The 56,341-nt window shown below is 63.1% G+C and carries 52 protein-coding genes, 1 tRNA gene and 1 pseudogene (1 of these 54 running past the window's edge); 39 read left to right on the plus strand and 15 right to left on the minus strand.

What is annotated here, in order from left to right; translation table 11 throughout:
- The first annotated feature begins 319 nt into the window (after window positions 1-319).
- Both Q2K57_RS03770 and Q2K57_RS03775 read left to right on the plus strand, forming a co-directional pair.
- Window positions 320-1,129, plus strand: a complete 810-nt coding sequence (locus Q2K57_RS03770) for a murein L,D-transpeptidase catalytic domain family protein (RefSeq protein WP_258395991.1) — start codon at window positions 320-322, stop codon at window positions 1,127-1,129.
- Entirely contained in the window at window positions 1,129-1,491 is a 363-nt protein-coding gene (locus Q2K57_RS03775) for a DUF6164 family protein (RefSeq protein WP_112054032.1), read from the plus strand. Before Q2K57_RS03770 ends, Q2K57_RS03775 begins: the two co-directional genes overlap by 1 nt.
- On the opposite strand, the gene Q2K57_RS03780 is transcribed toward Q2K57_RS03775, so the two are convergent.
- Together Q2K57_RS03780 and Q2K57_RS03785 are read right to left on the minus strand one after the other, a co-directional pair.
- On the minus strand, window positions 1,460-3,184 hold the full coding sequence (locus Q2K57_RS03780) for a GMC family oxidoreductase (RefSeq protein ID WP_112054031.1): 1,725 nt from the start codon (window positions 3,182-3,184) through the stop codon (window positions 1,460-1,462). The genes Q2K57_RS03775 and Q2K57_RS03780 overlap by 32 nt on opposite strands.
- Window positions 3,185-3,191: 7 nt before the next feature.
- Window positions 3,192-4,703, minus strand: coding sequence for a CoA-acylating methylmalonate-semialdehyde dehydrogenase (locus tag Q2K57_RS03785; RefSeq protein ID WP_112054030.1), 1,512 nt, complete (start codon window positions 4,701-4,703; stop codon window positions 3,192-3,194).
- Window positions 4,704-4,897: 194 nt separating this feature from the next.
- On the opposite strand from Q2K57_RS03785, the gene Q2K57_RS03790 reads away from it, so the two are divergent.
- Both Q2K57_RS03790 and Q2K57_RS03795 read left to right on the plus strand, forming a co-directional pair.
- Window positions 4,898-5,803, plus strand: a complete 906-nt coding sequence (locus tag Q2K57_RS03790) for a LysR family transcriptional regulator (RefSeq protein WP_112054029.1) — start codon at window positions 4,898-4,900, stop codon at window positions 5,801-5,803.
- 198 nt (window positions 5,804-6,001) lie between these two features.
- The gene (locus tag Q2K57_RS03795) at window positions 6,002-7,660 is read left to right on the plus strand and encodes an FMN-binding glutamate synthase family protein (protein ID WP_112054028.1); all 1,659 of its coding nucleotides are present in this window, start codon (window positions 6,002-6,004) and stop codon (window positions 7,658-7,660) included.
- Window positions 7,661-7,936: 276 nt separating this feature from the next.
- Here the strand turns inward: Q2K57_RS03795 and arsB are convergent, their stop codons facing one another.
- A complete protein-coding gene (arsB, locus tag Q2K57_RS03800) occupies window positions 7,937-8,953 on the minus strand; it encodes an ACR3 family arsenite efflux transporter (protein WP_112054027.1) in 1,017 nt (338 codons plus the stop codon).
- A gap of 222 nt (window positions 8,954-9,175) precedes the next feature.
- Between arsB and Q2K57_RS03805 the strand changes: the two genes are divergently transcribed.
- The 5 genes from Q2K57_RS03805 (at window position 9,176) to Q2K57_RS03825 (ending at window position 12,801) form a co-directional block, all read left to right on the plus strand.
- Window positions 9,176-9,586 (plus strand): arsenate reductase ArsC, encoded by a 411-nt coding sequence (locus Q2K57_RS03805; protein ID WP_112054026.1) that lies wholly within the window; start codon window positions 9,176-9,178, stop codon window positions 9,584-9,586.
- Window positions 9,587-9,613: 27 nt separating this feature from the next.
- The gene (locus Q2K57_RS03810; RefSeq protein WP_112054025.1) at window positions 9,614-9,967 is read left to right on the plus strand and encodes a metalloregulator ArsR/SmtB family transcription factor; all 354 of its coding nucleotides are present in this window, start codon (window positions 9,614-9,616) and stop codon (window positions 9,965-9,967) included.
- A 60-nt stretch (window positions 9,968-10,027) separates the two neighbouring features.
- Window positions 10,028-11,056: an ArsJ-associated glyceraldehyde-3-phosphate dehydrogenase gene (locus Q2K57_RS03815; RefSeq protein WP_112054024.1), complete on the plus strand. Its 1,029-nt coding sequence runs from the start codon at window positions 10,028-10,030 to the stop codon at window positions 11,054-11,056.
- A 9-nt stretch (window positions 11,057-11,065) separates the two neighbouring features.
- Window positions 11,066-12,361, plus strand: a complete 1,296-nt coding sequence (gene arsJ, locus Q2K57_RS03820) for an organoarsenical effux MFS transporter ArsJ (protein ID WP_112054023.1) — start codon at window positions 11,066-11,068, stop codon at window positions 12,359-12,361.
- A 113-nt stretch (window positions 12,362-12,474) separates the two neighbouring features.
- Window positions 12,475-12,801, plus strand: coding sequence for a YnfA family protein (locus Q2K57_RS03825; RefSeq protein ID WP_112054022.1), 327 nt, complete (start codon window positions 12,475-12,477; stop codon window positions 12,799-12,801).
- Between the two features lie 39 nt (window positions 12,802-12,840).
- On the opposite strand, the gene Q2K57_RS03830 is transcribed toward Q2K57_RS03825, so the two are convergent.
- Both Q2K57_RS03830 and Q2K57_RS03835 read right to left on the minus strand, forming a co-directional pair.
- Window positions 12,841-13,176 carry an AzlD family protein gene (locus tag Q2K57_RS03830; protein WP_258395990.1) on the minus strand — a complete coding sequence of 112 codons (336 nt, stop codon included), beginning with the start codon at window positions 13,174-13,176 and terminating at the stop codon, window positions 12,841-12,843.
- Window positions 13,173-13,901 carry an AzlC family ABC transporter permease gene (locus tag Q2K57_RS03835; protein ID WP_112054021.1) on the minus strand — a complete coding sequence of 243 codons (729 nt, stop codon included), beginning with the start codon at window positions 13,899-13,901 and terminating at the stop codon, window positions 13,173-13,175. The genes Q2K57_RS03830 and Q2K57_RS03835 overlap by 4 nt, the downstream gene beginning before the upstream one ends.
- 207 nt (window positions 13,902-14,108) lie before the next feature.
- Between Q2K57_RS03835 and Q2K57_RS03840 the strand changes: the two genes are divergently transcribed.
- The 9 genes from Q2K57_RS03840 (at window position 14,109) to sstT (ending at window position 22,298) form a co-directional block, all read left to right on the plus strand.
- Window positions 14,109-15,245: a C4-dicarboxylate TRAP transporter substrate-binding protein gene (locus Q2K57_RS03840; protein ID WP_112054020.1), complete on the plus strand. Its 1,137-nt coding sequence runs from the start codon at window positions 14,109-14,111 to the stop codon at window positions 15,243-15,245.
- Window positions 15,246-15,473: 228 nt separating this feature from the next.
- Window positions 15,474-16,106 (plus strand): TetR/AcrR family transcriptional regulator, encoded by a 633-nt coding sequence (locus tag Q2K57_RS03845; RefSeq protein ID WP_112054019.1) that lies wholly within the window; start codon window positions 15,474-15,476, stop codon window positions 16,104-16,106.
- Entirely contained in the window at window positions 16,103-16,609 is a 507-nt protein-coding gene (locus tag Q2K57_RS03850) for a TRAP transporter small permease (RefSeq protein ID WP_112054018.1), read from the plus strand. Before Q2K57_RS03845 ends, Q2K57_RS03850 begins: the two co-directional genes overlap by 4 nt.
- 10 nt (window positions 16,610-16,619) lie before the next feature.
- Window positions 16,620-17,927 (plus strand): TRAP transporter large permease, encoded by a 1,308-nt coding sequence (locus tag Q2K57_RS03855; protein WP_304526133.1) that lies wholly within the window; start codon window positions 16,620-16,622, stop codon window positions 17,925-17,927.
- Between the two features lie 23 nt (window positions 17,928-17,950).
- Window positions 17,951-19,192 carry an amidohydrolase family protein gene (locus Q2K57_RS03860; RefSeq protein WP_304526134.1) on the plus strand — a complete coding sequence of 414 codons (1,242 nt, stop codon included), beginning with the start codon at window positions 17,951-17,953 and terminating at the stop codon, window positions 19,190-19,192.
- Between the two features lie 243 nt (window positions 19,193-19,435).
- Window positions 19,436-19,639, plus strand: coding sequence for a cold-shock protein (locus tag Q2K57_RS03865; protein ID WP_092527654.1), 204 nt, complete (start codon window positions 19,436-19,438; stop codon window positions 19,637-19,639).
- Between the two features lie 180 nt (window positions 19,640-19,819).
- Window positions 19,820-20,410, plus strand: coding sequence for a gamma-glutamylcyclotransferase (locus Q2K57_RS03870; protein WP_304526135.1), 591 nt, complete (start codon window positions 19,820-19,822; stop codon window positions 20,408-20,410).
- 57 nt (window positions 20,411-20,467) lie between these two features.
- Window positions 20,468-20,875 carry a gamma-glutamylcyclotransferase gene (locus tag Q2K57_RS03875; protein WP_304526136.1) on the plus strand — a complete coding sequence of 136 codons (408 nt, stop codon included), beginning with the start codon at window positions 20,468-20,470 and terminating at the stop codon, window positions 20,873-20,875.
- Between the two features lie 193 nt (window positions 20,876-21,068).
- Window positions 21,069-22,298, plus strand: coding sequence for a serine/threonine transporter SstT (sstT, locus tag Q2K57_RS03880; protein ID WP_304526137.1), 1,230 nt, complete (start codon window positions 21,069-21,071; stop codon window positions 22,296-22,298).
- Between the two features lie 93 nt (window positions 22,299-22,391).
- Here sstT and Q2K57_RS03885 read toward each other — a convergent pair whose 3' ends face one another.
- The gene (locus tag Q2K57_RS03885; RefSeq protein ID WP_092527645.1) at window positions 22,392-23,612 is read right to left on the minus strand and encodes a pyridoxal phosphate-dependent aminotransferase; all 1,221 of its coding nucleotides are present in this window, start codon (window positions 23,610-23,612) and stop codon (window positions 22,392-22,394) included.
- A 10-nt stretch (window positions 23,613-23,622) separates the two neighbouring features.
- Window positions 23,623-24,300: a TetR family transcriptional regulator C-terminal domain-containing protein gene (locus tag Q2K57_RS03890; RefSeq protein ID WP_175491688.1), complete on the minus strand. Its 678-nt coding sequence runs from the start codon at window positions 24,298-24,300 to the stop codon at window positions 23,623-23,625.
- 365 nt (window positions 24,301-24,665) lie between these two features.
- Between Q2K57_RS03890 and Q2K57_RS03895 the strand changes: the two genes are divergently transcribed.
- The 4 genes from Q2K57_RS03895 to Q2K57_RS03910 all read left to right on the plus strand — a co-directional run bounded on the left by Q2K57_RS03895 (window position 24,666) and on the right by Q2K57_RS03910 (window position 27,998).
- Window positions 24,666-25,436 (plus strand): ABC transporter ATP-binding protein, encoded by a 771-nt coding sequence (locus Q2K57_RS03895; RefSeq protein ID WP_304526138.1) that lies wholly within the window; start codon window positions 24,666-24,668, stop codon window positions 25,434-25,436.
- 125 nt (window positions 25,437-25,561) lie between these two features.
- Entirely contained in the window at window positions 25,562-26,338 is a 777-nt protein-coding gene (locus Q2K57_RS03900) for a transporter substrate-binding domain-containing protein (protein WP_304526139.1), read from the plus strand.
- 100 nt (window positions 26,339-26,438) lie between these two features.
- Window positions 26,439-27,158, plus strand: coding sequence for an ABC transporter permease (locus tag Q2K57_RS03905; RefSeq protein ID WP_092527632.1), 720 nt, complete (start codon window positions 26,439-26,441; stop codon window positions 27,156-27,158).
- A gap of 9 nt (window positions 27,159-27,167) precedes the next feature.
- Entirely contained in the window at window positions 27,168-27,998 is an 831-nt protein-coding gene (locus Q2K57_RS03910; RefSeq protein WP_092527629.1) for an ABC transporter permease, read from the plus strand.
- A 175-nt stretch (window positions 27,999-28,173) separates the two neighbouring features.
- Here the strand turns inward: Q2K57_RS03910 and Q2K57_RS03915 are convergent, their stop codons facing one another.
- On the minus strand, window positions 28,174-28,941 hold the full coding sequence (locus Q2K57_RS03915; protein WP_092527626.1) for a class II aldolase/adducin family protein: 768 nt from the start codon (window positions 28,939-28,941) through the stop codon (window positions 28,174-28,176).
- Window positions 28,942-29,033: 92 nt separating this feature from the next.
- Window positions 29,034-29,990, minus strand: a complete 957-nt coding sequence (locus Q2K57_RS03920; protein WP_304526140.1) for an NAD(P)-dependent oxidoreductase — start codon at window positions 29,988-29,990, stop codon at window positions 29,034-29,036.
- Window positions 29,991-30,782: 792 nt separating this feature from the next.
- Between Q2K57_RS03920 and Q2K57_RS03925 the strand changes: the two genes are divergently transcribed.
- A complete protein-coding gene (locus Q2K57_RS03925) occupies window positions 30,783-32,435 on the plus strand; it encodes a sodium:solute symporter family protein (protein ID WP_369700305.1) in 1,653 nt (550 codons plus the stop codon).
- Window positions 32,436-32,512: 77 nt separating this feature from the next.
- The gene (locus Q2K57_RS03930; RefSeq protein ID WP_220086238.1) at window positions 32,513-32,641 is read left to right on the plus strand and encodes a putative transporter small subunit; all 129 of its coding nucleotides are present in this window, start codon (window positions 32,513-32,515) and stop codon (window positions 32,639-32,641) included.
- 159 nt (window positions 32,642-32,800) lie between these two features.
- On the opposite strand, the gene Q2K57_RS03935 is transcribed toward Q2K57_RS03930, so the two are convergent.
- On the minus strand, window positions 32,801-33,382 hold the full coding sequence (locus Q2K57_RS03935; RefSeq protein WP_304526141.1) for a helix-turn-helix domain-containing protein: 582 nt from the start codon (window positions 33,380-33,382) through the stop codon (window positions 32,801-32,803).
- 60 nt (window positions 33,383-33,442) lie between these two features.
- Here Q2K57_RS03935 and rhtA point away from each other — a divergent pair, with 60 nt between their 5' ends.
- From rhtA to Q2K57_RS03955, 4 genes are all read left to right on the plus strand, one after another.
- Window positions 33,443-34,321: a threonine/homoserine exporter RhtA gene (rhtA, locus tag Q2K57_RS03940; protein ID WP_304526142.1), complete on the plus strand. Its 879-nt coding sequence runs from the start codon at window positions 33,443-33,445 to the stop codon at window positions 34,319-34,321.
- Window positions 34,322-34,485: 164 nt separating this feature from the next.
- Complete coding sequence (locus Q2K57_RS03945; RefSeq protein WP_304526143.1) at window positions 34,486-35,091, plus strand: sigma-70 family RNA polymerase sigma factor; 606 nt, start codon at window positions 34,486-34,488, stop codon at window positions 35,089-35,091.
- Complete coding sequence (locus Q2K57_RS03950; RefSeq protein WP_304526144.1) at window positions 35,088-35,879, plus strand: anti-sigma factor domain-containing protein; 792 nt, start codon at window positions 35,088-35,090, stop codon at window positions 35,877-35,879. The genes Q2K57_RS03945 and Q2K57_RS03950 overlap by 4 nt, the downstream gene beginning before the upstream one ends.
- A 123-nt stretch (window positions 35,880-36,002) precedes the next feature.
- On the plus strand, window positions 36,003-36,434 hold the full coding sequence (locus Q2K57_RS03955; protein ID WP_304526145.1) for a hypothetical protein: 432 nt from the start codon (window positions 36,003-36,005) through the stop codon (window positions 36,432-36,434).
- Window positions 36,435-36,622: 188 nt separating this feature from the next.
- Here Q2K57_RS03955 and Q2K57_RS03960 read toward each other — a convergent pair whose 3' ends face one another.
- Window positions 36,623-37,432 carry a sulfite exporter TauE/SafE family protein gene (locus Q2K57_RS03960; protein ID WP_304526146.1) on the minus strand — a complete coding sequence of 270 codons (810 nt, stop codon included), beginning with the start codon at window positions 37,430-37,432 and terminating at the stop codon, window positions 36,623-36,625.
- A 313-nt stretch (window positions 37,433-37,745) separates the two neighbouring features.
- On the opposite strand from Q2K57_RS03960, the gene Q2K57_RS03965 reads away from it, so the two are divergent.
- Together Q2K57_RS03965 and Q2K57_RS03970 are read left to right on the plus strand one after the other, a co-directional pair.
- Window positions 37,746-39,170: a DNA-3-methyladenine glycosylase 2 family protein gene (locus Q2K57_RS03965; RefSeq protein ID WP_304526147.1), complete on the plus strand. Its 1,425-nt coding sequence runs from the start codon at window positions 37,746-37,748 to the stop codon at window positions 39,168-39,170.
- Window positions 39,160-39,651 carry a methylated-DNA--[protein]-cysteine S-methyltransferase gene (locus tag Q2K57_RS03970; RefSeq protein ID WP_304526148.1) on the plus strand — a complete coding sequence of 164 codons (492 nt, stop codon included), beginning with the start codon at window positions 39,160-39,162 and terminating at the stop codon, window positions 39,649-39,651. The genes Q2K57_RS03965 and Q2K57_RS03970 overlap by 11 nt, the downstream gene beginning before the upstream one ends.
- 69 nt (window positions 39,652-39,720) lie before the next feature.
- Here the strand turns inward: Q2K57_RS03970 and Q2K57_RS03975 are convergent, their stop codons facing one another.
- Together Q2K57_RS03975 and Q2K57_RS03980 are read right to left on the minus strand one after the other, a co-directional pair.
- Complete coding sequence (locus tag Q2K57_RS03975; RefSeq protein ID WP_304526149.1) at window positions 39,721-40,143, minus strand: type II toxin-antitoxin system VapC family toxin; 423 nt, start codon at window positions 40,141-40,143, stop codon at window positions 39,721-39,723.
- Window positions 40,140-40,382 carry a plasmid stabilization protein gene (locus tag Q2K57_RS03980; RefSeq protein WP_304526150.1) on the minus strand — a complete coding sequence of 81 codons (243 nt, stop codon included), beginning with the start codon at window positions 40,380-40,382 and terminating at the stop codon, window positions 40,140-40,142. The genes Q2K57_RS03975 and Q2K57_RS03980 overlap by 4 nt, the downstream gene beginning before the upstream one ends.
- 148 nt (window positions 40,383-40,530) lie before the next feature.
- Here Q2K57_RS03980 and Q2K57_RS03985 point away from each other — a divergent pair, with 148 nt between their 5' ends.
- The 3 genes from Q2K57_RS03985 (at window position 40,531) to Q2K57_RS03995 (ending at window position 45,902) form a co-directional block, all read left to right on the plus strand.
- Entirely contained in the window at window positions 40,531-42,168 is a 1,638-nt protein-coding gene (locus tag Q2K57_RS03985) for a site-specific DNA-methyltransferase (protein WP_304526151.1), read from the plus strand.
- Window positions 42,168-44,696 carry a DEAD/DEAH box helicase gene (locus Q2K57_RS03990; protein ID WP_304526152.1) on the plus strand — a complete coding sequence of 843 codons (2,529 nt, stop codon included), beginning with the start codon at window positions 42,168-42,170 and terminating at the stop codon, window positions 44,694-44,696. The genes Q2K57_RS03985 and Q2K57_RS03990 overlap by 1 nt, the downstream gene beginning before the upstream one ends.
- A 231-nt stretch (window positions 44,697-44,927) precedes the next feature.
- Window positions 44,928-45,902, plus strand: a complete 975-nt coding sequence (locus tag Q2K57_RS03995; protein ID WP_304526153.1) for an Abi family protein — start codon at window positions 44,928-44,930, stop codon at window positions 45,900-45,902.
- Between the two features lie 850 nt (window positions 45,903-46,752).
- On the opposite strand, the gene Q2K57_RS04000 is transcribed toward Q2K57_RS03995, so the two are convergent.
- Window positions 46,753-46,829, minus strand: a tRNA-Ile gene (locus tag Q2K57_RS04000).
- 126 nt (window positions 46,830-46,955) lie between these two features.
- Between Q2K57_RS04000 and Q2K57_RS04005 the strand changes: the two are divergent.
- Window positions 46,956-47,979: pseudogene (locus Q2K57_RS04005) on the plus strand (CNNM domain-containing protein).
- Here Q2K57_RS04005 and Q2K57_RS04010 read toward each other — a convergent pair.
- Complete coding sequence (locus Q2K57_RS04010) at window positions 47,957-49,009, minus strand: hypothetical protein (protein WP_304526154.1); 1,053 nt, start codon at window positions 49,007-49,009, stop codon at window positions 47,957-47,959. The pseudogene Q2K57_RS04005 and the gene Q2K57_RS04010 overlap by 23 nt on opposite strands.
- A 69-nt stretch (window positions 49,010-49,078) precedes the next feature.
- Here Q2K57_RS04010 and Q2K57_RS04015 point away from each other — a divergent pair, with 69 nt between their 5' ends.
- The 5 genes from Q2K57_RS04015 to Q2K57_RS04035 all read left to right on the plus strand — a co-directional run.
- A complete protein-coding gene (locus Q2K57_RS04015) occupies window positions 49,079-49,714 on the plus strand; it encodes a hypothetical protein (protein WP_369700290.1) in 636 nt (211 codons plus the stop codon).
- Window positions 49,715-49,981: 267 nt separating this feature from the next.
- Window positions 49,982-51,562, plus strand: coding sequence for an aspartate aminotransferase family protein (locus Q2K57_RS04020; RefSeq protein WP_304526155.1), 1,581 nt, complete (start codon window positions 49,982-49,984; stop codon window positions 51,560-51,562).
- An 89-nt stretch (window positions 51,563-51,651) separates the two neighbouring features.
- Window positions 51,652-53,058 carry a lysine N(6)-hydroxylase/L-ornithine N(5)-oxygenase family protein gene (locus Q2K57_RS04025; RefSeq protein ID WP_369700291.1) on the plus strand — a complete coding sequence of 469 codons (1,407 nt, stop codon included), beginning with the start codon at window positions 51,652-51,654 and terminating at the stop codon, window positions 53,056-53,058.
- A gap of 123 nt (window positions 53,059-53,181) precedes the next feature.
- Complete coding sequence (locus Q2K57_RS04030; RefSeq protein ID WP_304526156.1) at window positions 53,182-55,752, plus strand: GNAT family N-acetyltransferase; 2,571 nt, start codon at window positions 53,182-53,184, stop codon at window positions 55,750-55,752.
- Between the two features lie 71 nt (window positions 55,753-55,823).
- On the plus strand, window positions 55,824-56,341 hold the 5' portion of the coding sequence (locus Q2K57_RS04035) for an RNA polymerase sigma factor (protein ID WP_304526157.1). 52 nt of this gene lie beyond the right edge of the window; the window shows 518 of its 570 coding nt (coding positions 1-518); its start codon is at window positions 55,824-55,826; the stop codon falls past the right edge of the window.

Consider the following 56,341-nt stretch of genomic DNA (forward strand, 5'->3'; position numbering starts at 1 on the left):
GACCCGCCGACGCTTGTTCAGCGTTTGGCGATGACCTTCCCTGTTGTCATAATAGCCGCTGTCTACGTGGAGGCCCCATTACAGGGCCTTTTTCCTAATGTAAGGATTCATCACCCACCGGCTATGCCGCCTGTGGAAGGAGCCTTTTTCCATGCCGACGAGCCCGCCTCGCCAGCTCCATGGACGTCACCCGTTGTTTCCCTCCACCCTGCGCTTCCCTCTTAGCTCCCCTCTGTGCCCTGCTCTGAGCCTTTTCAGAAAGGGGCTCTCCGAACCGCTTCTTGCCGAACAGAGTGTGGCCAAACGGGGCCTTGCTAAGTTGAGTCTTGCGAAACGAAGTCTGGCCAAGCTAGGCATTGCCACGCTGAGTCTTGCCACGCTGGGGCCGGCGGCGCCCGCCCTGGCCCAGCCATTCTCTCAGCAGCCCTCTCAGCCAGTCTCTCAACCACAGTCTCAGCCGCTTCCCCAGACGCTCGAACAGTTGGCTCCCGAGGCCTCGCCCAGGGTGCTGGAGCTTGCGGCTCAGGCGCTCAATTGCGCCGACCCCGACGCCAAGCGGCTGGCGGTCATCGACTTCTCGCGTTCGGCCAACAAAAAGCGCCTGTGGGTCTTCGATCTCCAGCAGCAACGGCTGCTGTTCAAGGAACTGGTGTCCCATGGCCAGGGTACTGGCCAGGAATTTGCCCGGGCCTTTTCCAATACGCCGGACAGCCATCAGTCGAGCCTGGGGCTCTTCCGCACCAAGCAGAGCTATACCGGCAGCAACGGCTACTCCCTGCGCTTGGAAGGCTTGGAACCCGGCATCAACGACCGGGCCTATGAACGGGCGATCGTCATGCACGGCGCCGATTACGTGAGCGAGGACTTCATCGAGGCCAATGGCCGCCTGGGTCGCAGCTGGGGCTGCCCAGCAGTGCCGAGCGACGTGGCCAAGCCGCTGATCGACAGCCTCGAGGACAACCAGTATCTGTTCGCCTACTATCCGGACCAGCAGTGGCTTGAAAACTCCGAGTTCCTGGCCTGCCAGTCCAGAAAGGGACAGAGAAACGTGGTGCTCAGCAAGGCCGTGGATACCGGCGAGCGGACAGTGGTCATGCAGCACGATGGCGGCCAGGGGGGCGACAGCTGATGGCCGCCCTACTCTTCCACCTGCGAGACGTGCCTGAAGAAGAGGCCCAAGAGGTGCGTGAGCTGCTCGCCGAGCATGATCTCGAGTTCTACGAGACCGAAGCGGGCCGCTGGAAGCTCTCCGTACCGGCCCTGTGGCTGATCGATGAATCGCGCCTCGAAGAGGCCCGCAGCCTGGTCGACGCCTACCAGCAGTCCCTCTATGAGCGGGTGCACCGGGAGTACGCCGAGGCTCACGAGCGGGGCGAGACGCCTGGGGTGTGGGACAGGGTGCGCCAGCACCCCGCGGCCGTGCTGGTCACCCTGATCGCGCTGGGCCTGCTGCTGGGCCTCAGCCTGCTGCCGTTTTTTCTGACGTTCTAGACTCCAGCGCCGGGCGTGAGTGCTGCTCGGCGAGAATCCAACTGGCGGCCTTCTCGGCGATCATCAGGGTCGGCGAGTTGGTATTGCCGCTGGTGATGGTCGGCATCACGCTGGCGTCTACCACTCTGAGCCCTTTCACGCCCCGCACCCGTAGATGGGAGTCGACCACCGCCATCGGATCATCCGCCGCGCCCATGCGAGCGGTGCCGACCGGATGGAAGATGGTGGTGCCGATCTCGCCGGCGAGACGAGTCAGATCCTCATCGCTCTGGTACTCGGTGCCCGGCTTCACCTCCTGCGGGTGATACTTGGCGAAGGCCGGCTGGGCGGCGATCTCCCGCGTCACCCGCAGCGAGTCCGCCGCCACCTTGCGATCCTCCGGGGTGCTGAGATAGTTAGGCGCGATGGCCGGCGCCTCGCGCGCATCAGGGCTCTTGATGCGCACCGTGCCACGGCTGGTCGGATTCAGGTTGCAGACACTCGCCGTGATCGCCGGAAAATCATGCAGCGGCTGGCCGAAGGCCTCCAGGCTCAGTGGTTGGACGTGGTACTGGATGTTGGGGTGCGGCTGATCCTTCGAGCTGCGGGTAAAGGCACACAGCTGCGAAGGCGCCATGCTCATCGGCCCGGAGCGCTTTAGCAGGTACTCGAGACCGATACGGGCCTTGCCGAACAGCGAGTTGGCCATGGTGTTGAGCGTATTGGCCCCCTCCACCCGATACACCGCACGAATCTGCAGATGATCCTGAAGGTTCTCGCCGACCCCGGGCAGGTCTTTCACCACCGGCACATCATGAGCCTCGAGCAGCGCTCGCGGGCCCACCCCCGATACCTGCAGCAGCTGAGGCGAGCCGATGGCGCCGGCCGATAGAATCACCTCGCGGCGAGCCGTCACCCTGAGCGTCTCGCCTCCGCGCAGTACCTCCACGCCCTGGCAGTGCGGTTTCTCTCGCCCCCTGGCCTCGCCGTCGGTCGCCTGGTCGAAGGTCAGGCGCATCACCTGAGTGTCATGCCACAGGGTGAAGTTATCGCGCTGGGTGCAGGTGGGGCGCAGGAAGGCCTTGGCGGCATTCCAGCGCCAACCCTTGCGCTGATTGACGTCGAAATAGTTGACGCCCTCGTTGTCGCCGCGATTGAAGTCGCTGGTGGCGGGAATCCCCGCCTCTTGGGCGGCTTTGGCGAAATCGTCGAGCACCTGCCACTTGAGGCGCTGGCGTTCGACCCGCCACTCGCCGCCGTGGCCGTGGTAATGAGCGGCATCACCGTCAACGTCCGCCGACGCCTCATCCCGCCGATAGTTGTCCTCATGGCGCATGAAGGCCGGCAGGCAGTTATCCCAGCGCCAGTCATCGTCGCCGGTGACCTCGGCCCAGTGGTCATAATCCCGGGCCTGGCCGCGCATGTAGAGCATGCCGTTGATGCTCGAGCAACCGCCCAGAGTCTTGCCCCGGGGGTAGAGCAGCTGGCGGCCATTCAGGCCCTCGGTCGGCTCGGTGCGAAAGCGCCAATCGGTGCGCGGATTGTCGATGCAGTACAGATAGCCGATGGGGATATGGATCCAGTGGTAATTATCCTTGCCCCCCGCCTCGATCAACAGCACCCGGTTACCCGAGTCGGCGCTCAGCCGGTTGGCGAGCAGACAGCCCGCCGTCCCGGCCCCAATGATGATGTAGTCGAACTCATGAGCTGACATAGCGACCTCACTTCGCGGTAGGCATCACGAACTCGGCGCCGCCGGCGATGGAATCCGACCAGCGCTGCATGATCGACTTCTGCTTGGTATAGAAGCGCACGCCTTCCTCGCCGTAGGCATGGGTATCGCCGAACAGCGAGCGCTTCCAGCCACCGAAACCGTGCCAGGCCATCGGCACCGGAATCGGCACGTTGATGCCGACCATGCCGACCTGGATGCGGCGGCCAAATTCGCGGGCCACGCTGCCGCTCTCGGTGAAGCAGCTGACGCCGTTGCCGAACTCGTGATCGTTGATCAGCTGGATCGCCGTGGCCACGTCCGGCACCCGCACGCAGACCAGCACCGGGCCGAAGATCTCTTCGCGATAAATGGTCATTTCCGGGCTGACGTGATCGAACAGCGTGCCGCCCATCCAGAAACCGTCGGCACAGCCCTCGCCGGTGGTGCTGCTGTCGAAGTCGCGGCCGTCCACCACCAACTTGGCACCTTCGCTCACCCCCTGTTCGATATAGCCGATGATGCGCTGGTGAGCCGCGGCGCTGACGATGGGCCCCATCTCGGCCTTGCCGTCGAGACCGTTGCTGACCTGCAGCGTTCGGGCGCGCTCGGCCAGTCGCGGCACCAGCTCATCGCCCACGTCGCCGACCAGCACCGCCACGCTGATCGCCATGCAGCGCTCGCCGGCCGAGCCGTAGGCCGCGCCGATCAGCGCATCCACTGCCTTGTCCAGATTGGCGTCGGGCATCACCACCATGTGGTTCTTGGCCCCGCCCAGCGCCTGGACCCGCTTGCCGAAGTGCGCACCGGTTTCATAGATATAGTTGGCGATCGGGGTCGAGCCGACGAAGCTCAGGGCCTTAACGTCCGGATGCTCAAGCAGGGCATCGACCGCTTCCTTGTCGCCCTGCACCACGTTGAAGACACCATCGGGCAGCCCGGCCTGCTCGAGCAGGTCGGCGATCATCAGCGAAGCGCTGGGGTCGGTGGGGCTTGGCTTCAGGATGAAGGTGTTGCCGGTGGCGATGGCCAGCGGGAACATCCACATCGGCACCATCACCGGGAAGTTGAACGGCGTGATGCCGGCGACCACCCCCAGCGGCTGACGCACGGTCCAGTTATCGATGCCGGTGCTGACCTGCTCGGTGAAATCGCCCTTGAGCAGCTGCGGCACCCCGCAGGCAAATTCGACGATATCGATGCCGCGGGCCACTTCGCCCTGGGCATCGTCGAACACCTTGCCGTGCTCCAGGGTAATGGCACGCGCCAGATCATCCTTGTGGGCGTTGAGCAATTCGAGGAAGCGGAACAGCACCCGGGCGCGGCGAATCGGCGGCGTATCGGCCCAGGCCGGGAAGGCCTTGCTGGCCGCATCCACGGCGCTATCGACGTCGCTGCGCTGGGCCAGCACCACGCGCCCCGTCACCTGCCCGGTGGCGGGATTGGTGACGTCCTGGTGCCGGGAGGAGTCGCCGCTGCTGATATGGCCATTGATATAATGTTCGATGCGCTCGGTGCTCATGTCGGCCTCTTGTTTTGTTGCACTGCAGTGTCCATATTGGCCGAGAAGTCCCGACCCAGAGCCTCAAACCTAGCGCACCGGAGCGGGGAATCAATTGAGAAAGGCAAAAGGGGGATATAATATTTTCTTATATTCCTGGACCTACCCGATGAGGGGCTCAAGACCCAGGACTAAGGTCTAAGGAGAACGACCCGATGCGCGACATAAAGGCGCTGCGTGCCTTCGTGGCCGTGGCCCACCAGGGCAGCGTGTCACGGGCCGCCGAGGCGCTGCACCTCACCCAGCCGGCCGTCAGTCTCAAGATCAAACAGCTGCAGGAGGCGTTGGGGCTCAACCTCTTTCACCGCCAAGCCCAGGGCCTGGCCCTCAGCGCCGATGGCCATGCTCTGCTGCCGGCCGCCGAGGCCGCACTGGCGTCACTTCAGGCCTTCGACCTCAGCGCCCAATCGATGCATGACACCCTGCGCGGGCGTCTGCGCATCGGCACCATCGTCGACCCGGAGTTCATTCGTCTGGGCGCCTTGATGCATCAGTTGATGCAGCGTGCCCCGCAGGTGGATACCGAACTGCATCACGGCATGAGCGGCAGCACTCTAGAGCGCCTGCTGCGCCGCGAGCTAGACGTCGGCTTCTTCCTCGGCCCACCCGGCCAGCCGCCACCGATTGAAGACGGCGCGCCGGCCGTTGAGCTTCTCGAGCTGACCCACTTCGACTATCACGTCATCGCACCGGCCGGCTGGTCATCGCGACTAACCCGGACCGACTGGCCGAGCCTCGCCGCCCTGCCCTGGATCGTCACCCCCACGGCCTCGGCTCACCACCGGCTGCTGAGCGAACGGCTCGCACCGCTAGGGCTGACGCCACGGCGAGTCGCCCAGGTCGACCAGGAGGCCTGCATGCTCGACCTGGTGCGAGCTGGCGTCGGCCTGGCCCTGGCGCGGGACACCCTGGCCCTGCAGGAGCGCCAGGAACGCGGCCTGGTGATCGCCGATGGAGTTCGCCTGCCCTGTGCACTGAGCTTCGCCTGGCTCAAGGAGCGACGCGACGAGCCGGTCATCGCCGCCGTGCGCGACGCGCTGGTCGACATCTGGGCCCGCTAGTCGGCCGCGGCATCGACGGCGCCGCCCTCGAGGGCCACAGCATTGACAGCGCCCAGGTCGCCGCGTGCAATACCTTGAGTTTTCTCCCGCCGAACGGCGCCCACTAACATAGCCCAACTACCATCTATCGCCCAACTACCATCGCTCACTAACATTGCCACGAACATCACCCACGCACACCGCCCAGGAGCTCATCGCATGCCCTCACTCCCCGCTCGCCTGACCGAATGGCGCAGCTTATCCCGCTACGCCGCCTACGGCGCCAGCTTCATCGGTCTGATCACGAGCCTCGGGTTGATGGCCCTCAGTCCGGTTTGGGGCCTGGCGGCGCTTTGCTTCGCCGCCCTGGCGGCGCTAGGCACCTTTGATCTGCGCCAACGCCGGCGCACGGTGAGCCGCAACTACCCGATCCTTGCCCACTTGCGCTATGGCCTCGAGGCGATCGGACCGGAGATTCGCCAGTACTTCATCCAAGCGGATACCGAGCCGCGCCCCTTCTCCCGGGAGCAGCGCGAAGCAGTCTATCAGCGCGCCAAGAACAGCATGGACAAGAAACCCTTCGGCTCGCTGCTCGACATGTATGCGCCGGGCTATGAGTGGGTCAACCCGTCGCTGGCCCCCGCACCGGTCAACGGCCACGACTTTCGGGTGACGATCGGCGCCGGTCGCGCCAAGCCCTATTCCGCCAGCGTGTTCAATATCTCGGCGATGAGCTTCGGCTCGCTTTCCGGCAACGCGATCGAGTCCCTGAACCGGGGCGCCGCTCAGGGCGGCTTCTACCACGACACCGGCGAGGGCGCGATTTCGCCCTACCATCTTCAGGGTGGCGACCTGGTATGGGAAATCGGCTCGGGCTATTTCGGCTGTCGCACCCTGGATGGGCACTTCAGCGAGGAGCGCTTCATCGAGGGTGCATGCCGGCCCGAGGTGAAGATGATCGAGATCAAGCTCAGCCAGGGCGCCAAGCCCGGCCACGGCGGCATTCTGCCCGGCGCCAAGGTTACCGCCGAGATCGCCTCGACCCGGGGCGTGCCAGAAGGCGAGGACGTGGTTTCACCCTCCTCCCATTCCGCTTTTACCACGCCCCGGGAGCTGATCGCCTTCATCATGCGCCTGCGCGAACTTTCCGGTGGCAAGCCGGTCGGCATCAAGCTCGCCATCGGCCATCCCTGGGAATGGTTCGGCCTGGTCAAGGCGATGCTCGCCACCGGCGAGCACCCGGACTTCGTCGTCGTCGACGGCGGCGAGGGCGGCACCGGGGCGGCACCGCTGGAATTCATCAACCGGATGGGCATGCCGCTCACCGAGGCGCTGCTGTTGGTGCACAACACCCTGGTCGGCGCCAACCTGCGTGAATCGATCAAGATCGGCGCCGCCGGCAAGCTGATCTCGGCCTTCGACATCGCGCGCACCATCGCCCTGGGCGCCGACTGGTGCAACGCCGCCCGTGGCTACATGTTCGCGCTGGGCTGCATCCAGGCCCGGGCCTGCCACACCGATCGCTGCCCCAGCGGCGTGGCCACCCAGGACCCGCGGCGCAGTGCCCACCTGGACGTGGCCGACAAGAGCGCCCGGGTCCATCACTTCCACGACAACACCATGAAGGCCATGGCCGAGATGCTGGCCGCCGCCGGCCTGACCTCGCCCGACGAGCTCGGCCCCGAGCACATCCTGCGCCGGGTCTCCGACCACGAGATCCGCGCCTTCGATCAGCTGTTCAACTACCTGCCACCGGGGGCGCTGCTCAACGGCCCGCCCGAGCATGAGGTGTTCGCGCATTACTGGGCGGAGGCCAGCGCCGAGACCTTTCACCCGCCGGCCGCCGAGGCGACGAAGCGCACAAGCAAGCTGGTCTAGCAAGAGCCCGGGGGGAGACGCCCCCGGCCATTGGCGCGGCGAATCCGCCGCATCGCTCAGTGGTCGCGCTGATTGACGCGCCGCGACAGCAGGAAGGCTCACGCAGCGAGCCATGCAGCAGCAGGATGCGCGGCTTTTGTGTGCCAGGGGCGGCGTCGAAGACGCTTGCCGTCGTGGGCGCCGCAAATAGGGCGTCATGGACGTTGGGCAAATCGTGCATAGCCATGCCTCGGTGTGATAGTGGCGTTGACATTGAGAGTCGTCGGCGTAAAGCCGTCAGATGAACCAGTGGCGGGTGCGATTGGCGAACCAGACCAGCGACAACATCACCGGCACCTCGACCAGCACACCAACCACGGTGGCCAGGGCCGCCCCGGAATGCAGGCCGAACAGCGAGACCGCCACGGCCACAGCCAGTTCGAAGAAGTTTGAGGTACCGATCATGCAGGCCGGAGCGGCGATGGCGTGGGGCAAGCGCAGCCAGTGAGCCGCGGCATAGGCGAAGGCGAAGATGCCATAGGTCTGGATCAACAACGGCACGGCGATCAACCCGATCACCATAGGGCGGGCGAGCAGCGTCTCGGCCTGGAAGCCGAACAGCAGGATCACCGTGCCCACCAGCCCCAGCACCACACCGGGCTTGAGGCGCCGCACGAAGGCCACGAGGCGCGGCTCGCCTCCCTGCGCCAGCAGCAAGCGCCGTGTCAGCACACCGACCAGCAACGGCAACACGATGTACATCAGAACCGACAGCAGCAGCGTCGGCCAAGGCACAGTGATGTCAGTCATGCCGAGCAACAGCGCGGCGAGGGGGGCGTAGGCGAAGATCATGATCAGGTCGTTCACCGACACCTGCACCAGGGTGTAGTTGGGATCGCCCTCAGTGAGCTGACTCCAGATGAAGACCATCGCCGTGCAGGGGGCGACCCCCAGCAGGATCATCCCGGCGATGTATTCATTGGCCGAGGCAGGGTCGACGAAGGGGGCGAACAGGTGGTGGAAGAACAGCACCCCCAGGCCGGCCATGGTGAAGGGCTTGATCAGCCAGTTGACACCCAGGGTCAGCAGCAGGCCCCGCGGGCGCTGGCGGAGGTCGCGAATCGCCGCCATGTCGACCTGAATCATCATCGGGTAGATCATGATCCAGATCAGCACCGCCACGACCAGGTTGACATGCGCCCACTCCAGCGCGGCCAGCGCCCGGAAGGCTTCCGGGGCGAGGTTGCCGAGTCCCACCCCGGCCAGGATGCCCAACGCGACCCAGAGGGAAAGATAGCGTTCGAAGACTCCCATGCGTGCATCACTCCCGATGTCGGTTCAGAAGAAGAGGCGGTCACAATAGAGGACCGGCTCCCCGGCAAGACATATGCTAGCACGTATATATGGAAATATGTATATTTACCCGGTAGCGGCATGGCATCGCACCGACGCCTTTCCACCCCCAGTCATCGAATCGTCATCCCGGGTTGGTATATATGGTATTTCATATATATTGAGCCCTCGAGGTAAGCCAGCATGACCAAGCCACGCGTCCTGTTCCTGTGCAACGCCAACTCCGCCCGCTCCATCATGGCCGAGGCCCTGCTCCGCCACATGGCGGGGGATCGCTTCGACGCCTTCAGTGCTGGCGTCGAGCCCGACCAGCCGCATCAGGCCGCCCTGGCGGCGCTCAACGCTCAGGGCATCGACACCTCAGGCCTGGCCAGCCAATCCCTAGAGGCCTACGCTGGTCAGCATTTCGACAGCGCCATCATCCTCTGCGAGAAGGCGCAACAACGCTGCCGCGACTGGAACGGCGAGGCCGACGAGATCCTGTTCTGGGATATCCTCGACCCGCGGCTCAACCCCCGGGCCAACGCCTATCCACAAACTCTTCAAGAGATCCGTCGCCGCCTGGAACTGTGGCTCCACGTTCAGGCGCGCTGACGGAAACGACACCCTACCGGGAACGCCATGACCTCACTGACCTCCCTCTCACTGTTCAAGTGCCTCGGCGACGAGACGCGGCTCGCCCTGATGCTGCTGATCCACACCGAAGGCGAGCTGTGCGTCTGCGAGATGACCCATGCCCTGGAGGCCTCACAGCCAAAGGTCTCGCGCCACTTGGCGCAGTTACGCGACTGCGGACTGGTCAAGGATCGACGCCAGGGGCAGTGGGTTTACTACCGGCTGATGCCCGAGCTGCCGGCCTGGGCCCTCGAGGTGCTGGACGCCGCGGCCCGCGGCGCCGCGACAGGGCTCGAGGCGCCGCTCGCACGCCTGGCCGCCATGGGCAACCGCCCAGTGCGCCAGGCGAGTTGTTGCTGAGCGCCCTCGGCCTCAGCTCATCCTTCTTCCCCCTCGGACGATCTTTACCAGGAGCCCTCCATGACCCTTCGCATCGGCATCAACGGCCTCGGCCGCATCGGTCGCCTGGCGTTGCGCCGCCTCTGGGCCGAGCGCGACGCCCAGGCCCTCGAGCTCGTCGCCGTCAACGATCCGGGCGGCGATGCGGCCACCTTCGCCCACTTGCTCGAATTCGACTCGGTGCACGGCCGCTGGTCGCCGGGGGCCGGCCTTCAAGCAGAAGACGATGCCATCATCATCGACGGCGTGCGCCTGCCCTTCTCCCGCCATACCACCATCGACGACAGCGACTGGTCCGGCTGTGACGTGGTGATCGAGGCCTCCGGGGTGATGAAGACCCGCGACCAGCTCGACGCCTACCTCGCCCAAGGCGTGGGCCGGGTGGTGGTCACCGCCCCGGTCAAGGAAGACGGCGTGCTCAATGTGGTGATGGGCGTCAACGATCAGGCCTTCGAGCCGGCCAAGCACCGGATCGTCACCGCAGCGAGCTGCACTACCAATTGCCTGGCGCCGGTGGTCAAGGTGATCCACGAGACCTTCGGCATCCGCCACGGTTCGATGACCACGGTGCACGACATCACCAACACTCAGGTGATCCTCGATACCCCGAGTTCGCCAACGAAACCCGACCTGCGCCGTTCCCGGGCCTCGAGCATGAGCCTGATTCCCACCACCACCGGATCGGCCAAGGCGATCACCGCGATCTTTCCCGAGCTTACGGGCAAGCTCAACGGCCACGCCGTGCGCGTGCCGCTGGCCAACGCCTCGCTCACCGACATGGTCTTCGAGCTCGAGCGCGAGACCAGCAGCGAGGAGGTCAACGCCGCCCTGAAAGCCGCCGCCGAGGGCGAACTCGCCGACATACTGGGCTATGAGGAGCGCCCGCTGGTCTCCATCGACTACCGCACCGATCCGCGCAGCGCGATCGTCGATGCGCCCTCGACGCTGGTGATCAATAACACCCAGCTGAAGCTCTACGCCTGGTACGACAACGAATGGGGCTACGCCAACCGCACCGTCGAGCTGGCCCTTAAAGTCGGCCGAGCCTGAGGAGGCACCATGACGCTTGCCGCACGCCTGCGCGCCTTGCCGTTCGAGGTACGCCAGTACCTGCTGGTCACCGGCAACTACTGGGCGTTCACCCTGACCGATGGCGCCCTGCGCATGCTGGTGGTGCTGCACTTCCACCGGCTGGGCTATTCGCCGCTGGAGGTCGCGCTGCTGTTCTTGTTCTACGAGGCCTTCGGCGTGGTCACCAATCTGGTCGGCGGCTGGTTGGGGGCGCGCCTGGGGCTCAACCGCACCATGAACCTGGGGCTTGGCCTGCAGCTTCTGGCACTCGGCATGCTGCTGGTGCCCAGCACGGTGCTCAGCGTGGCCTGGGTGATGGCCGCCCAGGCGCTCTCGGGGATCGCCAAGGATCTCAATAAGATGAGCGCCAAGAGCGCGGTCAAGGTGCTGCTGCCCAAGGACGGCGCCGGCACGGTTGCGGCCGGCACGGACGTGAACACTCAGGGCACGCTGTATCGCTGGGTGGCGCTGCTCACCGGCTCCAAGAACGCCCTGAAGGGCGCCGGCTTCTTCCTCGGCGGCCTGCTGCTGACGCTGGTCGGCTTTCGCGGCGCGATCCTCGCGCTGTGGGTCCTGCTGGTAGGGGTGCTGGCGCTATCGCTGTGGCGGCTGCGGGCAGACCTCGGGCGCCAGAAGTCCAAACCCAGATTCCGCGAGGTGTTATCGACCTCACGGGCGGTCAACGTGCTCGCGGCGGCGCGACTGATGCTGTTCGCTTCAAGGGATGTCTGGTTCGTGGTCGCCCTGCCGGTGTTTCTGTATGACGTTTACGGCTGGACCTTCTGGAGCGTGGGGACCCTGATGGCCGTGTGGGTCATCGGCTACGGCGGTGTGCAGACCCAGGCGCCGCGCCTGACTCGCATTTTCCACGGAAGCCCGGCGGCCATCACCGCCAGCTGGGCGCTGGCGCTGGCCGCGCTGCCCGCCATACTCGCGCTCCTGCCGCTCGGCGCCGGCTCAGATACCGGCTCGAGCCCCAGCCTGGGCGCCGGCTGGCTGATCGCGGGGCTGTTGGCCTTCGGCGCGGTATTCGCCGTCAACTCGAGCTGGCACAGCTACCTGATCGTGCGCTATGCCCGCGCCGAGGGCGTATCGATGGATGTCGGCTTCTACTACATGGCCAACGCCATGGGACGCCTGATCGGCACCCTGCTGTCGGGCTGGCTCTACCAAGTTCAAGGCCTGGCCGCCTGTCTGTGGGTCTCGGCGGGACTCGTACTGGCAAGCGCCCTGCTGGCCCTGGCGCTGCCCCGAGAGAGCACGTCCAACGTCTGCCAGCAATGATAGGCTGGCGGCTTTATCTCGCGTGCTCGTCAGACACGCTCGCTTGATCTCGTGATCTCGCGAATCCGGCGCGTTTGCCCCATGATCACCCCAACCATCGCAGGAGCCCTTGCATGCCCACCCCGCTGCTCTATGTGGCCGCGGCCCTGGCCGAGATCGCCGGCTGCTTCGCCTTCTGGTCCTGGTGGCGCCTCGACAAGCCGCTCGGCTGGCTGCTGCCGGGTATGGCCAGCCTGGCGCTGTTCGCCTGGCTGTTAAGCCTCACCGATGCCGACTACGCCGGGCGGGCCTATGCCGCCTATGGCGGGGTCTATATCGCCACCTCGCTCGTCTGGTTGTGGCTGGTCGAACAGCGCGCCCCGGATCGCTGGGATCTGATCGGCGCGACCCTTTGCCTCGTCGGCGCGGGGATCATCCTGCTGGGGCCGCGCAGCGCCTGAGCCAGCATGCGGACTGGCGGGACCACCCGGCACCGTTCATCACCCCGTCCCCGTGGCTATCACATAGCGCCACAGGGCGGCGCTGACCATTCCCATAGCGATCGCCATCAGCGGGCTTCGCAGCCAGATCGCCACCGCGCCTGCGGCCAGCGCCGCTATCCGGGTGCCGCCATCACCGTCGACGATCATCGGAGTGATCACGGCAATCAGCACCGAGGTTGCCATGGCATCGACGAAGCGCCGCACCTTGGGGCCGATGGGTAGCCGCGACATGATCAAGAGCCCACCGATGCGCGACACCAGCGCAATCCCGATCATCATGATGATCGCCACCAGCGAGGCCGCACCGCTCGCGCTTGCAAAGGGACCCATCATGATGCCGCCCGGCGAGCCGAAGCGGCAGGGCAGACCACAGCAACGCCGCCGCCCACCAGGGCCCCCACCACCACGTGAAGGTAGGGCGGTAACCAGTAATAGGCGAGCAAGGCACTCAGGGCCGCCGCTCCCCAAGGCAGCAGCATGTCACGCCGCGGAACGCCACCGACGACGATCACCAGCAAGAAACACAGCATGATCACGTCGAGCCCATAACGCTCCGGCTCGGCCAAACGACCGCCAAACATCAACCCGATACCGCTGCCCACCACCCAGGCCACCCACAGGGCGATACCGCCACCCAACAGCAGGCCCACGTTACGCTCGCCGCGCTGATATTCACCCAGCGCCATGGCCCAACTGGAGTCCGTCAAGAAAAATACCGCCGCAAACTGCTGGCGTTTGGGCAGGCTGTGCAGCCAAGGGTGCAGGGCCGCGCTCATCAACAGATGGCGGGTATGGATGGCCATGGTCGTCAGCGCCAGCGCCAGCAGGGGGAGCGGGAAGGCCCATAGCTCGAGCACGGCAAATTGCGAGGGGCCCGAGAACATCAGCGCGCTCATCAACATGGCCTCCCAGCCATGCAGCCCCTTCTGAGCGGCCGCCACGCCGAACGCCAGCCCGAAGGCAACGGTAAAGGCGGCGAGGGGCAGCATCTTGCGCACCCCACGCCAGGTGCCCGGTCGATCCAGTTTGGCCGCCGCTGACTCGACCGATGATTCCATGCTCGCCCCTCCTGAGGGTGATGAAAACGCCTTCAGGCGCTAGCTCTAGCCTAGCCGTTAACGACTTTAATAAAAACAAACAGGCCTGCTTGTTTTTTTCATGAGTGCGAACTAGGCTCAATTTCAAGGCGCCACTCTGCGCCTTGCCCAGGTGACTGGTATCACAATAGCAACAATCTGCCGACCGTCACGGCACTGGAGAGAATCATGCATTCCAAGTCCACCCGACTTGCCTTGGGAGTGGCCGCCCTTGCCCTTCCTGCCTTCGCGACCTCAGCCATGGCCGCCACGTCATTCATCGCCAATTCCTTTTACGACCAGCAGCACCCGCACTCACGGTACGGCTATATCGAATGGGCCGAGACCGTCAAAGAACTGTCCGGAGGCGAGCTTCAGCCGGAAGTCTTCACCGGTACCGTGCTGCTGGCGCCGCGCGCCAACCTGCAGGGGATCCGCGACAATGTGGTGCAGGTAGCCCACCACGCCGCTGTATACACGCCCTCCGAACTGCCGGTCGCCAATGCCGTCCAGGAGCTGGGCTTCAACTTCGACGACCCGCTGATCGGCATTCTCGCCGTGACCGATTTCAGCACCCATAACGCGGTCCAGCTCAAGGAATGGGAAGACGTCGGCATCGTCTATCTCGGCGCGTACAACACCCCGCCCTATGTGCTGTTCTGCCGCGAACCTGTGCGTAATCTCGAGGAACTGCGCGGCAAGCGGATCCGCACCGCCGGCTCCACGGTCTCGGCATGGGTCGAGCAGGCAGGCGGCATACCGGTCAATGTGCCCTCCAGCGAAATGTACAGCGGCCTGGACCGCGGCTCGCTGGACTGCGCCTCCAACGCCGCCAATGACCTGATCGACCGCTCGCTGTGGGAAGTCGCCGAATACACCACCCTGTTGCCGACCGGCATGTACTGGTCAGGCCCGCAGTGGGGCTTCAACCCATCGTTCTGGGCCGACCTCAGCGATGATCAGCGCGATGTCTTCAAGCAGGCCACCGCCAAGGCGATGACCCGCATGATCGTTCAGTACCTGGACACCGCAGATGCGGCTCTCGAAGAAGCGATCGCCAAGGGCAACAACGTCTATGAGCCGGAAGAGGACTTGATGGCTTCCGTCGAGGCGTTTCGTGAGAAGGCACTGACGGACGTCTACGATACGGCACGTGACAAATACGGCATCGAAGACCCCCATGCCCTGATCGATGACTTCCTGGCCACCCATGCCAAGTGGGTCAAACTGCTTGCCGACGTAGACCGTCATGACGAAGACGCCCTGGCAGAACTGGCCATGCGCGAGATCTACGACACCCTGCCCGACGACTATGGCATTTACTGATACCGCCAACTCCCAGGGCCGCTCTCGGCGGCCCCTTTGGCGACCCTTAGGCTGTGCCTGAAAAGTCGACGAGCGAAGGCCAGACAAGGCAAAAATCGGCGAAAGAGCGGACCGGGCTGGCGTACCAGTTTACGGGGTGTAAATGAGCATCTTGAGCCGATTTTTAACGCCGTATGGACGAGCGCAGTACTTTTCAGACATTGCCTAGCCAACCGAGGAGGCACAACGATGAGCCAACGCCAGACCCAGGAAGAACGCTCGCGCCACACTCAAGCGAAGATCATGCAAGGCACGCTGGAGTGCATTCTTGAGAAGGGTATCCGCGCCACTTCGACGGTCGACGTGGCACGTCAAGCCGGCGTTTCAAGGGGCGCACTGATGCACCACTACCCCTCCAAGGAAGCGCTGATGCAGGCCGCCCTCGAAGATCTGCTTAACCAGGAGGTCGTGAGCGTCAAAGAAATGGCTGACGGCATCAAGGCGGGCACGCTGGACTTCGACACGCTGATCGACACCCTGCACGACCACTTCAAGGGCAACCTGTACATGGTCACATTGGAGTACCTCACGGCAGCCCGAACCGACGCCTCGATCAAGGAGGTCCTCGAGCCCCTGGCCGCCCGCTTCAATGCCTCGCTCGAGGCCATCTGGGAACAGCTCCTGATCAGCACCCGGCATAGCTCCCACGAGAAACGCGTCGCCCTGAACGCCACCCTGTGCATGATGCGCGGCATGGGCGCCCAGAGCATCTGGCGCGACGACCCGGCGCTATATCGCGACATGCTGACGTTCTGGAAACAGACCCTGATCGACCAGGGCTTCAGCGAACGCGTCGCTTCGAAGCGGAGGAACCACATATGACGACCGAGGGCACCCGACTCGAGATCTTCAGCACCTGGCTGAGCAAGGCCACGCTGGTGGCATCGACCCTGTTTCTGGCCTTGATGGCGCTACATGTCACCCTGGATGTCACTCTGCGTTTCCTGATAGGCACCTCCTTTACCGGCACGCTGGAAGTGGTGTCCTTCTATTACATGATCGGCGTGGTCTTCCTGCCCCTGGCCTACGTGGAACTGCAGCGCGAGCATATCAGCGTCGATGTGCTGGTCGGCCGGTTTCCCGCTGGCATGCAGCTTGTCATCTACCTGTTTGCCGGCCTACTGGGGCTCGCCTATTTCGGCCTGCTTGGCTACCAAAGCCTGCTGGATGCTATGCGCGCCACCGGCAGACTGGAAACCGCAATGGCCAACTTCACCTTCTACCTGTGGCCTAGCCGCTGGGCGTTACCGCTCGGTTTCGCCGCCATGTGTCTGGCAACGCTTGCCAACATGATCAAGGCCATCCGCCTGCGTCACGCCCTCTAGGAGCATCAGCATGACCAATCTCGAGATCGGCGTGGCAGGCATTGCCATCGCCCTGACCCTGATCGCCTTACGCGTGCCTATCGGCGTGACGCTGGGCCTGGTATCGATCGTCGGCATCAGTCAGATCACCAACTTCTCGATCGCCTGGGGCATGATTTCCGCGACCCCCTTCGACTTTGCCGGTACCTGGGAACTGACCGCTGCCCCCATGTTCCTGTTCATGGGCTACCTGTGCACCACCACCAACATGACGCAGGGCCTGTTTCAAGCCATGCGCCTGTACATGGCTCGCCTACCAGGCGGGCTGGCGGTTTCCAGCGTCATGGCCTCGGCATTCTTTGCCGCGGCCTCGGGCTCGAGCGTGGCCACCTCGGCGGCCATGTCGCGCATCGCCGTGCCGGAAATGCTCAAGCACAACTATGACCGGGGCCTGGCAACCGGCACCGTGGCGGCCTCTGGCACCCTGGGATCGTTGATTCCGCCCAGCGTGCTGCTGGTGCTGTACGGCGTTTACGCACAGGTGTCGGTGGGCCAGCTGTTCATGGCCGGCTTCCTGCCTGGCATCGTCTCGGCGCTGCTCTATATCGCGATGATCATGGTGCGCACGCACCTCAAGCCCAGCCTCGCCGGCCATGCCAACGTGCAATCGAGCTGGCAGGAGAAGTGGGATGCGTTCAAGGAAATCTGGCCACTGCCGCTGCTGATCGGCGCCGTACTCGGCGGCATCTTCAGCGGCATTTTCTCGCCTACCGAGGCAGGTGCCGTCGGCACCTCCATCGCCGCCCTGATCGCCCTGTCGCGGCGCACCCTGACGATAGATGCGCTCAGGCAGGCGCTGATTCAAACCGCGGTCAGCACCGCCAGCATCTTCATCATCCTGATCGGCTCGCTGTTCTTCACCCGCTTTCTGGCCCTGAGCGGCGTGCCAACGGCGTTCGCGGAAATGATCCTCAGTGTCAGCACCGAGAGCTGGTGGATCATCCTCGCCGTTGCCCTGATCTATCTGGTGCTGGGCATGTTCATCGACTCCATCGGGCTACTGCTGCTGACCCTGCCGTTGATCCTGCCGCTGGTCGAAGGTGCCGACCTGAACCTGGTGTGGTTCGGCATCATCGTCGTCAAGCTGCTCGAGGTCGGCCTGGTCACGCCCCCCATCGGTCTCAACGTCTACGTCATCAAAGGGGCGCTGGGCAAAAGCGTCACCCTTCAAGAAGTCTTTCGCGGTGTCAGTTGGTTCATCGCCATGGACATCATCGCCCTGCTGCTGATCGTGATGATTCCGGCACTCTCGCTCTATCTCCCACAAAAAATGTTCTGACCCGTCAGTTCGAGGAAAAAACAATGACGACTACTCACATCTCCCGTACCCGCTTTATCAATGCCAACGTCATCGATACCCGCCACGGCCAAGTGCTGTCTGAGCAGCAGGTGCGCATTCAGGATGGCCGCATCGTCGCGATCGGTTCCGGCCCACTCGATGGCGAAGACGATCAGGTCATCGACCTTGAAGGCCGCTATCTGATGCCCGGCCTGGTCGACTCCCATGTTCACGTCACCGCCATCACCCCGAATTTCGCGCTGCTCGAGACGCTGTCTCCCTTCTATGTAGGCGCCAAGTCCAGCGAGCTGCTGGAAGCCATGCTGATGCGCGGCTTTACCAGCGTGCGTGATGCCGGGGGTGCCGACCATGGCCTGGCAAGCGCCGTCGAGGAAGACAGCCTGATCGGCCCGCGCCTTTTGTATGCCGGCCGGGCACTGTCACAGACCGGCGGCCACGGCGACATGCGCGGCCCCGGCCAACAGACCTTCGAGGGCTGCTTCTGCTGCTCGGGGCTGGGGCGTGTCTGCGATGGCGTCAGCGAGGTCCGCCGCGCCGCTCGCGACGAGATTCGCAAGGGGGCCACCCAGCTCAAGATCATGGCCTCGGGCGGGGTGTCTTCCCCCACCGATCGTATCGACAGCACTCAGTTCTCGCTGGAAGAGATCGATGCCATCGTCGAGGAAGCCACCGCTGCCAACATCCACACTATGGCCCATGCCTATACCGCCCGCGCCATCAACCGGTTGATTCCCCGCGGTGTGAAGACGATCGAGCACGGCAACCTGATGGACGAAGAAAGCTGCCGGCTGTTTCTCGAGCACGATGCCTACCTGACGCCGACCCTTGCCACCTACGATGCCCTGGCCAAGGAAGGCGTCGAGGCCGGCATGGCGCCGCACCTTCAGCAGAAGGTCTATGACGTGCTGGATGCCGGCGCCAAGGCACTGGAAATGGCCCAGCGCCACGGTGTGAAGATGCTCTACGGCTCTGACCTGCTGGGCCGCATGCAGTGCCACCAGCTCAACGAGTTCCTGTTGCGCAAGGAGGTGGTGCCGGCGGATGACCTGATCCGCGCCGCGACCTGCAACGCCGCCGACGCCTACGGCGATCGCGGGGACTTCGGCGAAGTGATTCCAGGCGCCCGTGGCGATCTGATCGTCCTGCGTGACAACCCGCTGGATGATATCTCGGTGCTGACGCAGCCTGAGCACCAGCTACTGATGATCATGAAGGGGGGCAAGATCTACAAGAACGCGCTCTAAGCCCCGTTCTGGCAGGGCGCGTGCCGGTTGCGGCGTGCGCCCTCAGGCTGTCCTCGTAAATTAATGTTGACCCGAAGGCCTCAACGTGGAAAGATGCATCTCAGTTGGTTAGCAAGTTGAATATAGTCAGTTGTAATCGAAGTCCTTCGGTAGCCCTGGTGTATATCTCCTTTGTTTTACCCACTATTTCTCGGGGTATCACCCGGCAACTGTAAGAGCGCTTTGCGCGTAAGGATATTGAAAATGGCAACTGGCACAGTTAAGTGGTTCAACGACACTAAAGGTTTCGGCTTCATTTCTCCGGCAGACGGTGGCGACGACCTGTTCGCACACTTCTCCGAGATCCAGGCAGAAGGCTTCAAGTCTCTGCAGGACGGCCAGGAAGTTTCCTTTGACGTCACCCAGGGCAAGAAAGGCCTGCAGGCGTCAAACATCAAGGCCATCTAAACTCCGACTTCCTGTCGAGATTAGAAAGCCTCTCAAACCCTAGGGTTTGAGGTACAAGGCCCGCTTCGGCGGGCCTTGTTGCGTTTGTGTGGTAGTAAAGTTTGTGTAGTAGATGCGTTAAAGCCCCCTCCCGGCGAATGATAAAATCGACACCTCTGCGTGACGCTACTCAGGACGCCCATGACGATCGACACCACCCGCATCAATCAGCAGATGACCCATTTCGACGGTCACCAGGAAATCTGGCTGTTCGGCTATGGCTCACTGATCTGGAAAGCCGACTTTCCCTACCTGGAACGTCGCCCGGCGCATATCCGCGGCTGGGTGCGCCGCTTCTGGCAAGGCTCCCACGACCATCGGGGCACGCCCGAGGCTCCGGGGCGCGTGGCTACCCTGGTCCGCGATCCAGACGCCATCTGCCACGGCATGGCCTACCGCATCACGCCTGAAACCCTCGGTCCTCTCGATGTGCGCGAGAAAAACGGCTACCTGCGCGTGGTCACCGAACTGCACTTCGATGATGCCCCTGACGACAACCGAATGAGCGAATCAGCTGAAGGCCTGGTGTATCTCGCCACTGAAGACAACGCCGCCTTTCTCGGCGACGCGCCCCATGACGCCATCGCCCGCCAGATTGCCGAGGCCCGAGGCGCCAGCGGCCCCAACCGCGACTACCTGCTCAACCTGGCGGCGGCGCTCGAGCGTCTCGGCCATCACGACGAGCATGTGGTCTCGCTGGCGAGCCACCTAGATGGGAAACTATCTAGCTGAGAGGCCGCACCGTCTTTCAGACATTGCTTCCAAACACTCGTGAACTTCAGGTGAGCCATGCACTCCCCCGCCATCGCCATCCAGCGCACCCCGCTGGTCGCCGTCTACGGCACGCTGAAGCGCGGCCTGCGCAACCACCACTGGCTGAAGGGTGCCGAGTTCGTCGGTAAAGACACCCTCACGACGGCGACCCTCTACGATCTGGGCCCCTACCCTGGCGCCAGGCTCGAGCCCTCGCGCGGGGTCTGCATCGAGGTGTTTCGGGTCGATAGCCGCTGCCTGACAGACCTCGACCGGCTGGAAGACTACCGCGTCCAAGCGCCGACAACCGGCACCTACGACCGCGCCGTACACGACACCGCCTTCGGGCCGGCCTGGCTCTATCTCTACAACCTCGACGTTGCCGGCTATCCTGCGATCCGCGAAGGAGGCTGGTCGCCGAGCGATAGTTCGCCCAGCGCCTAGGCAAGCATGACGCCGACGAACTGACGTCGCTCTCTGGCGGGACACCGGGATGATCGCCGACGCGGCGGCGACGGGAATGGTAGAATACCGCGCCCGTTTTGGCCCGGCGCGGCTGGCAGGTGGACCCAATCGCGCCGCGCACTCCTGGCTTCTGCGTGCAACCCACGATCCCGAACCCTCCAAGAGACGCGTCATGATCGCAACCCTTAACACCCTCTTCCGCCCCCTGCAGCGGATAGGGCTGATCGCTCAAATTGCCATCGGCATCGTCTGCGGCATCCTGCTGGCTACCACCTCACCCGATCTCGCCCAGTCGGCGTCACTGCTGGGGCAAGTGTTCATTTCTGCCCTCAAGGCCGTGGCACCGATTCTGGTCTTCGTCTTAGTCACGGCGGCCATCGCCAGCCATCAGCGCGGCCAGCAGACCCACATCCGCGGGGTGCTGGTGCTTTATCTGATCGGCACGCTGGCGGCCGCGCTGGTCGCCGTGGTGGCGAGCTTCGCTTTCCCGACCACCCTAACACTGGACGCTCCTCAGGCCACCGGCAACCCGCCCGGTGGGGTCGATGAGATCCTCAAGAACCTAGTGTTGAGCGCCGTCGACAACCCGGTCAGCGCGCTGATGAATGCCGACTTCATCGCCATTCTGGTCTGGTCGGCCGGCCTTGGCCTGACGCTGCGCCAGGCAAGCGATAGCACCCGCGCCCTGCTTGCTGACCTTGCCGATGCGGTATCGCAGATCATTCGCTGGGTGATCCGCCTGGCACCGCTGGGCATCTTCGGCCTGGTGGCCGGCACCCTTGCCAGCGCAGGCCTCGGTGCACTGCTCGATTACGGCCAGCTGCTGCTGGTGATCGTCGGCTGCATGCTGTTCGTGGCACTGGTGACCAACCCGCTGATCGTGTTCCTGAAGACGCGTCGTAATCCTTATCCGCTGGTCTTCGCCTGCCTGCGCGGCAGCGCCATCACTGCCTTCTTCACCCGTAGCTCGGCGGCCAACATTCCGGTCAACCTGGAGCTGTGCAAGCGCCTTGACCTGCACGCCGACACCTATTCGATCTCGATCCCGCTGGGCGCCACCATCAATATGTCCGGTGCGGCGGTCACCATCACCGTGATCACCCTGGCCGCTGCTCATACCCTGGGCATCAGCGTCGACTTCGCCACTGCGCTGCTGCTATGCATCGTATCGGCGCTGGCCGCCTGCGGTGTCTCCGGCGTGGCCGGCGGCTCGCTGCTGATCATCCCCATGGCCGCCAACCTGTTCGGCATTTCCACCGACGTGGCCATGCAGGTCGTGGCGATTGGCTTTGTGATCAGCGTGGTTCAGGATTCCACCGAAACGGCGCTGAACTCCTCCACTGACGTGCTGTTCACCGCCGCCGCCTGTCGGGCCGGTGACGCGGCCACCGAGCGCGACTGAACCACCCGTCCCGCTTCCAGCCGTCCGCTCTGGAACGAAAAACCCCGCCATGGCAGACACCATGGCGGGGTAGAAAGGCCCATCCGGCAGTGATCAGGCCGGGTTGCTGGCCTCGGTCTGGTGGGTCTCAGCGTCCAGATCCTTGCCGTCCAAGCGCTGGCAAAGCGTCGCCATTTTGTCGACGGCTTGCATCAGCACTTCATCCGGTACCGTTAGCGCCACCCGAATCAGGGTCGTGGCGCTATCGCCGAAAGAGGCTCCCGGCATCACCGCCACCCCTTGTTCTTCGAGCAGCCGCCAGGCGAAAGCCTCGCCGTCCAGACCGGTCTTCGCGACATCGATCATCAGGAACATGCCGCCCTGCGGGAGGCTCGACGACAGCGCGGGCACCCGGCCGACGGCCTCGTGCAGCAGCTTGGCGCGACGGCCCAGCGCTTCACAGAGGCGATCGGCGGTATCGAAATGCTGGCGCAGAGCCGCCTCGGTCATGTCGGCAATGAACGGCTGGTTGCCGAACAGCATGGTTTCCGAAATCGGCAGCAGGCGCCGCGAAAACTCCACCGGGCCGATCGACCAGCCGCTGCGGAAGCCGGTGGCCGCATGGCTCTTGGAGATCGAGGACACCACCACGGTGCGCTCGCGAAGCGCCTCGATTTCCAGCGGCGAGACGAAGTCGCCGTCGAAGATCAGCGCCTCGTAGACCTCATCGCAGAGGATCCACAGATCGTGCTCGATGCACAGCTTGCCCAACTGCTCCAGCGTCTCGCGATCCAACACCGCGCCGGTGGGGTTATGCGGCGTATTGAGCATCAGCACCCGGCTTTCCGGGGTGATGGCGGCGGCCAGATCGTCAGGCTGCATGATGAAGTCGTGCTCCATGCGCAGCGGCACCGGCTGAAGATGAGCCCCTGCGGCACGAATCACCCCTTCATAGGTGGCGTAGTACGGGTCGCCGCTCAGCACGCCATCTCCCTCACCGGCCAGCGCCAGGATCACCGCGAATAGCGCGGTCTGGGTACCGGGGAAGCACAGCACGTTCTCTTCGCCGATGCCGGGGAAGCGCGGCGCATAGCTCTCGATCAACGCATCCACTAGGCCCGGCTCGCCGCGCCCGTTGGAATAGCGCGTGCGCCCGGCCCGCAGGGCATCGATGCAGTGCTCGACCAGGGCCGGGTCGGTGGTGATATCCGGCTCGCCGATGCTCAATTCGATGAGTTCTTCGCCTTTGGCCTGGCGCGCTCTAGCGGCGTTGTGTACCGCCCATTTGTCGCCACCGAGGTCATACAGGCGATCAGTAATCGATGCGTAGCGCATGAAACGTTTCCTATCGTGTTGCGTGCTGAGAAGATATTGAGGGGGCGGCGATATGCTGCATCAGAGTATTGGCCGGCAGTGCGAGGATGCCCTCCGCCGCACTCAGCGCAATCCTTGGCAGCAGCGCCGTGTCATAAAGGCCGTGCCCGAGCCCGCCTTCCAGCCACAAGCCATCGATCAGCGCATTCAGCGCAATGGCGTAGTGCTGGCAGGTGACAGGGTCCGCGGGACGCTTGAGCGCCAGCAGCAGCGGATGAATCAGCGTTTCCAGCAGGATCAGGAATTCGCGATAGCTCTCACGGTGGATGTCGGCATAGCCAGGATCGGTGCGTACACGGCCGATGAACGTGGCCCAGAGCGCCACCTTGCGGGGCGACAGGTTGGGCGCCGTCACGTTGGCGACGATGAAGCGTGCCAGGCGTTGCTCGGGCTCCTCGCCGGCTTTCTCTGCCGATTCCTCGGCTTCGCCGGTCAGTTGCCCGATCAGGTAGCCGTAGGCGGCACTTACCATCGCGTCCTTGGAACCGAAGTAATGGCGAATCAACCCCGCCGTCACGCCGGCACGCTCGGCCACCCGCCGAGCGCTGGCACCGCTCATGCCGTGCTCGGCGACACAGTCCAGAGTGGCTTCGAGCAAGCTGCGGCGCCGCGCATCCATGGACCAACGCTGAAATGATTTCCTGCTCATAGTCTCCATCGTTTCCGGTAAGAAGCATCCCTCTCGGCGCTTCACTGCATATAGGCCGCCCCACCCACTCGGCTTCATAAAGCTCACCTCACAAAGACCGCTTCATAAAGACCGCTACGCGTGGGCGCCCCTACATACATCAAGGTGCTGAAAAAATTGGTGATTTTGACACCAGATCTGCCCTTGAAACTGCCGACCCTAAAGCGCCTAGCTAGCCTTTCGTTTAATATTGAGGCTTTGAATCTCGCCGTACTTGGCTTACAGTTATACTGTCGTATAACAAGGAACTAATTGCAAGCGCCTGCTAGATAACGACGTTTCCCCCTCCAGGAGGCAGATGGGCGCCCCCAGAGACGAGATAATCAATGGCAAACGAACCTGCAATAGAGATACGCGACCTGCGCAAGCGATTCGGTCCCCTCGAGGTCCTGAAGGGCATTTCCTTGACCGCCGGCCAGGGCGATATCGTCGCCATCATTGGCGGCTCGGGCTCGGGTAAATCGACGCTGCTAAGATGCATCAACCTGCTGGAACGCCCGACATCGGGCGAGGTGGCGATTCAAGGCGAAACCTATCGCATGCGAACCTCTCGCCATGGCGATATGGAAATCGCCGACCGCCGTCAGGTCCAGCGCATCCGCGCCCACCTCGGCATGGTCTTTCAGAACTTCAACCTCTGGCCGCACCGCACGGTGCTGGAAAACGTCATCGAGGTGCCCATCCACGTACTGGGCATGAAGCGCGACGAGGCCGTTCATCGCGCCGAGAAGCTGCTCGACCGAGTCGGACTTGCCAGCCAGAAGTCGATGTATCCGGGCTTCCTATCCGGCGGGCAGCAGCAACGCGCCGCCATTGCCCGGGTGCTGGCGGTCGATCCGCTGGCCATGTTGTTCGATGAACCCACCTCGGCGCTCGATCCGGAGCTGGTCGGCGAGGTGCTATCCGTGATCCGCGATCTGGCCGCCGAGCAGCGCACCATGATGCTGGTGACCCACGAGATGGCCTTCGCTCGCGACGTGGCAAGCCACGTGGTGTTCCTCCGAGAAGGCGTCATCGAAGAGCAGGGCCCGCCCGATCAGATCTTTGGCGATCCCCGGTCGCCGTACTTGAAGCAGTTCATCAGTTCGGTGGCCTGACCGCCGGCCTTTCTTTATCAACACAGCTTTATCAACGACGGCGTCATAAACGACACGCGTAAACACCCTAAACGGCAGATGTAACCCGTCTGCCAAGAACGCCTAAAACAAGAGAGGTAATCCCCATGTTCAAGACACTCACCGCGACCGCCAGCCTGATCGGCCTGAGCCTTTTCGCTGCACCAGTTCTGGCCGATACCTACAAGATCGGCCTGTCTGCCGAGCCCTACCCCCCCTTCTACTCGCCGGATGCTGCCGGTGAATGGTCGGGCTGGGAAATCGACTTCATCGACGAGCTATGTAACCGCCTTGAGGCCGAGTGCGAGCTCAAGCCGGTCGCTTGGGAAGGCATCATTCCGGCTCTTAAAACCGGCAAGATCGACATGATCATTGGCTCGATGTCGATTACCCCGGAACGCGCCCAGCAGATCGCCTTCTCCGACAAGTATTACGCCAGCCCCACCGGCATCGTGGCGCTCAAATCAAGCGACGTGCAGCCCACTGCCGAGGGCGTTGAAGGCGCTTATCTGGGTATTCAGTCGGGCACCAACCAGGAACAGTACGCGCGCAAGCATTTCGCCGACACGGCTAACCTCAAGGTCTATCAGACCCTCAACGAAGAGCTCCAGGACCTGGTCGCTGGCCGCCTGGACGGGGTGGTCGCCGACACCCTGGCCGTTCAGACCTTCATCCACTCAGAGACCGGCCAGTCCTGCTGTGAATACCGCGGTGCCGTGGCAAGCGATGCTGAGCTGATGAGCGAGGGCATCGGGGTAGGCCTGCGCCAGGGCGATACCGCGCTCAAGGAACGCGTCAATGCGGCCATCGACGCGATGCGTGCCGATGGTACCTATGAGGAGATGACGGCGCCCTACTTCGATTTCGACATCTACGGCGGCTAATTGCCCGCCTGCGAAGGCCGCCCTAGTGGCGGCCTTTGTCTTTCCGTCTTTATTTGGACATTCGTTGGAAATCCGTTACTCACAAGGATAATCGCCACCCATGACGACCGTCTTCGACTTAAGCCTGCTGGCCTTTGAGCCCCCCGGCTGGGGCAAGGTGCTGCTGGTCGGGTTCCTGCGCTCGATCGAGCTGGCGGCAGGTGGCTATCTGCTGGGCATCCTGATCGGCATCTTCGGCGCCACCGGCAAGCTCTACGGCAACAAGGTCGTCCGCGACCTGCTGGAAATCTACACCATGGTGATCCGCGCCGTGCCCGAACTGGTACTAATGCTGCTGTTCTATTACGTCGGCACCGACCTTCTGAGCCGGGCCTCGACCGCCATGGGCTTCGGTAGCGTCAATATCGACGGCCTGACTGCCGGCATCCTGGTCATCGGCCTAGTGCAGGGCGGCTATGCGACCGAGGTCATTCGCGGCGCTATTCTGGCCATCCCCCGCGGCCAGATCGAAGCGGCTCATGCCTTCGGCATGCCGCCCAGCAAGGTGCTGCGCCGGGTCACGCTGCCGGCCATGACGCCGCACGCCCTGCCCGGCATGGCCAACCTGTGGATGATCGCCACCAAGGACACCGCCCTGCTGGCCGTGATCGGCTTCAGTGAGCTGACCTTGGTGACCCGCCAGGCCGCCGGTGCCACACAGTCCTACATCATGTTCTTCCTGGCCGCGGGCGTGCTGTACCTGGCGCTGACGCTGGTGTCGAACCTCGCCCTGCGCCGCTTCGAGCGTTACGCACGGCGCGGTCTTGTCTCCGCACGCTGACTTCAAGGAATGCCTGTGTCTGAACCCCACTCTCTCGCGTCGCTCGTGCGCCCCTCGCGAACGAGCCCAATCACCAAGCTGTCGGGCCTGCTCGAGCCCCATCGCCTCATTCTGCTGGCGCTGTTCATAGCAGGCCTGGTGGCCGCGATCCTGTTGATGGACTGGAGCTGGCTGCCCCGCTACCTGCCCAAGCTTTGGGAAGGGCTGCAGATGACCCTGATCATGCTGTTCTCAAGCGTGGTCGTAGGCTTTCTGTTCGCCCTGCCCCTAGGGCTTGCGCAGGTCAGCGGTGTCTGGCCGCTACGCTGGCTGGCCACCGGTTTCTGCACCGTGATCCGCGGCACCCCACTGCTCCTGCAGCTGTGGCTGTTCTATTTCGGCCTGGGCGCGCTGTTCGGCCAGTTCCCGGAGATCCGTGACTCCTGGGCCTGGGACTACCTGCGCCAAGCCTGGCCCTATGGCTTCATCGCCCTGACCGTGTCGTTCGCCGCCTACCAGGGCGAGATCATGCGCGGCGCCTTTGCTGGCGTGCCCCACGGCGAGCTGGAAGCCGCCGAGGCCTTCGGCATGTCACGGATCAAGGTCTTTACCCGCGTCTGGTTTCCACGCGCCCTGCACCGTGCCCTGCCAACGCTGACCGGCGAGATCATCCTGCAGCTCAAGTCCACGCCTCTGGTCGCCACCATCACGGTGATGGATCTCTATGCGGTGATCACCCAGGTGCGCCAGACCACCTACCTGACCTATGAACCGCTGCTGTTCCTAGTCGCCGTCTATCTGTGCCTGAGCGGCATCCTGATCGTCGGCCTGCGCTGGCTCGAGAACCGCGTACCGCACTGACGGCCGCCTGCCCGGCTTGCCGGGGGCACTGGCCTCAAGAGACGATGCACCACAAAAAAAGGGGGCGGCCAAATGGCCGCCCCCTTTTCTCGTCCTACTGGCGTCTCACCAGACGCCCTGCCTCTGTCGACCAGCCTCTCTACTAATGAGTCTCTCGGTCCCCTGTCCAGGCCGCTCAGTCGCGATAGCTCGGATCCAGCGCTTCGAGGGTACGCAGATGCGCTGCCCACTCGAGCTCGAGGTCACCATCTTCATGGATAGTCTGATCGTACTGGCGGGCCACATGGTGGGCGGTGTCTTCCGATACCAACCGCAGCGGCTGGCCGGTGGACTGCGCCGCTACCTGCAGCTCGCAGGCGCGCTCGAGATAGAACATGTTGTTGAACATCTCGGCGGCCGAAGCGCCAGTGGTCAATAGGCCATGATTGCGCAGCACCAGCGCCGGGTTGTTGCCAAGGCTTGCCACGATGCGCTCGCGCTCAGCCAGGTCCAGGGCGATGCCCTCGTAGTCGTGGTACGACACCCGCTCGTGAAACTGCAGCGAGATCTGGTTGAGCCGCGTCTCAAGACCTTGTTCCAGCGACGAGACCGCCACCCCGGCCCGGGTGTGGGTATGCATCACCCAGGCCGCGTCATGGCTGGCGCCATGGATCGCCGAATGGATGGTGAAGCCGGCCGGGTTCACTGCCTCCGGGCTGTCATCGACCTTGCGACCGTCGACGTCGATCTTCACCAGCGAGGAGGCGGTGATCTCTTCCCAGCGCCAGCCATAGGGGTTGATTAGGAAGTGACCTTTCTCACCCGGCACCCGCGCGGTGATATGGGTATAGATCAGGTCCGTCATGCGGTAGTGGGCGGCCAGGCGATAGCAGGCCGCCAGCGCGATGCGGGCCTCTCGTTCGGTGTTGCTGATCGTGGCGCGCTTGGGCTGATCGAGACTCATCGGACGCTCCTTAGCGAAAATTCCGTAGCGAAAGCTCATTAGCGAGAGCTCTTTAGCCAAAGCTCTTCTATAGCCAAAGAAAAGGGGTGACTTCAGTAACCGCGAGCGCGATCGACGCCCATCGCCAGCGGCTGGTCGTCGCGCAGGGCACGGGCGGTGTCGATGACCTGCCCCGCGACCACCTCTGGCAGGGAGTCACTGGCGATATGCGGTGTGATGCGCAGGCGCTCATTCTGCCAGAAGGGATGATCGGCAGGCAGCGGCTCTTCCCTGAAGACATCCAGGCTCGCTCCAGAAAGCTGGCCACTCTCGATAGCCGCGACCAGATCATCCTCGACCAAGTGCTCGCCGCGGCCGATCTGCACCAGCCAGGCACCCTTGGCAAGCTTCGCGAACAGAGCCTTGCCGAGCACGTTCTCGGTAGATGCAGTCAGCGGCAGCACATTGATCAGATAATCGGCGCCGTCAGCGGCTTCCATCACCGCGCGCTCGCCGGTCAGGTAGGTCACGCCCTTGACCGGAGCTTGTGGCTGGCTGCGGCAGGCCACGCGCACGGAAAAACCTAGCGCGGCCACCGCTTCGACCACGGCGCGCCCCATGGTGCCATGCCCAAGCACCGCCACCTTGGCAGAGGCCGGCGCGCGCATTGGCAGCGGTTCCCAGTGTGCCTTGGCGGCATTGCGCTCCAGAATGGCGAACTCGCGTTCGCGGTTGAGCACCTCGTGCGCCGCGAAGCCCGCCATCAGGTCGGCCTGATGCGGGTCGCGCACCCGGGCGATCTGCACCCCATCGCCAAGGCCTGGGTGCGCCAGCAGGGCATCGACACCGGCGCCGATCGACATGGCCAGCGTCAGGTTGGGGTAGGCCTCGAAGGCCTGCTCGTTGGGCAACCAGCAGATCGCAAAGCGCACGTCTTCAGGGTTGTCGATTTCGTGCGGGTGACGCAGAACGACGTCATCGGCAGCGCTGCGCAGAGCGTCACCATAGACGGCATCCAGGTCGAGTGAATCACTCAGATAGACGCCCAGGATCGGGTTCGCGTTAGTCATACAGCTTCCTTCGATTCACATTACAGATGAGCAGTGGCTGCCAAGCAGCCTCTTGTTACCCAAATGTATAATAAATTGGACTCCGGTGCCATGGAGCGACCGGACAATCACTGCTTGTGCAGCGGATGGCAGGCCGCCCCCGCAGTCAACCTGGACCAACGAGATCAGCAGTCACCCTTGCCCAGCTTGGCCAGGCACGTTCGCAGACACTCCCGACCATTCACTTCATGCTGAGAGTCGATTGGACTTGGTCGGCACAAATCATTAAGGTAGCGCCCTTCTTCGGGCATCAGCGTCAGCACGGCGGCCCGAGTGGGCAACGCGCCCTGTCGTATCAATCTTGCTAAAACGCGCATAAATCTCGCTTCAACGGTGACGCGATAGGCCTCTGCCACTGCCAGACACTGGCGTCAGCCCCGGCCTACACAGTCAGCGAACAAGAGGGAACCCATGTCGACCCCCGCATTTTCTCAAGGGCACTGCATGCCACGACGCCCGCCACCGACCTGCCTGCCGGGAAGCGCCTGATCGGCGATTCCTGATCGGCTCAGCCTGAGCCGATATCTCCGGGGCCTCCTGCGCCTGCGTCATCTCACTGACGCCGCATGGCCGCCGCCCCTTCGCGATCCTGAAACGATCCAACGACGCCGCCTCTGCGGGCCGCCGCTCGTCTCTGCTTTGCGCAGCAGACGGGACGACCGGTCGATGAGTGCCTGCGTTCCCATCAACCGAGGAATGCCCTTGAACAGTCTGTCTCTTCACCAGTTCTCGACCAGCACCGTGCTACTGCTGATGTTCGCCTTCTACGGCGGCACCTATCTCCTCACGCTCGGCATCCGCAAGAAGAAAGAAGACGCCGACGCCTTCATGGTCTCCAATCATCGGGTCGGCTTCGGCATCGGCGCGGCCAGCATGACCGCCACCTGGATCTGGGCCGCCTCCTTCTACGCCGCGGCCACCTCCGGCTACACCTATGGCGTCTCGGGGCCCATCCACTACGGCCTGTGGGGCGCGCTGATGATCCTGTTCATCTATCCGTTCGGGCGGCGCTTTCGCAAGCTGGCCCCCAACGCCCACACCCTCGGCGAGCTGATCCATGCCCGCCACGGTTCCTCGAGCCAGCTGATCCTGGCCTTCTCCAACGTGCTTGGCAGCATCATCAGCCTGATGGTGAACTTCACCGCCGCCGGCGCCCTGGTCTCGGTGCTCTCGCCGCTTTCTTTCCAGGCCGGGGTGATCATCGCCGGCATCGGCGTGTTGCTGTATACCCTATGGTCCGGATTTCGTGCCTCGGTGCTGACTGACTTCGCCCAGCTGGTGGCGCTGATGGCCATCGCGGTGGTGATCATCCCAGCCGTGTTCTTCGCCATGGGCGGGCCCAGCGAGCTGGTGGCCGGTCTGGACAACCTGACGCCTGAGCAGGCCAACTTCTTCTCGGTCGATGCGATTCTCAATCAGGGCGCGCCCTTCTTCGTCGCCGTGCTGGCCTACGCCATCGGCAACCAGACCATTTCCCAGCGCCTGTTCGCGGTCAACGAAGAGCACATCAAGCCGACCTTCATCACCGCCACCGTGGGCTACGGCGCCATCGTCATCGGCCTTGGCATGATCGGCCTGATGGCCCTGACGCTTGGCATCCAGCCGCTCGACGGCGACATGAACAACCTGATTCCGCAGATGGTCTCCGGCTACCTGCCACCGGTATTCATCGCACTGTTCTTCGTGCTGGTGATCGGCTCGCTGTCGTCCACCGCCGACTCCGACCTCTCGGCGCTGTCCGCGATCATGATGGCCGACGTCTACGGCAAGAACATCGCCCGCGGCAAGGCCGACCCCAAGCGCATGCTGCTGGTCGGTCGCCTGACCATGATCATCGCCACCGCGGTGGGCATCGTCTTCGCCAGCTTCTCGCTCGATATCCTGGTGATGCTGGTCTTCGTCGGCGCGCTCTGGGGGGCGATCGTCTTCCCGGTGATCGCCAGCTGCTTCTGGAACCGGGTGACCAACGCCGCCTTCACTACCTCGGTGCTGGTGGCCATGGTCACCTTCTGCATCGCGCGCTTCGAGCTGCTGCCCATGAGCGGTCTGACCGCCCTGGCCTTCGAGGGCCTGGCCAGCATCGGTGGCGGCATCATCATTGCCTTGATGGTGTTTGGCTTCCTGGGCCGCGCCGCCGGGCTGATCGCCGGGGTGCTGGCCATGTTGGCCATGCTGGTGTTCGCGACCAACTTCCTGCGTGACTACACCGTGCTGCTGGCCTCGCTGACCGCCTACGGCACCAGCACCCTGGTGTGCGTGGTGATGAGCCTGATGAGCCGCCAGCGCTTCGACTTCGACACCATCGCCCAACGCGTGGGCGATTATGACGACGCAATGAGCTCGAGCGGTGCCGGCAGCGATACCGGAAAGACCGCCGGGGATCGCCTGGCAAGCGCGTCGCGCTGATTCGGCTGATTGATCATCCGCTTATCCCATCATCAGGGGTGCCGGAGCGCCGGCGCCCCGCCAACAGGAGTCTTACCATGACCGCACTGTTTGCCTTCTATGTGCTGATCTGGCCCGCCCTGACCCTCGGCGTGCTGGTACTGATCTGTCGCGCCGTGCTGCGCGACCGTCGCGACGCCCGCCGGGAATCCCGCGAGCTGGTGTGACGCCTAACGCGAGATGCCTGCCGGCGTGATACTAGCCGGTGTGATGTAGGGTGGCGTCACGCTCACGAACCGTCACGCCCACGAGCCGCCGCGCCCTGCGGTGGCTCGTGCAACACCTTACGAATCCACGTCACGAACTCACTGCTGTGCGCTGCGAAATCAGTGCAGCACGTTGCGAATGAAGCGCAGCGTGGCCTCACCCTCGTTGCAATAGGCGTAGGGCTGGTCGCTCGGGAAGACGTGGAACTCCCCCTCCGCGAGGGTGCGCGTCTCGTCGCCGATCCGCAGCGTCAGGATGCCCTCGACCACCACGATCATCTCGTGCCAGCCATCCGAGTCAGGCTCGGAGGCATAGCGCTCGCCCGGCGCCAGCTGCCAACGCCACAGCTCGACTTCCCGCGTCGCCTTGCTGGCCAGAAGCCGGCCATAGCTTTCCGGCGAACGCCCGGCCCAGGCCACCTCATCGATATAGGCGGAATCCTCGGTTTCCGGCGGCTGCACCAGCACGTGGAAGATCACCCCCAACGCCTCGGCCAGCCGATCGAGCGTGGTCAGGCTGACATTGACGTCGCCGCGCTCAACGCTCACCAGCATCCGCCGGCTGACCCCCGCCGCCTCGGCCAGCGCCTGCTGGCTGAGCCCGGCGGCCTGGCGCAGGCGGCGCACATTGGCCGCCACGTGCACCAGCACGTCTGGACGCGACGCTTCTTCGCCCGACCCATTGTGCAATATACTGCTCATCGCTACACTTCCCGGCACTGAGACCTGATTTACTGAAACTCAACAGAATGGGAGCGTAGCATGAGTGCATCTATGCGGGCCCGGCTATGGCCGGTGGCGATCCTGATCGTGGCGATGACCTCGATCCAGAGCGGCGCCTCGCTTGCCACCTCGCTGTTTCCGGCCATCGGCCCGACCGGCACCACCGCCATGCGCCTGCTGATCGCTTCCCTCATCCTGCTGGCCGTGCTGCGCCCCTGGCGGCGCCGGATCCATGCCCGCGGCTGGCGCACCATCGCGATCTACGGCGCCGCACTGGGGCTGATGAACCTACTCTTCTATCAGGCGCTGGATCGCATTCCGCTGGGTATCGCCGTGGCGCTGGAGTTCACCGGCCCGCTGGCGGTGGCCCTGCTCAACTCTCGGCGCTGGCTCGACCTGTGCTGGGTAGCGATGGCGATCAGCGGCCTGATCCTGTTGCTGCTGCTCGGCGGCGAGAGCGGCTGGGACGTGGACCCGGTGGGCGCCGCCTATGCGCTGGGCGCCGGGGTCTGCTGGGCGCTGTATATCCTGTTCGGCCAGAAGGCCGGCACCGATCACGGCACCCAGACCGCCGCGCTCGGCATCACCATCGCCGCGCTGATCTTCTTCCCGATCGGGCTCGTCGAGGTCGGCACCGCGATGTTCAACCCGGCGCTCCTGCCACTGGCATTGGGTGTGGCGTTGCTCTCCACCGCCCTGCCCTACACCCTTGAGATGATCGCCATGCCGAAGCTGCCGACTCACACCTTCGGCACCCTGATGAGCCTGGAACCCGCCGTCGCCGCGCTCTCTGGCCTCGTCTTCCTCGGCCAGGCGCTGAGCCTGACCCAGTGGCTCGCGATCGGCCTGGTCATCGCCGCCTCGATTGGCACCACCCTGACCGGCCAGAAGCCTGTTCCCGCCGTGGCGGCCGGTTGAAGTCCTGAACGATTGGCGCGCCCCACACCCAACCTGACTGAGGCCTTGCCACCTTGACCGGCGCAAGGCCTAAGCAGCACTCTTGCCAGGTGACCGTCAGTATTTAGTAGCCGTTGGCAGTAGCTGTCGAATAGCTTGTTGGCCCCCCTACAAGAGACCCCCGTATGCCCGATGCCTCGCGGCCTTCCTCGACTACCGCCGCCACTTCTTCGCCGCCTGCCTCATCTGCGGGCATTGCGCATCTCTGCGATCTGCTTGATCGCGTGGCACACAAGGATCGCCAGGCCTTCGCACGCCTCTATGACGCCACCTCGGCGAAACTTTATGGCGCCGTGCTGCGTATCTTGCGAGACAGAGGCAGCGCCGATGAAGTGTTACAGGAAGCCTACGTGAAGATCTGGCAGCAGGCCGCCGTCTTCGATGCCAGGCGCGCCTCACCCATCACCTGGATGGTGACCATCGCCCGCCACCTGGCCATCGACGAGCTACGCCGCCAACCCAAGGGCTGTAGGGAACCCGAGGAAACCCTGGAGCAAACGCCCGACGAGGGGCCATCCGCTCAGGATGAGCTGCACCAGGAGCAGGATGCCCGGCGCTTGTATCGCTGCCTCGATACCCTCGAGGACGGCCGCCAGGAAATGGTCAGGCTCGCCTACCTGGAAGGCTGGTCCCGGGCCGACCTGGCCACACATTTCGACCAGCCGGTGAATACCGTCAAGACATGGCTGCATCGAGCACTTAAGCAGCTCAAGGGGTGCCTGGCATCATGACCCAACACGACGATCTCGACATGCTCGCCGCCGAGTACGCACTGGGCACCCTGGACGCCGATACCCGCGCCGACGTCGCCAGGCGGCGCCAGCAAGAGCCCGAACTGGAGGCGCTGATTCAGGCCTGGGAAGCGCGCCTCGCGCCCCTGGGCGACGAAGCAGTGCCGATCGCTCCCGGCCCCGAGCTCAAGGAAAGAATCGAACAGCGCATCCGGGCCATCGAAGCCGAGGCCCAGCGGCCGCAAGCCGAACAGGCACCGACCCAGAAACCTGAAAAGGCAGCGACGAGTGCGACTGCCCATTCCCAGGTCGTTGCCCTGCGGCGGCGGCTGGTCCGCTGGCAATGGAGCACCGGCCTTGCCACCGCCGCGGCCCTGGTGCTCGCCGTTATCCTGGCCGGCCCGCTGAACAAGGCGCCAAGCGATCCTTCGTTTGTGGCCGTGTTCCAGGAAGACGACCGCCAGCCGGCGTTCATGCTGTCCGTCGATCTTTCCAATAAGCAGTTGAACGTGCTGCCGGTGTCTGCTGAGCCGCTAGCCAACAAGTCCTATCAGCTGTGGATCAAGGACGACTCGCTGGGCCCCAACCCCCGCTCGGTGGGCGTGCTGAACGACGACCTGAGCCTGGATGCCGGCGCCCTGCGCGACTATGACCCGGCGCTTCTGAAGCGCGCGACCTTCGGCATCAGCATCGAACCCAGCGGCGGTTCCCCCACCGGCCAACCCACGGGCCCCGCTATTCACGGCTATCTCTACCCCACTGGCCAGGCCGGGGCTCAGCGGCTGTAATTTTTTTCGATTGGCCTGAAACCCCGCGCACTCTCCTTGCGTAACTACTTGCACGCCCACTTAAGCCACGAGGCTTAAGTGGGTGGTGACCAGATAGCGACGACAGACCAAGGAGAGAGAAAAATGATCAACAAACTGATGGCAAGCGCCTTCGTATCCGTTTCTCTGCTCGCCGGTGCCGGCTTCGCACAGGCTGCCGACCATGGAGACATGCACCCGGGTGTATGGGCCGATGATCAGTCCGTTTCAAGCGGCACCGTGACCGCAGAAAAAGTGATGGCCGGCGAAAACGGTTGGCTGGTCGTGCACCGTACCAACGAAGACATGAAGCCAGGCCCGGTGGTCGGCTATGCACCGCTCAAGGAAGGCGAAAACATGGACGTGGCCGCAATACTTACCGAAGACGTCATGCCCGGCGATCACCTGATGCTGATGGTGCACAGCGAAGAAGGCGGCATGAAGACCGGCGCCTTTGAGTACACCCTGGGCGCCAAGGAAGACGGCCCGATCAAGATGGATGGCAACCTGGTGATGAAGGTCATTACCGCCGAATAATTCCATCGTTTCATCGCGATATCTCGGGGCCGCCTTTAGCGGCCCCGTTTCGTTGTCGCTTATCCCCTCTGCTTACCCCATTCCTCCGCTTGCCCCATTACTCTGCTTGCCAGATTCTTAGGCCCTACCAGCCGGCACGGCTTCAAGCAGGACCGATTCAGGCCAGCATCATCATGGTTCGGATCGACTCAGTTCATGGCCACCATGACCACCAGCACCAGCGTGAGCAACAGCAGGTATATCCTGGCATGAATGCGGTCGGGAATACGCCCGATCCATCGCGATCCCAGGCGGATACCGAGCCATGACCCTACCGCCAGTACCAGCAAGGCGCGCAGATCCACATAGCCCACATACCAGGCATCCAGCGCGGTATTGCTTGCTGGCAGCAGCATATAGGTCAGGGTGCCACTGACCGCCATTGGCAACGACAACGGATTGGCCATCGCCGTCGCGGCCGTCATGCTGGCGCCTCTGCGGCGCATGAGTGGCACGGTCATCACGCTCCCGCCGACGCCTAGAAAGGCCGCCACCGTGCCGATGAACGTACCGATCATCGCTGTCGCCGAGCGGCCCAGGGGACGCACCTCGCCACTCGCCTGATGGAGAAAACCGGGCAGCAGAATGGCATCCGCGATGGTCAGCGCCAGATAGCCGATGAACACCCAGCGCACCCAGTCTCCATTCAACGATACCGCCGCCGCTGCGCCTAGCACGGCACCGATCGCGATATAGCCCATCAACGGACGCACCAGATTCCATTGCACGGTGCGGCGCTGATGATGGCGCCATGTCGAGAGCGAAGTAGCGAAGATCATCAGCGCGGTCGAGGTAGCGACCGCAATATGCATGGCCGCCAGGCCAGCCGCGCTACCCGGCCCGTGGACGGTCATCAGCAAGATATACATCAAGGGAACGACCAGGAAACCGCCGCCGAAACCGAACAATACGGTGGTGACCCCTGCCAAACCGCCGCAGAGAAGCAATATGCCATACATCGGCACTCTCCTTGTTGAGTTCAGCTTGTGGAGCTCAACCACGGAAACGATATTTACTCAGGCTCAAGGTGGCCTGCCCCAACACCAGGTAGCATCAGCGCTTGCGGGCATATCGAGAAAGCTTCGAGGCACCCCATGCCAGGAAGCCACTATGGCTGAAAAACCACTACGGCTGGAAAAGACGGGAGCTCTACCGGGCTATCAAGGCCCTACCAGGCCGGCCACCTTTGCGGCATAGACGTCCGATTCCGGCGAGTCTCGTGACCCTGGCGCGTTACACTAGCGGTGACAGCTCGGACACAGGAGCACCGACATGCTGGATTCCGCCGAGTGCCGTCAGGCCCGCCTGGCACGTGATGCCCGCTTCGACGGCCGCTTCGTGGTCGGGGTGACCACCACCGGCATCTACTGCCGGCCGATCTGCCCTGCCAGGCTGCCGCAGGAAGCTAACGTGCGCTACTTCGATGGCCCGCTGACCGCTGCCGAGGCGGGCTTCAGGCCCTGCCTGCGCTGCCGGCCGGATAGCGCCCCGGACTCCCCCGCCTGGCGTGGCACCCGTACCACGCTGGAACGCGCCCTGCGGCTAATCGACGACGGCGCCCTACGCGATGGCTCGCTGGGTGATCTTTGCGAGCGCCTCGGCGTTGGCGAGCGTCACCTACGGCGGCTTTTCCAAGACGGATTCGGCGTCTCACCCAAGGCCTACGCCCAGTACCGCCAATGCCTGTTCGCCAAGCAGTTGCTGCACCAGACCGCACTGCCGATTACCGACATCGCCTACGCCAGCGGCTTTCGCAGCCTGCGACGCTTCAACGACGCTTTCGTGACCCGCATCGGCCTGGCGCCGCGGACGCTACGCCGCACGGCCAAGGGCAGTGGCGACGGCGGCCAATCCAGCCAGCCGCTGACGCTGTGGCTGGCCTATCGCCCGCCTTATGCCTGGTCGGCGATGCGCGACTTCCATGCCAGCCGCGCGATTCCCGGCCTGGAGTGGGTCGGCGACGACCACTATGGCCGGCATATTCGCTGGGGCGATGAGAAGGCCATCGCCAAGGGCTCCTTCACCGCCGAGCACGTACCGCAGCGACACGCCTTCCGGGTCCGGCTCGAGCTCGACGACCTGCACGCGCTATCGCCAGTGGTGAGGCACATTCGCCGGGTGCTGGACCTGGACGCCGACACCGCCACCATCGAGGCCCACCTGGCCGACGCCTTTCCTGATCTCGCGCTTATCGAGGGACTCAGGCTACCCGGCCTCTGGTCGCCCTTCGAGGCCGGAGTACGCGCCATTCTCGGCCAGCAGGTCTCAACCGATGCCGCCCGGAGCCTGGTCACCCGGCTAGTAGAGGCCCTAGGCGAGCCGGCCGGCGATCTAGGCCGGCACTTCCCGACGCCTACTGCCGTCGCCGAAAGTGAACTTAACGAACTGCGCATGCCCGGCGCCCGCAAGGCGACCCTCAAACGCCTCGCTAGCTGGTTCGTCGAGGGCAAGGCCGACGAAGACCCGTTGGCCTGGACGTCGTTCAAGGGCATCGGGCCCTGGACGGCCCATTATGCGGCGCTGCGCGGCACCAGCGCCCCCGATATATGGCTGGACGGCGACGCCGGCGTGCGCCGCGCCCTACCCCGACTGGCGGGCGCCGACCCGGCCCGAGGGGCACCTTGGCGTAGCTACCTGACCCTGCAGCTATGGTCATCCAGCCCAGAAACCACGAGGAGCCAAGACAATGCACGATGACGCCCTGGACTATTTCTGCCCAACGGATGCCGAGAAGCTCGGCTTGATTCGCCTAAGCGCCTCCGACGCCGGGCTGACCGAGATCGCCTTCATCATGGAAGAAGATGAACCGGCCCGGCCCAACGCCCACACCGAGCAGGCCTGCGCCCAGCTTGCCGAATACTTCGAGGGCAGCCGCCAGACCTTCGAGCTGCCGCTGGCGCCGAAGGGCACCGACTTCCAATGCCGGGTCTGGCAGGCGCTGGCCGGCATTCCCTATGGCGAGACGCGCAGCTACGCCGAAATTGCCGAGCAGCTCGGCTGCAAGGGCGGGCAGCGCGCAGTGGGCGCGGCCAACGGCCGAAACCCGCTGGCCATCGTGGTGCCCTGCCACCGGGTGATCGGCAGCAACGGTCGCCTCACCGGGTACGCCGGCGGCATCGGCCGCAAGCAGTGGTTATTGGCGCATGAGAACGGCGAAACAGCCTTCTCAATCAGCTGAGCCAAGCGCCCGGACCATAAGAGATAAAAGCGGGGTAAGTGACTACAATGTACCGTCAGTGGGCTGCTATCAGCCTACTTCCCAAGGGTTGATCGTCTCGACGCTCAACGCCTCGAAATCTTTAATGTTGCGTGTCGCCAACACCGCACCATGCTGGATGCAGATAGCCGCAATTTGCGCATCGGCCATGTGAACCTGCCTTCCTGCACTCTCGCTGGTAGCGACCTGCTCCGCGTAGTGAATCGCCGCCCCGCTATCGAACGGTAGGATGCGTCCTGAAAAATCCTCCTCGAACATGGCCGCCGCCATGGCGGCGAAGTCACGTTTGCGCCTGCCGTTGGGCAGGCGCTCGATGCCGTAGAGAATTTCAGCGACTGTAATAGAGGAAATTGTCACGGAAATGGCATCCTGCCTATCCAGCCAGTCGACGACTCGGGCGTCGGGCTCAGGCCGCATCAGCTCGGATATCACATTGGTATCAAGAACAATCATGCACCAAAGCCCGGATCACGAGGCTTATCAGCCCTGGCTGGCACTTCCAGTTCGATACCCCCCGCCTCTGCGAATCGCTCACGTATTCGACTCCCTAGCCCCTTAGCTTGAGGCTGGCTCAAAGCAGTACGCAGAATGATGCGAACCTCCTCCTCCATGGAATGGCCATGCTTAGCCGCCTCCATGCGAAGCTGGGCCTTCAACTGGTCGTCCAAGTTGCGGATAGTGATCGAAGCCATGTCAGACTCCCCGTGTGATTTCAATGCCATCAATGATAGCATCAAGTCAACGAGTGCGCCTATGCATGGCGATAGGTATCATGCTGGCCCTACATAGAAGCTTCGAGGGCAGGGAGACCTGTGCTCGCTGTTGGAGCATAAGGAACTCATGAGCAAGTACGAAGGGCTAGATCGCGACACATTGATCCGCTTGCTAGAGCAGCGCGACCATGGACGCCAGCTAGGACTGGTGTGGGAGCGCGACGAAATAGATGCTGATCAGGCAATCAATGATGACTTCGTCGGCTTAAAACTTGATGCCGCTCTCTCTCATGGCGAAGCGCCTTGGGATAATCTGATTATCGAAGGTGATAATTACGATGCTCTTCGCGCCCTTCGTATGACCCACGCCGGCCGAATCCGCTGTATCTATATAGACCCGCCCTACAACACCGGAAATAAGGATTTCGTTTACAACGATCGATTTGTTGATAAGAACCATCGCTTTCGTCATTCGCTGTGGCTAGAATTCATGTATCACCGCTTGTTATTGGCGAAAGAACTATTGGCAGATGATGGCGTAATATTTGTTAGTATCGACGATAATGAGTTATTTCGGCTTGGCATGTTGATGGATCGAGTATTTGGTGAAGGGAATTTCTTAGCCAACATCATCTGGCAAAAAGTTTACTCGCCAAAAAATTCAGCCCAGCATTTCTCAGATGACCATGAATACATTTTGGTTTACGCCAAGGAAAGTACTAAATGGCAGCCAAACCCTTTACCTAGAAATTCTGCTCAGAATAAAGCGTACAAAAACCCGGATAATGACCCACGTGGCCCGTGGAAGGCTGGTGACCTTTCCGCACGTAATCATTACAGCCTAGGCACTTACTCAATCACCTGTCCATCTGGCCGCGTAATACCAGAGCCGCCATCTGGTCGTTACTGGGTAATTTCAAAAGAAAAACTCAAAGCACTGGATGAAGACAACCGTATCTGGTGGGGCAAAGATGGCAACAACGTTCCGGCCGTAAAGCGTTTTCTCTCCGAGACGAAACAGGGTGTTGTCCCGCAGACTCTATGGACCTACCAAGAGGTCGGCCATACGCAAGATGCCAAAAAACAGCTTTTGGAAGTGATCAAATTCCACACGTCGCAAGAGGTATTCTCTACTCCGAAGCCAGTCCAACTGATGGAACGCATCTTGCGAATCGCTTGTAACCCTGGCGATATCGTACTGGACTTCTTCGCAGGGTCGGGCACAACGGCACAAGCTGTCGCAAAGCTGAACGCAGAAGACAACGGCAAACGTCGCTTTATTCTGGTCAGCAACAGCGAAGCTACCGCAGATGCGCCCGAGAAAAACCTCTGCCGTGATGTTTGCGCCGAGCGAGTACGGCGTATTATGGGCGGCTATACCAATGCCAAAGGAGAAGATGTCGAGGGATTGGGTGGCAGCTTTGCCTACCTACGTAGCCGCCAAGTGCCAATGCATAGGCTACCGACCAAAATCGCTCACGATGAAGTTTGGCATGCCTTGCAACTGCTGCATGGAGCGTCACTTCAACCTTGGATAGACAGCGGCTTTCAAGCCACCGAAGCCCATGATGGCTGGGTCGCCTATCTGGCGGATCAGAAAGCAGCCAGTATCGAGCGCCTAGAGACTTGGCTGGAAAAAGCCAAGCCAATACGTGGGCGAGTCTATAGTTGGTCGCCAGAACGCTTCGAGACGCAGGCGCCACTGCTCGACTGGCCAAGAATCCCCGATGCCTTACAAGCCCGTTTCAGCAGAAGGAAGCGATAATGCCGCTCGTTCTAAAGCCATTTCAGGAAACGCTCTGCGATGGGCTGGTTGCTCGCTTTCAGAATTTGGCGGAGCAATATCGGCACCTCAGTAATGCCAGTGAAGCCGAGCTAAAGACCGTACGCGAACAAGATGCGGCGGTGGTCTTACAGGCGCCTACAGGGTCTGGCAAGACCGCCATCGCCATCGAAGCAATGGCGCGGCTCTCATCACAAGAACAAGTTCTCTGGTTCTGGTTCGCCCCTTTTGCGGGCCTAGTCGAACAGGCCCGCAAAACTCTAAATGCGCAGGCGCCGAATTTACGTGTGCTTGACCTGGTATCGGATCGTAGGCCGGATCTCGCCAATGAAGGTGGTGTGTTTGTCACAACTTGGAGCGCCGTAGCAACCAGTAATGCTTCTGGGCGCCGTGCACGCAACAACAGCGATACTGGCCTCTCCGTCGATGCATTGATCACGTTAGCTCGGCAACAGGGTGTTCGTATTGGCTGCGTCGTTGACGAAGCACACCATGGTTTCCAGCGCGCACGCCAGGCACAGGTTTTCTTTCGTGACGTACTGAAACCGGACTATGCGCTACTAATGACAGCGACCCCACGCGATAAGGATATCGCTCCATTCCAGCGTGATACCGGTTATCAACTGGGCGATGAGGCTGACTGGGCCTCCGTGGCACGTATCGATGCGGTCAATGCCGGGCTACTTAAACGGGGAGTGCGCGTAGTGCGCTTCCTTGCCAAGGACGACGATACTGAGCAGTTGATCGACTTCGAGCAATTAGCGTTACGTGAATGCACAGAGACGCATCAGCTAATCAAGAAGATGCTAGCCAATAACGGCACGAATCTGACCCCGCTCATGCTGGTACAAGTACCCAATGGCAAGGCTGCGCAGGAAACCGCACGGCGCCATCTAATCGATAACCTCGGTTTCGCCGAAGATGCGATACGTATCCATACCAGTGATGAACCCGATGCCGATTTGATCTCGCTAGCCAATGACCCAAAGGTCGAAGTGCTGATCTTCAAAATGGCAGTAGCGCTGGGCTTTGATGCACCCCGCGCATTCACTCTCGCGGCGCTGCGTGGCGCACGCGATCCCTCTTTCGGCGTGCAGGTGGTTGGCCGACTCATGCGCGTGCATAAGCTGTTGCAGGGACGCGATGACCTCCCAGAAGCACTTAGCTATGGCTACGTGTTCCTTGCCAACGCCGAATCGCAGGAAGGCTTGCTGAACGCTGGTGCGCAGATTAACAACTTGCGTACTCAGGCACCGGAAGTAGGTACTTCGACGACTATCACTTATAGCGGAACTCAGCGCAGTGTGCAGCTTGCGCGCACCGGAGAGTCTTTCGCGCTGACGATAAACCCTGATGGAGACGTCACTCGGGAAGACGCCAGCGGCAGCGCCAACGAGCAGCAAGCCGATGGCAGTGGTTCGCCTGATGCAGATAAATCCTTGCAGGGAATGCTGGAATTTGGTCAAGCCGCATTGATGCAGGCTGAAAAGCACCGTAGCAGCGAAAAGAAACTGCGCCCTGAAGGCGATAAAGACCAGTCATTAGCCGGATTGAGCCTGTCGGTTCAGGAAACAAACTATCAATATCCGCGACGTAAGGATGTGCCTGCAGCACTTCGTAGTGAGCGCTTGCCTCCCGCGCCGCTCGATTTAGAAATCCGCTTAGTAGGGTTCGTCGATTTTACTGCCCAAGTCTTGGCTAGCCGTGAACGCGTACGTACTCAAGTACGCCGCGGTGAAACCGATATCTTCAACAATGGACATATTGCGGAAGACGGTAGCGATGTATGGGCCCAACTATCGGTAGCTGCAATAGCCGAAAAAGCGCGGCAGGTAGTGTTAAGGCTAGAAGGCGTAAACGAGCGTGAGGTACGCGAGCGACTACTTGATCGCTTCAGGCATGCAATCGAAGCAAGTGGCGCCGTGCCGCCAGAGGACGAGGAAGTGTTAGAGCAGCAACTCGACCGAGTGCTGATTAGCCATCCAACGCTGTTGCGTGAAGCCTGTCGCAGGGCGCGGCTGGACCAGGTACGCGATATTGAAGTGTCGATTCCGCATGTTCTGGAAAGCGAAGTGCCACTGGAGACAGCCGAGCGCAACGTTTATGGCGTTTTTCCAATCGGAATGAATGAGGATGAGCGACGTGTGGCACGGCTGTTGGATCAGGATACGCGAGTATTGTGGTGGCACCGCAACCCTGTCGGCGCTCATAGGCCCGATGCCGTGGGACTTTATCGCTGGGACGAAGGAGATGGTTTCTTCCCCGATTTCATCGTCGCTATTGAGGGCCGAGAAACGCCAGACCAAATCGCACTGCTAGAAATCAAAGGTGCACATCTATGGGGTGCAGGCAAGGAAGCTGAAAAGGCCGCAGCCGAGCATCTTGATTATGGCCGTGTGTACATGGTGGGCCGCCGTCGTGGAGAGTCCAATTACAAGTTCCTGAGAAATCTCAGTGGTCGACTCGAAGAGGAGTCCACATTCGAAATTCCGCGCATGGCTTGGCGCTAATGAACATGCCTGAGATGGGTGGTGATGCTGGTAAGCGGCTGGCCCTCCTGCCTCTACCTCGTGGTTCAAAGTGCTGCGGTCATTCTATGAATCCAAGAATGAACAAAACCGTATCGTCGAAAAGGTTCATGAGCTGATGGCCCTCTGCGACCAGCTAAAAACGCACCTGAGCGAGTGCGGCAAGACCCGGTCCCAGCTCGCCGAGGCAGTAGTGGAACAGGCGGTGAGCTGATGGCCTACGATCGCCCATGGAAGTCGTTTCAAGAGCAGCTGGCCCTGCTCGCCGGGCGCGGGATGCAGGTCGGCGATGAAAGCGCCGCTTTGGAATACTTGGAGCGCATCGGTTACTACCGACTAAGCGCCTACTGGTATCCCTTCCGTGTCTTCGAGACGGTCGGTCATGACCAACATTACCGGCCAATCACCCAGGCAACGGATCAGTTCGTTCCCGATACCCAGTTCGTCGATGCGGTGCGGCTATACCTCTTCGACAAGGAGCTTCGGCTGCGCCTGACCGATGCACTTGAGCGCATCGAGATCGCGCTGCGAGTGGATATCGCCTACCTATTGGGCGAGAGCGATGCCTTCGCACACCTGCATCGCGCCACCTTCCACCCCTCCTTCGCCCGCCGCAAATCCGGTCGTGACCCGCGTGACAGCTTCGAGAAGTGGCAGGAGCGCTGCGAGGGGATGGAGCGACGCTCAAAGGAGGACTTCGTCAAGCACTATCGGCAAAAGCACGGGCCGCGGCTGCCAATCTGGGTTGCCGTCGAGACCTGGGACTTCGGCACCCTCTCGCAGCTCTTCGCCATGATGAAGGTGCCGGACCAAATACGGATCGCGCAGAAATATGGCGTTCAGGACTGGAAGGTCTTCCAAAGCTGGCTTCGCTCGCTGAACTACCTGCGCAACGTCTGCGCCCACCACAGCCGGCTCTGGAACCGCAACGTCATCGACCAGCCCAGGCTGCCCAAGCCTGGCGAGATACCATGGTGTGATGCGTTCCGTGACGAACAGCGGCTCGCCCGCCCCTTCCTGCTACTGAGCATCGTTCGGCACATGACCCTGGTGGTCTGCCCCAATACCGGTTGGCATCGGCGCTTGCAGGTCCATCTGGATAGCTTTCCGACTCCACATGCAAGAAGGCAACTATCGCTGGAAGACATGGGGGCTCCACCGGGCTGGGAGCGCTGGTGGGCCGAGTGAGGCGGCGAGAACACAAATAAGAACCCCCGCGTAAGCTCGTGAGAGCCAAGAGGCGGGGGCCGTGTTGATGATCATGGTAGGACACCGTCCAAGGCGAGGCAACGCTTTTCTCTACCAAACGCAAGGAGGCAACTGGATGGCCATCGAGCAAAGAATCTGGAAGCTGGCAGGTACTACGGGCGAGTTGCCGCAGAAGCTGCGGCCCACGGGTCTAGCCGACGAGATGAAGCTATCAGCAAGCTGCACCGGCAGGCCCTTTTCGGAGTGGAGCACCATCCGCCCTGCCCACTCAGCATCACTCAACCACCGTGGCAGCCGAGCGGCCTCCTTGCCATACAGGTGCGTTGCGCGCTCTCCCACCGGCAGATAGTGGGCAAAGCCCTGCAGTGCCAGGGCCGTCTGGCCACCCGGCCACAGCGTTGGTAAGTCCGTGTCGTCGCTCGTCTGCAGGGCGAAAACAGCGCTCTCTCAGATAAGAGGCTCCCCCCGCTTGGCAGTAGGCGCCATACGGGATCTTGTGCAGCAGCTGGTTTATTTTCACGCCAAAAAGCGGTCTTAAATTCCGTTTTCAATATGGAAGTTAAACAGCGTTGGTTTATCTTCAAGCACAGAGTCGCCATGAAAGGACGATTAGTGGTGCTTGAGAGCTACCAGGAGCGAATGAATAACGGCTAGAGCTACTAGAAGCTTGAACTGGGCAAGCTAAGGTCGCCATGAGCACTTAGATAGAGTGCAACAGACGTCAATTTATCCACAGGGCCTTGAAGAAAGCGCCGGACAAACAGGGTGTGGATAAGTGCAACGAGGAACAGCGGGGAGGGGAACACAAGCGAACATAGCGGCTTGATGTTGGTGGGCCCAGTCAGACTCGAACTGACGACCAAGGGATTATGAGTCCCCTGCTCTAACCAACTGAGCTATAGGCCCTTATCAACGCGTGCATATGATAGCGAATGCCGAGAGGCAAGGCCATAGCTGCTGGCCTTGCAACGGACCGATGGCTTAGAAGAGGATGCATAGGCCCGACCTCCCCTGGCCACTAGAAGAGACCCCATGTTCCTACTGATCGGCTTTGCAGTGCTTTCCATCGGCATTTCTTTTCTCTGCTCGTTGCTCGAGGCGGCGCTGCTGTCCATGACTCCGAGCTACGTGGCCCAGCTACGCGAGACAAACCCCGGGCTGCACGAGCGGCTCAATCGTCTGAAGCAGAACATTGATCAACCGCTGGCCGCCATCCTCACCCTGAACACCATCGCCCATACGGTGGGCGCCACCGGCGTAGGCGCCCAGGTCACGGTGGTGTTCGGCGAGGCGTGGCTGGGTGTTGCCTCGGCGCTGATGACACTGTTGATCCTGTTCGTCTCCGAGATCATTCCCAAGACCATCGGCGCCACTTATTGGCGGCAGCTCGCCGGCATGCTGGCCACCACGCTCGACGCGATGATCTGGTGCCTCAGGCCATTCATCTGGATGTCCGAGCAGATCACCAAGCGTATCGGCAAGGACGCCGCGGATACCGATATGCGCGGCGAGATCAAGGCACTGGCCCAGATCGGTCAGGAGGAGAAGGCGCTAGATCCAGATGAGACGCGCGTCATCACCAACATCCTCAACCTGCACGATATCCAGGTGAAGGACGTAATGACGCCGCGCACCGTGTCGGTGACGGTGATGCCAGGCATGACGGTAAGAGAGTTCGACGATCAACTCGGCCGCTCGCCGTTCACGCGGTTTCCGGTGATGGATGGCGGCGAACAGGCACTGGGCTATATCCACAAGGCCGATACCTACCATGCCGAAGAAGATGCCGACCTCAAGACGCTGATGCACTCGGTGCAGACCATTCAGGCCGAGGACAACGTAGAGCAGGTGTTCACCATGATGGTATTGGGCCGTCAGCACCTGTGCGTGGTTTACGACGACCTCGGCACCTGGGTCGGCCTCATCACCCTGGAAGACATCATCGAAACGATCCTGGGCCAGGACATCGTCGACGAGACCGACAACGTGGCCAACCCTGCGCAAGTACGCGCGCCAGCGTTGGACCAAGCAGCTCAAGAGGCAGGAGACGCGCTAATCTCCAATATCGTGTAGGGCGCTTCGCAGGCATGGCGCTCGTCTCGCTCGTCGACGCTGCCCAGCTCCAGGTTGCGGTCGTTATCGTAGGCGACGAACAGGCGGTCGTGGTCCAGCACGGCTAGGCCTTCGGCCTTGTGCTCGAATTCCAGCGGCTGGCCTTCCGGGTTGGTCACCAGCTCGGGCGCGCGGCGGGCGCGGAAGTCCTCGAGGCTCATTTGCCACAGGTAGCCGCCGATATGCTCTTCGCCATCCACTTCGTTCTCGAAGCTGGTCAGCAGGTAGAGCCGGGCGTGGTAGGGGTCGTATTCGAGGCTCGAGAGGCCACACGCGAAGCGCACGCCATCGACGCTGTCCGGGTCGAAGGCGTAGAACTCGCGCATCTCGTCGAGGAACTCGAGGTTGCCGTTCGCGGTGATCTGGTAATGGGCGCCGACGACGCGGCTGACGTATTCGAAGTCATCGTGGGCCTGGCCCTGTTCACGAACGCCGAACAGCAGCAGGCCATCGCCGCGCTCGCCGGGAATCGCGGCGAGCCCTTCGATCTTGTAGTACGGAAAGCCGATCGCGCCGTTGAGCTTGCCGCGCAGCTCAAGCGAGCCCTCGACGCCGTCGCGGGGGTCGGGGTCGACCACCTGCACGTCGTCGGGCTTGCCGAGCGGCCAGATCAGCAGGTGGTTGTAGTCGTTGAGGGCGTGGCTATCCCCGTCCAGACGATCGAAGCCAGTGGTGGCCAGCACATGGCGGCCATCGGCGCTCAGGGCGAAGTCTTCGTACTTCACGGCCTGCTTGATCAGTGGCTGGGTGTAGTAGGCAAGCCGGCTGTCATCCGGCCCGGCATCGGTCATCGGCAGGGCGAAGCAGGCCGAACGCTCTTCGCCAGGAATCGGCTTGTCGCTCGCCATCAAGAGCCGCTCGCCGTCGAAGGCCACCGCCGAGACTTCGGCGTTGACCAGCTCACCCTTGGCATCGCGCAGGCCGGCGGGGAAGCAATGAATAGTGCCTTGTTGCAGGATACTGGCGCGGGTCATCGCGATGTCCTTTGCAGTGGATTACTCTCAATACCATCACGCTAACACGCCTGCCGGGAGACACCGCCAGTGTTCACACGAGCTTCACATTCCCACCGCCGAGGCCTTTCGGCGGCCGCCGGCGGGCTGTCTCTGCTCGCCTCTCTTGCCCTCGCCGCGCTGACCGCCCTGCCCGCCCAGGCGGCCTGGCAGCTGGACCCCGCCCGCTCGGCGCTCGAGGCGACGGTGATCGAAATCACGCCCTCGGGCCCGGTGCCGCACCAGCACCGGGTGCGAGAGCTCTCGGGCAGCATCGGTGACGATGGCACCCTGCGCCTGCCGCTGCGCCTGAGCCAGACCGATATACCGCAACGGCTGGGCGGCCTGCCGGTGTGGCTCAAGGGCATGGCCGAGCTGCCGCTGGCCACCTTGGTCACCCGGCTGCCGCCGGAGCGGCTAAACAACCTGGCGGTGGGTGATTCCCTCACCGAGACGCTGACCTTTCGTGTTGATGCTGAGGGTGTGGATCAGCAGGAGCCTTTGGCGCTGCGGTTCACTCGTGATAGCGAATCCCGCGTGCGGATCGCCACCGCCGAGCGGGTCGCGGTGGATGGCCGCGAACTGATGGCCAACCCCACCCTGCGCACCGTGATCCTGCTGCTCGGCTACGAGCAGATCGGCGATGAGGTTCCGGTCACCCTGGACGCAACCCTGATCGAGCGCTGAGGCGCCTTGGGCTGCTAGAAGGCCTACCAGCAGGCCAGCGAACAGGCCAGCGAACAGGCCGGCGAGTTGTCCGGAACGCCATAAGACGAGCCGGCCTACTGCCCGGCTGACGACCCGTCTGCCGGCCGCTCGATGCGGTAATCCTTTCTTTTCTTTACAAAACATCACGATTTTACGGTTCAGAACCGGCACGTCGCTGCGTCTTAATGAATGCAAGTTGCAAATGATGCTTATTCGCATTCAATAGACAGCCATGCGAGGTGTTGGATGACACACAAGGATCGTGCCGCGGTTGCGGTGCCCGGGCGAGACCAGCTGTTGGCGGCGCGCCATGCATCGGCCTATCGCCAGCAGATGATGGCCTGCGTCGAACGCGTGCAGCACCGCCTGGAAAACGTCGCGCGCCCCTTCGATGGGGTTCGCCCGCAGGAGCTGGCGCCCACGTTCGCCGACATCGACCTGGATGAACACCTCGGCGCCCTGGAACCGACTCTGGATGAGCTGGAGAGGGTCTATCTGGATCATGCCGTCTACTTTCATCACCCGCGCTACGTGGCGCACCTCAACTGCCCGCTGGTGATGCCGGGAGTGCTCGCCGAGGCGATCCTGGCGCCGATCAATTCCTCGCTGGACACCTTCGATCAGAGCGCCGGGGGCACCTTCATCGAACAGGCGCTGATCGACTGGACGGCCAAGCGGCTGGGGCTTGGCGAGCGCGCCGACGGCATCTTCACCAGCGGCGGCACCCAGTCGAACCTGATGGCGCTGATGCTGGCTCGGGATCACCACGGCGCCCGCCTGGATGACCATGGCGGCAACAAGCTTTGCGGGCTGCCCACGGATGCCAGCCGCTATCGCATCCTGGGCTCCGAGGTCAGCCACTTCAGCCTCAAGAAATCCGCCGCGATTCTGGGGCTTGGCTATCAGGCGGTGATGCCGGTGGCCTGCGACGAGGATTTCCGCATGAACCCGGCGGCGCTGTTTGCGCGTCTCGCCGAGTGTCGTGATCAAGGGCTGATTCCCATCGCCGTGGTGGCCACCGCCGGCACCACCGACTTCGGCAGCATTGACCCGCTGCCCCAAATCGGCAGGATCGCCCGCGCCCACGGTTGCTGGTTCCATGTCGATGCCGCCTACGGTGGTGGCCTGATCACCTCAAAGCGCCACGCCCATCGCCTGATCGGTACCGAGCTAGCCGACTCGGTGACCATCGATTACCACAAGACCTTCTTCCAGCCGGTCAGCTGCAGCGCCTTCCTGGTCAATGAGGCCGATCACCTGGGCCACGTCACCCACTACGCCGACTACCTGAACCCGGAGCACCAGGCCCGTGCCGGCACGCCGGATCAGGTCAACAAAAGCCTGCAGACCACCCGGCGCTTCGATGCTCTCAAGCTGTGGCTGACCCTGCGCCTGATGGGGGCGGATGCCCTCGGCGAGCTGTTCGATCAAGTCATCGACCTGGCGCAGGCCGCCTATCGGCGCATGGCCGAGCGGGCAGAGTTCGAGGTGCTGCTCGACCCGCCGCTGAGCACGCTGGTGTTTCGCTATCGCCCGGATATTGCCGCGAACGAGCCCGCGCTGGACGAGGACACCCTGGAGGCCATGAACCGCCATATCCGCGCGGCGCTGTCCCGCGACGGTGAGGCGGTGGTCGCTGCCACCAAGGTCGCCGGGCGCCACTACCTGAAGTTCACGCTGCTCAATCCGGACACCCGGCTCGAGGACATCGAGGCGATTCTCGCCCGCATTTGCCACCACGGCGATGCCTGGTGTGCCCGGGAGCCAGGCGGCGCCGCACAGGTCGCGACGGCCTCAGCGCCAAAGGCCGCCCAGGCACTGCCCTAATCGGCACGCCGGCACGGCACGCTATTCGCTTACTGACTCGCGTGCCCGGCCCATGGCCGTGGCGCGCCGATCCCCGATTCGAGAGCCCCATGAACGACGATTCCTTGAACGACGATTCCATGAACGACAACCGCCAGCCCCTCGAGCCCCAGAACGCGCGGGTACATGACTTCATTGCCATCGGCCTTGGTCCCTTCAACCTGGGGCTGGCGTGCCTGACCGAGCCTCTCGAGGACCTCGATGGCCTCTTCCTCGAGCGCCGCGGCGGCTTCGACTGGCACCCGGGCATGATGCTGGAAGACGCCCACCTGCAGACGCCCTTCCTCGCCGATCTGGTGACCCTGGCCGACCCGACCAGCCGCTTCAGCGTGCTCAACTATCTGAAGCAGACCGGCCGGCTTTATCCCTTCTATATTCGCGAGAACTTCTTCCTGCTGCGCCGCGAATACAACCAGTACTGCCAGTGGGCCGCCGCACAGCTCGACAGCATTCGCTTTCACTGCGAGGTCGAGCGGACGGAGTACGACGCGGCCGCCGGGCACTATCGGCTTGACTGCCGCGACACCCGCAGCGGCCAGGCGATCACCCACCGTGCCAGACGCCTGGTGCTGGGCACCGGCCCGGTGCCCCATGTGCCGAGCTGCTGCGAGGCACTTTCGCCCGCCGCGGTGCACAGCGGCGACTACCTGAGCCGCAAGGCCGAGCTGCAGGCCGGCGGCAGCATCACCGTCGTCGGCAGCGGCCAGAGCGCGGCGGAGATCTATCACGACCTGCTCAAGGAAATCGATGCCCACGGCTATCGTCTCGACTGGCTGACCCGCTCGCCGCGGTTCTTCCCGCTGGAGTACGGCAAGCTGACCCTCGAGATGACGTCCCCCGAGTACATCGACTACTTCCATGCCCTGCCCGCGGCGACCCGCGACGCCCTGATGCAGGAGCAGAAGGGGCTCTACAAGGGCATCAACCTGGAGCTGATCAATTCCATCCACGAGACCCTCTATACCAAGAGCCTGGCCGGGCCTCCCGCCACCGGGCTGCTGACCAACGCGCGCCTGGACGACGCCCGCCACGATGGCGAGCACTACCAACTGACCCTCACCCACACCGAGCAGCAGCGCCGCTTCAGCCACCGCACTCAGGGCCTGGTGCTGGCCACCGGCTATCGCTATCGGCTGCCTGACTTCCTCGCGCCCATCGCCGACCGCCTGGCCTTCGATGCGAAGGGCCGCTTCGCGGTGAGCCGCCGCTATGCCGTCGACCCGTCAGGTGACGAGATCTACGTGCAGAACGCCGAGCTGCACACCCATGGCCTGGCGAGCCCGGACCTGGGCATGGCCTGCTACCGCAATGCCACGATCATCGCCGAGATGACCGGCCGCGAGCCTTACCCGATCGAGGAGCGCATCGCCTTTCAGCGCTTCGGGGTGCCGCTGGAAAGCCTCGAGCCCGCTGAGCTCAAGCACCCTGACCCGACGACACAACAGGCCCCGGCATAAACACCTGTCGCTTATGGGTGTGGGCCTTTTATTGCCCGCCCCACCGGCCCTCATCGGCCATTGCAGCCCTAACCGGCTTTTCTATCGCTGCTGCTTCTCGTACCACAAGGACACGACACCCCAATGGACGCCACCACCTCACACCCGCTCTGCGCCGCCGCCACCACTAACCAAGCCACCACCACTAACAAAGCCACCAACACTACCCAAGCTATCGCCGCGCTAAAGGCCCTGGCCCCAGGCTTCCGCCGCCATGTTCAGACGCTCGGTGACTTTCGCCTGCGACCGCTGGACCCAACTGCCGACCTGCCCTGGGTGCAGGCCTGGGTCAGCCAGCCCCGGGCGCGCTTCTGGGGCATGCAGGATCAAGGCCCACAGCAGACCGAGGCCTTCTACGCCGAGATGCAGGCAAGCAACCACGCCAGCGCCTTTCTCGGCCTGTTCGAGGGCGAGCCTGCCTTCCTGGTCGAGGTCTACGACCCGGCGCATGACCCGCTAGGCGAGCACTACCCGGTCGCAGAGGGCGATGTCGGCATGCACTTTCTCGTCGCCCCCACCGACACCCCGCGCGCCGGTTTCAGCACCGCGGTGATCGAGACCATCATGGCCTTCCTGTTCGAGGCAGAGTCCACGCGCCGTGTGGTGGTGGAACCCGATGTCGAGAATGCCAATATCCACCCGCTGAATCGCCGCGTGGGGGTCGAGTACCAGAGCGAGATATTCCTTGCCGACAAGACCGCGCGGCTGGGCTTCTGCACCCGAGAAGGCTTCGCCGCGGCCCTGGTTAACACCTCGCCGCGCCAGGCGCGGGCGCTCTCCGGCCATCCTGAACGGGCCGCCGACCACCTGACGCCTGCGCGCTGGGCCATCGCCAACCGCTGGCTGGTGCGCAAGGCGATCGCCGAGTTCAGCCACGAGCAGCTGCTCGCGCCGATTCCCCAGACCGCGGCCACGGATGAGCGCGGCGCGGCGGGCTATGTGCTCACGGCTCCTGAAGGCGACAGCGTCTATCGCTTCACGGCCCGGCGCCTGGCGCTGGATCACTGGGCGATCGATCCTGACACCCTGACCCGCGAGGCCCATGGCCGCCAGGCACCGCTGGACGCCGCGCAGTTCATCCTCGAGTTCGCCACTGTGCTGGGGCTTGGCGAGGCCATGCTGCCGCTGTATCTCGAGGAGCTCGCCAGCACCCTTTCCGCCTTCGCCTTCAAGCTCGACCCCGCCCGCCCCGATGCGAAGGCGCTGGCCCAGGCCGACTTCCAGACCCTGGAAGCGGCGATGAACGAGGGCCACCCGGTATTCGTCGCTAACAGCGGTCGCCAGGGCTTCGATGCCATCGATCACCGGGCCTACGCACCCGAGGCGGGGGCCCCGGCGCAGCTTATCTGGCTCGCCGTGGCGCGGGAGCGGGCCTGCTTCACGAGCCTGCCGACGCTGTCCTATGGCAGCCTGCTCGAGGAGGAGCTCGGCGCCGGTCAGGTAGCCGAGTTCCACCGCCGCCTGAGCGCGCGGGGTCTCGATCCCGAAGCCTACCTGCTGATGCCGGCGCATCCCTGGCAGTGGTTTCACAAGCTCGCCACCGGCTTCGCGGCCGACGTGGCCGAACGGCGCATCGTCTGCCTCGGCTATGGCGCGGACCGCTACCAGGCGCAGCAGTCGATCCGCACCTGGTTCAATCAGAGCCGCCCGGAGCGGCGCTACGTCAAGACGGCGCTGTCGATCATCAACATGGGCTTCATGCGCGGGCTGTCGCCGCACTACATGCAGAGCACACCGGCCATCAACGCCTGGCTCAAGGACCTGGTCGATGATGATCCCTACCTCGGGGCCTGTGGCTTCGATGTGCTGCGCGAGGAGGCCGCCATCGGCTACCGCCGCGATGACCTGGAGGCCGCCTTCGACAAACACAGCGCCCACAAGAAGATGCTCGCCTGCCTGTGGCGCGAAAGCCCGGTGACACGCCTCGCGACCGGCCAGCGCCTGACCACCATGGCCGCTCTGCTGCATGTCGATGCCAAGGGCCAGGCGCTGCTGCCCGAGCTGATCGCGGGGTCAGGCCTTTCTGCCGAGGCTTGGCTGGATCGCTATCTGAACGCCTACTTCAAGCCGCTGCTGCACGCCTTCTTCGCCCATGACCTGGTGTTCATGCCCCATGGCGAAAACCTGATCCTGATCCTCGAGGACCAGGCACCGGTGGGCGCGCTGATGAAGGACATCGCCGAGGAGATCGCGGTGATGGACCCGGCGGCCAGGGAATGGCTGCCCGACGACGTGAAGCGCATCGCGGTCGAGGTGCCCGAGCCCCTCAAGGTGCTGTCGATCTTCACCGACGTCTTCGACTGCCTGCTGCGCTTCATGGCGGCGATTCTCGATGACGCCGGCACCCTCACCGAGCAGCGCTTCTGGGCCCGGGTCGCCGCCGCGGTGCTCGACTATCAGCGCCAGCACCCGCAGTTCAGTGACAAGTTCGCCCGCCATGATCTCTTCGCGCCGCGCTTTCGCCGCTCCTGTCTTAACCGGCTGCAGCTGAGAAATCATCAGCAGATGGTCGACCTGGCCGACCCGGCGGGGGCGCTGCAGTTTTCAGGCGAGCTCGACAACCCCATCGCCGCTTTCGCTCCCGAGCACCGGGCTCAGGCGCAGCCCCAGACTCAGATGCGGGCTCATGCCGACCACGATGAGGCCAGCGCATGAGCGCGGCCGCCTCTCCTCACCCGCTGCCCGTCACTCGACTCCCCGCGGCCAGGCCGCGGGGATGGGTCGCCGTGTCTGCGTCCACTCGCTCGCCCAGGCTGTCACCGTCCGCCGAGCTCACACCGACACCTGAGCCCTTAAGCGACCACCAGCTGGAGGCGCTCTATCGGCGTCATGCCGGGGCCCTGCGTCAGTACATGGCCCGTCGGCTCGACGATGCCGGTCATGCCGAAGACCTGTGCCAGGACCTGTATCTGCGGCTGCGAGAAGCCCCACCCGATGCGGGGCTTCGCGACCCCCGTGCCTATCTGTTCCGCATGGCCAGGCACCGGCTGATCGATCACTGGCGGCGCCAGAGCAAGGCCCCCGAGTGCTGCGTCCTGGAACCCGACGACCCGGTGCTGGCCGGTCCTCACGCCTGCCCCGAGCATTCGGGTCATCGTGCCGGCTACATCAGGGAGCTCGACGAGATCATGGCCCGCTTACCCGAACATGAGCGACTGGCGCTGGCCTGGCATCGGCTGGAAGGCCTGACGCAGGCCGAGATCGGCCGTCGGCTGGGCGTTTCCGAACGCATGGCCGGCCGCTA

The organism is Halomonas sp. I5-271120 (assembly GCF_030553075.1).
In the GTDB taxonomy this organism is placed as follows: Bacteria; Pseudomonadota; Gammaproteobacteria; order Pseudomonadales; family Halomonadaceae; genus Onishia; species Onishia taeanensis_A.

Coding starts and splice junctions, on each gene's coding strand:
- Q2K57_RS03790 (WP_112054029.1), top strand. CDS start 4,898: ATGCGCGACATAAAGGCGCTGCGTGCCTTCGTGGCCGTGGCCCACCAG.
- Q2K57_RS03810 (WP_112054025.1), top strand. CDS start 9,614: ATGACCTCACTGACCTCCCTCTCACTGTTCAAGTGCCTCGGCGACGAG.
- Q2K57_RS03850 (WP_112054018.1), top strand. CDS start 16,103: ATGACGACCGAGGGCACCCGACTCGAGATCTTCAGCACCTGGCTGAGC.
- Q2K57_RS03895 (WP_304526138.1), top strand. CDS start 24,666: ATGGCAAACGAACCTGCAATAGAGATACGCGACCTGCGCAAGCGATTC.
- Q2K57_RS03855 (WP_304526133.1), top strand. CDS start 16,620: ATGACCAATCTCGAGATCGGCGTGGCAGGCATTGCCATCGCCCTGACC.
- Q2K57_RS03925 (WP_369700305.1), top strand. CDS start 30,783: ATGTTCGCCTTCTACGGCGGCACCTATCTCCTCACGCTCGGCATCCGC.
- Q2K57_RS03825 (WP_112054022.1), top strand. CDS start 12,475: ATGCCCACCCCGCTGCTCTATGTGGCCGCGGCCCTGGCCGAGATCGCC.
- Q2K57_RS03965 (WP_304526147.1), top strand. CDS start 37,746: ATGCTGGATTCCGCCGAGTGCCGTCAGGCCCGCCTGGCACGTGATGCC.
- Q2K57_RS04010 (WP_304526154.1), bottom strand. CDS start 49,009: ATGACCCGCGCCAGTATCCTGCAACAAGGCACTATTCATTGCTTCCCC.
- Q2K57_RS03830 (WP_258395990.1), bottom strand. CDS start 13,176: ATGATGGGTCCCTTTGCAAGCGCGAGCGGTGCGGCCTCGCTGGTGGCG.
- Q2K57_RS03875 (WP_304526136.1), top strand. CDS start 20,468: ATGCACTCCCCCGCCATCGCCATCCAGCGCACCCCGCTGGTCGCCGTC.
- Q2K57_RS03960 (WP_304526146.1), bottom strand. CDS start 37,432: ATGTATGGCATATTGCTTCTCTGCGGCGGTTTGGCAGGGGTCACCACC.
- Q2K57_RS03885 (WP_092527645.1), bottom strand. CDS start 23,612: ATGCGCTACGCATCGATTACTGATCGCCTGTATGACCTCGGTGGCGAC.
- Q2K57_RS03990 (WP_304526152.1), top strand. CDS start 42,168: ATGCCGCTCGTTCTAAAGCCATTTCAGGAAACGCTCTGCGATGGGCTG.
- Q2K57_RS03980 (WP_304526150.1), bottom strand. CDS start 40,382: ATGGCTTCGATCACTATCCGCAACTTGGACGACCAGTTGAAGGCCCAG.
- Q2K57_RS03865 (WP_092527654.1), top strand. CDS start 19,436: ATGGCAACTGGCACAGTTAAGTGGTTCAACGACACTAAAGGTTTCGGC.
- Q2K57_RS03805 (WP_112054026.1), top strand. CDS start 9,176: ATGACCAAGCCACGCGTCCTGTTCCTGTGCAACGCCAACTCCGCCCGC.
- Q2K57_RS03845 (WP_112054019.1), top strand. CDS start 15,474: ATGAGCCAACGCCAGACCCAGGAAGAACGCTCGCGCCACACTCAAGCG.
- Q2K57_RS03840 (WP_112054020.1), top strand. CDS start 14,109: ATGCATTCCAAGTCCACCCGACTTGCCTTGGGAGTGGCCGCCCTTGCC.
- Q2K57_RS03950 (WP_304526144.1), top strand. CDS start 35,088: ATGACCCAACACGACGATCTCGACATGCTCGCCGCCGAGTACGCACTG.
- Q2K57_RS03995 (WP_304526153.1), top strand. CDS start 44,928: ATGGCCTACGATCGCCCATGGAAGTCGTTTCAAGAGCAGCTGGCCCTG.
- Q2K57_RS03945 (WP_304526143.1), top strand. CDS start 34,486: ATGCCCGATGCCTCGCGGCCTTCCTCGACTACCGCCGCCACTTCTTCG.
- Q2K57_RS03815 (WP_112054024.1), top strand. CDS start 10,028: ATGACCCTTCGCATCGGCATCAACGGCCTCGGCCGCATCGGTCGCCTG.
- Q2K57_RS03970 (WP_304526148.1), top strand. CDS start 39,160: ATGCACGATGACGCCCTGGACTATTTCTGCCCAACGGATGCCGAGAAG.
- arsB (WP_112054027.1), bottom strand. CDS start 8,953: ATGGGAGTCTTCGAACGCTATCTTTCCCTCTGGGTCGCGTTGGGCATC.
- Q2K57_RS04025 (WP_369700291.1), top strand. CDS start 51,652: ATGAACGACGATTCCTTGAACGACGATTCCATGAACGACAACCGCCAG.
- Q2K57_RS03935 (WP_304526141.1), bottom strand. CDS start 33,382: ATGAGCAGTATATTGCACAATGGGTCGGGCGAAGAAGCGTCGCGTCCA.
- Q2K57_RS03985 (WP_304526151.1), top strand. CDS start 40,531: ATGAGCAAGTACGAAGGGCTAGATCGCGACACATTGATCCGCTTGCTA.
- Q2K57_RS03785 (WP_112054030.1), bottom strand. CDS start 4,703: ATGAGCACCGAGCGCATCGAACATTATATCAATGGCCATATCAGCAGC.
- Q2K57_RS03890 (WP_175491688.1), bottom strand. CDS start 24,300: ATGAGCAGGAAATCATTTCAGCGTTGGTCCATGGATGCGCGGCGCCGC.
- Q2K57_RS04020 (WP_304526155.1), top strand. CDS start 49,982: ATGACACACAAGGATCGTGCCGCGGTTGCGGTGCCCGGGCGAGACCAG.
- Q2K57_RS03910 (WP_092527629.1), top strand. CDS start 27,168: ATGCCTGTGTCTGAACCCCACTCTCTCGCGTCGCTCGTGCGCCCCTCG.
- Q2K57_RS03860 (WP_304526134.1), top strand. CDS start 17,951: ATGACGACTACTCACATCTCCCGTACCCGCTTTATCAATGCCAACGTC.
- Q2K57_RS03780 (WP_112054031.1), bottom strand. CDS start 3,184: ATGTCAGCTCATGAGTTCGACTACATCATCATTGGGGCCGGGACGGCG.
- Q2K57_RS03920 (WP_304526140.1), bottom strand. CDS start 29,990: ATGACTAACGCGAACCCGATCCTGGGCGTCTATCTGAGTGATTCACTC.
- rhtA (WP_304526142.1), top strand. CDS start 33,443: ATGAGTGCATCTATGCGGGCCCGGCTATGGCCGGTGGCGATCCTGATC.
- Q2K57_RS03900 (WP_304526139.1), top strand. CDS start 25,562: ATGTTCAAGACACTCACCGCGACCGCCAGCCTGATCGGCCTGAGCCTT.
- Q2K57_RS03775 (WP_112054032.1), top strand. CDS start 1,129: ATGGCCGCCCTACTCTTCCACCTGCGAGACGTGCCTGAAGAAGAGGCC.
- sstT (WP_304526137.1), top strand. CDS start 21,069: ATGATCGCAACCCTTAACACCCTCTTCCGCCCCCTGCAGCGGATAGGG.
- Q2K57_RS03835 (WP_112054021.1), bottom strand. CDS start 13,901: ATGGAATCATCGGTCGAGTCAGCGGCGGCCAAACTGGATCGACCGGGC.
- arsJ (WP_112054023.1), top strand. CDS start 11,066: ATGACGCTTGCCGCACGCCTGCGCGCCTTGCCGTTCGAGGTACGCCAG.
- Q2K57_RS03870 (WP_304526135.1), top strand. CDS start 19,820: ATGACGATCGACACCACCCGCATCAATCAGCAGATGACCCATTTCGAC.
- Q2K57_RS03795 (WP_112054028.1), top strand. CDS start 6,002: ATGCCCTCACTCCCCGCTCGCCTGACCGAATGGCGCAGCTTATCCCGC.
- Q2K57_RS03930 (WP_220086238.1), top strand. CDS start 32,513: ATGACCGCACTGTTTGCCTTCTATGTGCTGATCTGGCCCGCCCTGACC.
- Q2K57_RS03975 (WP_304526149.1), bottom strand. CDS start 40,143: ATGATTGTTCTTGATACCAATGTGATATCCGAGCTGATGCGGCCTGAG.
- Q2K57_RS04030 (WP_304526156.1), top strand. CDS start 53,182: ATGGACGCCACCACCTCACACCCGCTCTGCGCCGCCGCCACCACTAAC.
- Q2K57_RS03905 (WP_092527632.1), top strand. CDS start 26,439: ATGACGACCGTCTTCGACTTAAGCCTGCTGGCCTTTGAGCCCCCCGGC.
- Q2K57_RS03955 (WP_304526145.1), top strand. CDS start 36,003: ATGATCAACAAACTGATGGCAAGCGCCTTCGTATCCGTTTCTCTGCTC.
- Q2K57_RS03915 (WP_092527626.1), bottom strand. CDS start 28,941: ATGAGTCTCGATCAGCCCAAGCGCGCCACGATCAGCAACACCGAACGA.